This window comes from Bacillus sp. FSL L8-0099, from assembly GCF_038006385.1.
GTDB classification, from domain to species: domain Bacteria; phylum Bacillota; class Bacilli; order Bacillales; family Bacillaceae_G; genus Bacillus_A; species Bacillus_A toyonensis.
In genome coordinates this window covers 5,053,772-5,111,442 of the sequence record NZ_JBBOVC010000001.1, presented here as the reverse complement: position 1 = coordinate 5,111,442, position 57,671 = coordinate 5,053,772, and the positions used below count along the sequence as shown (strand labels likewise).

At 37.1% G+C, this 57,671-nt stretch carries 55 protein-coding genes and 1 pseudogene (2 of these 56 running past the window's edge); 41 read left to right on the top strand and 15 right to left on the bottom strand.

The genetic code is table 11. The annotated features are described in order from the left end of the window. Positions 1–580 carry the 5' portion of a chromate transporter gene (locus MHH42_RS26210; RefSeq protein ID WP_016107250.1) on the bottom strand. It extends 602 nt beyond the left edge of the window, so only the first 580 of its 1,182 coding nucleotides appear in the window; its start codon is at positions 578–580; its stop codon lies beyond the left edge, outside the window. A gap of 189 nt (positions 581–769) precedes the next feature. On the opposite strand from MHH42_RS26210, the gene exsM reads away from it, so the two are divergent. After that, complete coding sequence (exsM, locus tag MHH42_RS26205; protein WP_000207041.1) at positions 770–1,183, top strand: exosporium regulatory protein ExsM; 414 nt, start codon at positions 770–772, stop codon at positions 1,181–1,183. Positions 1,184–1,353: 170 nt separating this feature from the next. Here the strand turns inward: exsM and MHH42_RS26200 are convergent, their stop codons facing one another. The 3 genes from MHH42_RS26200 to MHH42_RS26190 all read right to left on the bottom strand — a co-directional run bounded on the left by MHH42_RS26200 (position 1,354) and on the right by MHH42_RS26190 (position 6,152). Next, on the bottom strand, positions 1,354–4,029 hold the full coding sequence (locus tag MHH42_RS26200) for a PRD domain-containing protein (RefSeq protein ID WP_016107249.1): 2,676 nt from the start codon (positions 4,027–4,029) through the stop codon (positions 1,354–1,356). Between the two features lie 104 nt (positions 4,030–4,133). Beyond that, positions 4,134–4,871, bottom strand: coding sequence for a polysaccharide deacetylase family protein (locus MHH42_RS26195; RefSeq protein WP_340894571.1), 738 nt, complete (start codon positions 4,869–4,871; stop codon positions 4,134–4,136). A gap of 207 nt (positions 4,872–5,078) precedes the next feature. After that, a complete protein-coding gene (locus tag MHH42_RS26190; protein WP_000378305.1) occupies positions 5,079–6,152 on the bottom strand; it encodes a glycosyltransferase family 4 protein in 1,074 nt (357 codons plus the stop codon). Positions 6,153–6,587: 435 nt separating this feature from the next. On the opposite strand from MHH42_RS26190, the gene MHH42_RS26185 reads away from it, so the two are divergent. Both MHH42_RS26185 and wecB read left to right on the top strand, forming a co-directional pair. Then, positions 6,588–7,958, top strand: a complete 1,371-nt coding sequence (locus MHH42_RS26185; protein WP_070173946.1) for a UDP-glucose dehydrogenase family protein — start codon at positions 6,588–6,590, stop codon at positions 7,956–7,958. Positions 7,959–8,032: 74 nt separating this feature from the next. After that, on the top strand, positions 8,033–9,148 hold the full coding sequence (wecB, locus tag MHH42_RS26180) for a non-hydrolyzing UDP-N-acetylglucosamine 2-epimerase (RefSeq protein WP_000140136.1): 1,116 nt from the start codon (positions 8,033–8,035) through the stop codon (positions 9,146–9,148). A 40-nt stretch (positions 9,149–9,188) separates the two neighbouring features. On the opposite strand, the gene MHH42_RS26175 is transcribed toward wecB, so the two are convergent. Then, positions 9,189–10,319 carry an LCP family protein gene (locus MHH42_RS26175; protein ID WP_070173945.1) on the bottom strand — a complete coding sequence of 377 codons (1,131 nt, stop codon included), beginning with the start codon at positions 10,317–10,319 and terminating at the stop codon, positions 9,189–9,191. Between the two features lie 73 nt (positions 10,320–10,392). Then, positions 10,393–11,028 carry a YigZ family protein gene (locus MHH42_RS26170; protein WP_000926675.1) on the bottom strand — a complete coding sequence of 212 codons (636 nt, stop codon included), beginning with the start codon at positions 11,026–11,028 and terminating at the stop codon, positions 10,393–10,395. Positions 11,029–11,266: 238 nt separating this feature from the next. On the opposite strand from MHH42_RS26170, the gene MHH42_RS26165 reads away from it, so the two are divergent. From MHH42_RS26165 to MHH42_RS26090, 16 genes are all read left to right on the top strand, one after another. Then, entirely contained in the window at positions 11,267–12,109 is an 843-nt protein-coding gene (locus MHH42_RS26165) for a DegV family protein (RefSeq protein WP_000844774.1), read from the top strand. A gap of 171 nt (positions 12,110–12,280) precedes the next feature. Next, positions 12,281–12,595: a winged helix-turn-helix transcriptional regulator gene (locus tag MHH42_RS26160; protein WP_000400852.1), complete on the top strand. Its 315-nt coding sequence runs from the start codon at positions 12,281–12,283 to the stop codon at positions 12,593–12,595. Positions 12,596–12,755: 160 nt separating this feature from the next. Next, positions 12,756–14,150: a C40 family peptidase gene (locus tag MHH42_RS26155; protein WP_016107244.1), complete on the top strand. Its 1,395-nt coding sequence runs from the start codon at positions 12,756–12,758 to the stop codon at positions 14,148–14,150. Positions 14,151–14,276: 126 nt separating this feature from the next. Then, the gene (gene comFA, locus MHH42_RS26150) at positions 14,277–15,626 is read left to right on the top strand and encodes an ATP-dependent helicase ComFA (RefSeq protein ID WP_016107243.1); all 1,350 of its coding nucleotides are present in this window, start codon (positions 14,277–14,279) and stop codon (positions 15,624–15,626) included. Next, complete coding sequence (locus tag MHH42_RS26145) at positions 15,626–16,330, top strand: ComF family protein (protein WP_016107242.1); 705 nt, start codon at positions 15,626–15,628, stop codon at positions 16,328–16,330. The genes comFA and MHH42_RS26145 overlap by 1 nt, the downstream gene beginning before the upstream one ends. A 126-nt stretch (positions 16,331–16,456) precedes the next feature. Next, a complete protein-coding gene (gene cspC, locus MHH42_RS26140) occupies positions 16,457–16,654 on the top strand; it encodes a cold shock protein CspC (protein WP_002045823.1) in 198 nt (65 codons plus the stop codon). A gap of 318 nt (positions 16,655–16,972) precedes the next feature. Next, on the top strand, positions 16,973–17,515 hold the full coding sequence (gene hpf, locus MHH42_RS26135; RefSeq protein WP_000671188.1) for a ribosome hibernation-promoting factor, HPF/YfiA family: 543 nt from the start codon (positions 16,973–16,975) through the stop codon (positions 17,513–17,515). Between the two features lie 274 nt (positions 17,516–17,789). Further along, positions 17,790–20,297, top strand: a complete 2,508-nt coding sequence (gene secA / locus MHH42_RS26130) for a preprotein translocase subunit SecA (RefSeq protein ID WP_000579396.1) — start codon at positions 17,790–17,792, stop codon at positions 20,295–20,297. A 134-nt stretch (positions 20,298–20,431) separates the two neighbouring features. Further along, positions 20,432–21,530 (top strand): peptide chain release factor 2 gene (gene prfB / locus MHH42_RS26125; protein WP_096001583.1). Its coding sequence is split into 2 segments (ribosomal slippage): positions 20,432–20,503 and positions 20,505–21,530, totalling 1,098 coding nucleotides; the frame shifts between segments, so codons are not numbered across the junction. A gap of 564 nt (positions 21,531–22,094) precedes the next feature. After that, positions 22,095–22,418, top strand: coding sequence for a cytochrome c551 (gene cccB, locus MHH42_RS26120; RefSeq protein WP_000727967.1), 324 nt, complete (start codon positions 22,095–22,097; stop codon positions 22,416–22,418). A 322-nt stretch (positions 22,419–22,740) separates the two neighbouring features. Further along, positions 22,741–23,427, top strand: coding sequence for a cell division ATP-binding protein FtsE (gene ftsE, locus MHH42_RS26115; RefSeq protein ID WP_000594334.1), 687 nt, complete (start codon positions 22,741–22,743; stop codon positions 23,425–23,427). After that, positions 23,417–24,310 (top strand): permease-like cell division protein FtsX, encoded by an 894-nt coding sequence (gene ftsX, locus MHH42_RS26110; RefSeq protein ID WP_000645030.1) that lies wholly within the window; start codon positions 23,417–23,419, stop codon positions 24,308–24,310. The genes ftsE and ftsX overlap by 11 nt, the downstream gene beginning before the upstream one ends. A gap of 118 nt (positions 24,311–24,428) precedes the next feature. Further along, a complete protein-coding gene (locus tag MHH42_RS26105) occupies positions 24,429–25,865 on the top strand; it encodes a S41 family peptidase (protein WP_080119612.1) in 1,437 nt (478 codons plus the stop codon). 109 nt (positions 25,866–25,974) lie between these two features. Continuing rightward, positions 25,975–27,159, top strand: coding sequence for a PDZ domain-containing protein (locus tag MHH42_RS26100; RefSeq protein ID WP_016107240.1), 1,185 nt, complete (start codon positions 25,975–25,977; stop codon positions 27,157–27,159). Positions 27,160–27,401: 242 nt separating this feature from the next. Then, positions 27,402–29,117, top strand: coding sequence for an ABC transporter ATP-binding protein (locus tag MHH42_RS26095; RefSeq protein ID WP_000944601.1), 1,716 nt, complete (start codon positions 27,402–27,404; stop codon positions 29,115–29,117). A gap of 65 nt (positions 29,118–29,182) precedes the next feature. Next, positions 29,183–29,494, top strand: coding sequence for a heavy metal-binding domain-containing protein (locus MHH42_RS26090; RefSeq protein WP_000637523.1), 312 nt, complete (start codon positions 29,183–29,185; stop codon positions 29,492–29,494). Between the two features lie 206 nt (positions 29,495–29,700). On the opposite strand, the gene abc-f is transcribed toward MHH42_RS26090, so the two are convergent. From abc-f to MHH42_RS26070, 4 genes are all read right to left on the bottom strand, one after another. Next, on the bottom strand, positions 29,701–31,335 hold the full coding sequence (abc-f, locus tag MHH42_RS26085; protein WP_340894563.1) for a ribosomal protection-like ABC-F family protein: 1,635 nt from the start codon (positions 31,333–31,335) through the stop codon (positions 29,701–29,703). A gap of 264 nt (positions 31,336–31,599) precedes the next feature. After that, complete coding sequence (locus tag MHH42_RS26080) at positions 31,600–32,145, bottom strand: flavodoxin family protein (RefSeq protein WP_070173943.1); 546 nt, start codon at positions 32,143–32,145, stop codon at positions 31,600–31,602. A 4-nt stretch (positions 32,146–32,149) separates the two neighbouring features. Further along, the gene (locus MHH42_RS26075; protein ID WP_001219224.1) at positions 32,150–32,518 is read right to left on the bottom strand and encodes a MerR family transcriptional regulator; all 369 of its coding nucleotides are present in this window, start codon (positions 32,516–32,518) and stop codon (positions 32,150–32,152) included. 51 nt (positions 32,519–32,569) lie between these two features. Continuing rightward, positions 32,570–33,463 carry a LysR family transcriptional regulator gene (locus MHH42_RS26070; protein ID WP_340894561.1) on the bottom strand — a complete coding sequence of 298 codons (894 nt, stop codon included), beginning with the start codon at positions 33,461–33,463 and terminating at the stop codon, positions 32,570–32,572. Between the two features lie 152 nt (positions 33,464–33,615). On the opposite strand from MHH42_RS26070, the gene MHH42_RS26065 reads away from it, so the two are divergent. The 22 genes and pseudogenes from MHH42_RS26065 to MHH42_RS25960 all read left to right on the top strand — a co-directional run bounded on the left by MHH42_RS26065 (position 33,616) and on the right by MHH42_RS25960 (position 54,325). Continuing rightward, complete coding sequence (locus tag MHH42_RS26065) at positions 33,616–34,638, top strand: YeiH family protein (protein WP_000438410.1); 1,023 nt, start codon at positions 33,616–33,618, stop codon at positions 34,636–34,638. A 452-nt stretch (positions 34,639–35,090) separates the two neighbouring features. Next, positions 35,091–35,288, top strand: a complete 198-nt coding sequence (locus MHH42_RS26060) for a helix-turn-helix transcriptional regulator (protein WP_000538368.1) — start codon at positions 35,091–35,093, stop codon at positions 35,286–35,288. Positions 35,289–35,436: 148 nt separating this feature from the next. Beyond that, positions 35,437–35,664: a hypothetical protein gene (locus MHH42_RS26055; protein WP_016107236.1), complete on the top strand. Its 228-nt coding sequence runs from the start codon at positions 35,437–35,439 to the stop codon at positions 35,662–35,664. Between the two features lie 100 nt (positions 35,665–35,764). Then, complete coding sequence (locus MHH42_RS26050) at positions 35,765–36,526, top strand: MerR family transcriptional regulator (RefSeq protein ID WP_000268449.1); 762 nt, start codon at positions 35,765–35,767, stop codon at positions 36,524–36,526. Beyond that, complete coding sequence (locus tag MHH42_RS26045) at positions 36,523–37,143, top strand: hypothetical protein (RefSeq protein ID WP_070173942.1); 621 nt, start codon at positions 36,523–36,525, stop codon at positions 37,141–37,143. The genes MHH42_RS26050 and MHH42_RS26045 overlap by 4 nt, the downstream gene beginning before the upstream one ends. 45 nt (positions 37,144–37,188) lie before the next feature. After that, positions 37,189–37,620: a DUF4362 domain-containing protein gene (locus MHH42_RS26040; RefSeq protein ID WP_000151995.1), complete on the top strand. Its 432-nt coding sequence runs from the start codon at positions 37,189–37,191 to the stop codon at positions 37,618–37,620. Positions 37,621–37,771: 151 nt separating this feature from the next. Further along, positions 37,772–39,748, top strand: coding sequence for an excinuclease ABC subunit B (gene uvrB / locus MHH42_RS26035; RefSeq protein ID WP_000401006.1), 1,977 nt, complete (start codon positions 37,772–37,774; stop codon positions 39,746–39,748). Between the two features lie 11 nt (positions 39,749–39,759). Then, positions 39,760–42,630: an excinuclease ABC subunit UvrA gene (gene uvrA / locus MHH42_RS26030; RefSeq protein WP_070173941.1), complete on the top strand. Its 2,871-nt coding sequence runs from the start codon at positions 39,760–39,762 to the stop codon at positions 42,628–42,630. Between the two features lie 59 nt (positions 42,631–42,689). Next, positions 42,690–43,137: pseudogene (locus tag MHH42_RS26025) on the top strand (DUF4275 family protein). A gap of 114 nt (positions 43,138–43,251) precedes the next feature. Beyond that, complete coding sequence (locus MHH42_RS26020) at positions 43,252–43,632, top strand: phage holin family protein (protein ID WP_001267312.1); 381 nt, start codon at positions 43,252–43,254, stop codon at positions 43,630–43,632. A 156-nt stretch (positions 43,633–43,788) separates the two neighbouring features. Further along, positions 43,789–44,718: an HPr(Ser) kinase/phosphatase gene (gene hprK / locus MHH42_RS26015; protein WP_001127251.1), complete on the top strand. Its 930-nt coding sequence runs from the start codon at positions 43,789–43,791 to the stop codon at positions 44,716–44,718. Positions 44,719–44,742: 24 nt separating this feature from the next. Continuing rightward, a complete protein-coding gene (lgt, locus tag MHH42_RS26010; protein ID WP_000924230.1) occupies positions 44,743–45,555 on the top strand; it encodes a prolipoprotein diacylglyceryl transferase in 813 nt (270 codons plus the stop codon). Positions 45,556–45,622: 67 nt separating this feature from the next. Beyond that, positions 45,623–46,273 (top strand): pyrophosphatase PpaX, encoded by a 651-nt coding sequence (gene ppaX, locus MHH42_RS26005; RefSeq protein ID WP_001166732.1) that lies wholly within the window; start codon positions 45,623–45,625, stop codon positions 46,271–46,273. 17 nt (positions 46,274–46,290) lie between these two features. Continuing rightward, entirely contained in the window at positions 46,291–46,797 is a 507-nt protein-coding gene (locus MHH42_RS26000; protein ID WP_001255056.1) for an acyltransferase, read from the top strand. A gap of 145 nt (positions 46,798–46,942) precedes the next feature. After that, on the top strand, positions 46,943–48,454 hold the full coding sequence (locus tag MHH42_RS25995) for a tetratricopeptide repeat protein (protein WP_340894556.1): 1,512 nt from the start codon (positions 46,943–46,945) through the stop codon (positions 48,452–48,454). A gap of 85 nt (positions 48,455–48,539) precedes the next feature. Then, the gene (gene trxB / locus MHH42_RS25990; RefSeq protein WP_001288066.1) at positions 48,540–49,496 is read left to right on the top strand and encodes a thioredoxin-disulfide reductase; all 957 of its coding nucleotides are present in this window, start codon (positions 48,540–48,542) and stop codon (positions 49,494–49,496) included. 162 nt (positions 49,497–49,658) lie between these two features. Further along, entirely contained in the window at positions 49,659–50,465 is an 807-nt protein-coding gene (locus tag MHH42_RS25985) for a DUF368 domain-containing protein (RefSeq protein WP_340894553.1), read from the top strand. Between the two features lie 230 nt (positions 50,466–50,695). Further along, complete coding sequence (locus tag MHH42_RS25980) at positions 50,696–51,154, top strand: NUDIX hydrolase (protein ID WP_001190080.1); 459 nt, start codon at positions 50,696–50,698, stop codon at positions 51,152–51,154. A gap of 20 nt (positions 51,155–51,174) precedes the next feature. Beyond that, complete coding sequence (rapZ, locus tag MHH42_RS25975) at positions 51,175–52,056, top strand: RNase adapter RapZ (protein ID WP_000138467.1); 882 nt, start codon at positions 51,175–51,177, stop codon at positions 52,054–52,056. Positions 52,057–52,059: 3 nt separating this feature from the next. Next, positions 52,060–53,013 carry a gluconeogenesis factor YvcK family protein gene (locus MHH42_RS25970; RefSeq protein WP_097837648.1) on the top strand — a complete coding sequence of 318 codons (954 nt, stop codon included), beginning with the start codon at positions 52,060–52,062 and terminating at the stop codon, positions 53,011–53,013. 89 nt (positions 53,014–53,102) lie between these two features. Then, positions 53,103–54,053, top strand: coding sequence for a DNA-binding protein WhiA (whiA, locus tag MHH42_RS25965; protein ID WP_000006570.1), 951 nt, complete (start codon positions 53,103–53,105; stop codon positions 54,051–54,053). Between the two features lie 23 nt (positions 54,054–54,076). Continuing rightward, positions 54,077–54,325, top strand: a complete 249-nt coding sequence (locus MHH42_RS25960; protein WP_000250298.1) for an HPr family phosphocarrier protein — start codon at positions 54,077–54,079, stop codon at positions 54,323–54,325. A gap of 410 nt (positions 54,326–54,735) precedes the next feature. Here the strand turns inward: MHH42_RS25960 and clpP are convergent, their stop codons facing one another. The 5 genes from clpP to spoVAD form a co-directional block, all read right to left on the bottom strand. Continuing rightward, entirely contained in the window at positions 54,736–55,317 is a 582-nt protein-coding gene (gene clpP, locus MHH42_RS25955) for an ATP-dependent Clp endopeptidase proteolytic subunit ClpP (RefSeq protein WP_001049156.1), read from the bottom strand. 241 nt (positions 55,318–55,558) lie between these two features. Next, positions 55,559–56,428, bottom strand: a complete 870-nt coding sequence (locus tag MHH42_RS25950) for a DUF421 domain-containing protein (protein WP_340894549.1) — start codon at positions 56,426–56,428, stop codon at positions 55,559–55,561. Between the two features lie 20 nt (positions 56,429–56,448). Beyond that, positions 56,449–56,655, bottom strand: a complete 207-nt coding sequence (locus MHH42_RS25945) for a DUF1657 domain-containing protein (protein ID WP_000215895.1) — start codon at positions 56,653–56,655, stop codon at positions 56,449–56,451. An 11-nt stretch (positions 56,656–56,666) separates the two neighbouring features. Further along, on the bottom strand, positions 56,667–57,017 hold the full coding sequence (spoVAE, locus tag MHH42_RS25940; RefSeq protein ID WP_000575919.1) for a stage V sporulation protein AE: 351 nt from the start codon (positions 57,015–57,017) through the stop codon (positions 56,667–56,669). Beyond that, positions 57,014–57,671: the 3' portion of a stage V sporulation protein AD gene (gene spoVAD, locus MHH42_RS25935; RefSeq protein ID WP_000938947.1), read on the bottom strand. The gene runs 359 nt beyond the window's last position; only the last 658 of its 1,017 coding nucleotides appear in the window; its start codon lies off the right edge, out of view; the stop codon is at positions 57,014–57,016. The genes spoVAE and spoVAD overlap by 4 nt, the downstream gene beginning before the upstream one ends.

Below are 57,671 nucleotides of genomic sequence, written 5' to 3'. Positions count from 1 at the left end.
AAATTTGTATTTTATAGACTTGGGCGTTTTGAGGAGTTTTATATAAAAGCCAGCCGATCAGCCCTGAAAGTAAAATGAGAATGATTTGTGTCCAGCTACTTGGCCATAACAAGGCAATCGCGGCAGTTACAATGGCGATTGTTGCACGGTTTCGGTCCGGAGTTAGCTTTTGAGCCATTCCCCATATTGCATGAGCGACAATTGCGACTGCTACAAGTTTGAGTCCATGAATCCATCCTGTACTTCCAATTTCGAATTGATTAAGGAATGAAGCAAAAAAGACTAAAACGAGAACAGAGGGGAGGGTGAAACCAATCCAAGAGATAATTGCTCCTAATAGCCCGCCCCTTAATAATCCAACGCCCATACCGACTTGACTACTAGCGGGACCAGGAAGGAATTGACACAGTGCTACTAAGTCTCCGTAACTTTTTTCATCCATCCATTTTCTTTTTTGCACGTATTCATGATGAAAATAACCAAGATGAGCGACGGGACCGCCGAATGAAGTAAGTCCTAATTTAAATGAGACGAGAAAAATCTCGACTAATAATCGAAAAGAGTAGTTGTTATTTTTCAAAGTAACCTCCTAGAAAGTTTTTTCTATGTGCATTATACAAGAGGTGGTAAAGCAAAAGAAATGATTCTTATGTAAAGATTTTGTGAATCTTTTCTTCGTAATTAAAAGTTGAAAAAGTCATAAATGATTATGTGTAAACCATAAAGTAGTAAAAGAAGTGCTGGGAAATTGATATAAGGAGAATGCCCTATGACAACACACTTTTTTGCTAGGTTAACAGGGAAGAGGGAATTGCCTCCTGTAAATACAGAAGCTTTTGGGGTAGCAGAGTTTATTTTTAGTGATGATTTAACGAAGTTGCATTACAGGGTAATATTAAAAAATATAGAAAAGGTCACGTCGTGTCAAATTCATTTAGGGAAGTCCAGTCAAATTGGTCCCGTTGTTTTCTATTTATACGGTCCGCTAGAGCAAGGGATTAGTTTGAATGAGGGAAGCATTACTGGTGCCGTAAATGTGGAGGAATTCGAAGGGCCTTTACAAGGAAAATCCCTTGTTCATTTTCTCCAAGAAATTATTCAAGCTAATGTATATGTAAATGTTCATACGAAATCACATAAAAAAGGAGAAATAAGAGGGCGGATTAGAAAGGTAAAGAAGTAAATGAAAAGGCTGTTCCAAAAAATTGGAACAGCCTTTTCGAATTAGATAGGATGATGTGTATTGACGATACATTCATATATTTTGAAAATCGTCGATATAAATTTATCCTGCATTAACTGCCCGTAAAAGCCTTCACTTTATTCGAAGGAGTGTCGCTAAAGGTTACTTGTTTAACTTTTAACAGGCTGATTTTTAATAAAGAAGTCCATGATATAAAATACTTCATCATCTGGTATTTGTATTTCAAATGTATTTTCAATTGGTTGTAATGCTTTTTTCACTTTCATATACATCCAGTACTCATCTTGTCTTCTTTTTTCTTTATCAGGATGAGGAAGAAGTTTTTCTCCTTTTTGAAGACGATCAACCATACAGCTCATATGCAAAATAACACCCATTAAGCTATCAGGAGTTAGCTGCAAGGAAATTAATTCTTGAATTGTATTTAGTGCGTAACGAATTGTTTTAATTAGTAATGCCCCGTCGTTACGCTGCATTTGTTGTTCAAGAATATCGGCCATTTTCGCATATGTTTCTTCATACGTAATTAATTCTTGAATTGGCTGAATCGCTGTGTAGTTCACAATATCTTGGAAATGATATGTTAAACATGGAACTTGCACATCGAAATTTGTAACGATACAAATGATATTACGCTCTTTTTTTATGTTCTCAATCATTTTCGTTAAATCTTTTTCATGGACGATACTAATTGGAATAATTTCAATTAAGTCTTTATCAAATCGTAAATAGTTCTCTAACATTTTTTGAATAGCTAAGGCACTTCCTTCACCAGTTAAACAAGCTGTTAAAATAACAGACTTCATTGGTGATAGTGGCTTTTTCTTTTCTTCTTGTACGTTTAAATAGAACGGCGTTAAGTTCTTTACTGTTTCATATAGTGCATCTAATGAATAGCCGAGCTGAGCTTTTCGAGCTGCTTCTAGTGCGTGTGGAGTACTTGTCATGGAAAGGACACGTACAGGAATTTTGAATTCAGTTTCTAATATATCACCGATATAGGCAAGAGACCCCATATCAACAAGTAAGAGAAGCCCGTTTACATTTTGAAGTGTTTTCATATACACTTTAACCCGTTCTAAAAAATCTTTCGGTGATTCATGTAGCGGCATATCAATACCGGTCACTTCATCAATACCGAGGAGTTCATTTGCAACGTTTGCCATTTCTGTTGCGATGCCATTACCGTGCGCTAATATTAATACTTTTACTTCTGTTTGGGAAGCAGGAATTGGATCAACAACGAAGAACATTGTTAAGAAGCCAGCTTCATCCATGGGCATGGTTATTTGTAATTCTTCTTCCAGTAGTTGAATGCATTGCATAGCTACGGAAAAAGCTTCTTTATATTTCGTACGAATTTGATTCAATTGTGGGTGATGAATTTGCTTCCCGCTTTGTAAACGTTGTAGAGTTGTCTGTACATGTAAACTTAATGCGAGAAAGACTTTTTCATCAAACGTCTTAGATAAATGTTTTTCAGCGAGCTCCGCAATTTTTTCACATACGGAAACGATGTTACGATCAACAATTTTAAAAACATTTTCATGACTTGTCTTTTTGGACATTTGGTTAAAATATTGTACGAAAAAGCTTTGAATATCATTTTCTATTAGTAATTCTAATTCTTCCTCTTCAATACCGCGTGCTTGAAGTTCTTCATATTTATAATCAATATAGTCGTAAATAGAAGACCGTTTTTCATCTTCTGCTTTATGTTTACTCCAACCTTCATCTCCCGTAAATACAAATGTTTCATTTGGTATTTGGTATAGATGACGGCTCTTTCTTTCAATAAATAGCCCTTCTTTCATATACCAAGGTAAATCTGTACTTGAAACATAGACAGAATCACGTTTCTTTGTTACAAAATCAGAATAAGCTTTCGCACAGGCGATTTGTACATCTGTTTTTAATTGACCGATGTTATTGGGACAATTGTAAAAGACGAAAGCACGCATTGCGTTCGGGCTAACATGAATTTCTTTCCTTAGCCGAATTGCTTCATTTGTGAAAAATAGTTGTAGTAAAGCAAAGCGTTCTTTATGTGTACGCTCACGAAGTGGTGGAAGCGTGACAGTCATCGGTATACGTCTTGTAAATGTTTTTAATAAAAATGAATTTGGTTCTTCTGTTGTTGCAGTAATGATTAATACTTGTGCTTTACGCTCGTTTTCTGTTTCTCCTAGGCGGCGATATACTCCGCGGTCAATAAAAGTGAAGAGCATTTCCTGTCCTTCTGGAGGAAGGCGGTGTACTTCATCTAAGAAAAGAATTCCTTCATGTGCTTTTTCAATTAACCCTTTTTGATCATTCGCACCTGTGTAAGCTCCTTTTTTGATCCCAAATAACTGTCCAAGTAGTAGCTGTGGATTGTTTGCATAATCAGCACAGTTAAAGACGATAAATGGTGCCTTTTTTGGAAGCTGCTCAACTTCAATTGCATATTCGTGCATTAAAGAAGCAAACATAGATTTTCCGACTCCTGTTTCTCCTAGCAGTAAAGTATGCATACCGTTTGGAGGATAGAGAATAGAAGCTTTCGCCTTTTCAATTGCGATTTTAAGGCTCGTATTTTCAATTGCAAATGTATCTAGTGAAGTCACGTCTTTTGAATGCGTTTCCAACGAAGTGTTCGTTTCTATATAAAAACGAACAGGGCGCGTATTTGTTTTTAATAAACGTTTATCTTTTACAAGTTTGTTTAAATCGCTACTTACATTGGCACGATCTAGTTGCAACAGGGTAGCGAGTTCTAATGCGGTTATACCTTCTGTATAATTTCCTTCTTGTATTGCGTTAAAAATGAGATCTATTCGTTTCATTTCTATTCACCTCGAAACTTCATCACTATTTAAAATTTTACACAAAAATGAGAAGGGTGGGAAGAGAAAAATAAAACAGCTTTAGCATATAGGCACTAAAGCTGTTACAATCTTGTGTCTTTCCAAAAATTAACTTCGAGATGGGAAGAGGGATTATAAGGAAGAAGTTTGTATCCTTGTGACTGTAAATAATCGATTACTTTTGGCAGTATTTGTACAGTGACACTTGAATCATGCATTAAAATAACTTCGACTTGTTCATCACTTTGATTACGTACTCTTTCTAGTATGGCAGAAGGATTGTCATAGCTTTTCCAATCATATGTATCAATTGTCCAATCCCACATTTTATATCGAGCTGATACAAGAGCATCACGATAATTCTTTTTTAAGTAAGGCATGCTACCGTATGGAACGCGGACGAGGTGTGTATTTAATTTTGTAACTTGCTGGACAATGTTTTGAGTTTGTTCCATTTCTATAATTAAAGTGGAAGGATTGCCAGTATAAAGGCGTTTTACATCGTGTGACATACTATGAAGTCCAATATAATGTCCGTCTTTAATTAATCGCTGCATCGTCTTTTGGTAATGCGGTACTTTTCCGCCAATAACAAAGAAGGTTGCTTTTCCATTCTTTTCTTTTAAAATGTTTAAAATTTGCATCGTATATTTGTTTGGTCCGTCATCAAATGTTAAATACGCAATCTTTTGTGTAGGAGAGGTCGTTTCAGCATTTGGATGATGTTCAGCAGGAATAATTGTAGTTGCTTCAGGATTAGATGACGTGTATATAGTAATTGTGAAAAATAAAATGATACATTGAAATACTCGCTTGATCATAACATTCACCCTCAGTTTGACAATCAAGATGTAAAAAATAAAATTTGATACTTTTTTATTATGTATATCTTTCTCCAATAAAGGGACTCTCAAACAATCTATATTTTGGAAATGTCAAATAAGGAGTAAAAAAATAAAAAATAGCATCCTCTTCAAAGAAAGAGGATGCTATTTGAATATTTCATAATTGTAAAGGCTATACTACAATTAGTCTTCGCGTTTTTTCATTTTTTTATAGAAGGAAATAATTGGTTTGTAACGTTCGTGTACAAGGCCGATTATTTCAGCAATGATTTCTGTGAAGAAGATTAAAATGAAAAGAAGAATAATGGATAACCATAATGTTGCACTAGTGAAAATAATGGCATTTACACTAAAGAAGATACCGAATGCGTATATAATTAGTACCGTTTTACGATGAGAGAATCCCATTGCAAGCAAACGGTGATGTAAATGCGATTTATCTGGCGCTGAAATAGGTTTTTTATTTACGATACGGCGGATAATTGCGAATGCCGTATCAAATACAGGTACACCTAAAATGATAACTGGAACGATGAAGCTGAATAACGTTACACTTTTGTATAATCCAAGTAACGATATGACAGAAATACAGTATCCTAAAAATAGTGCTCCTGTATCTCCCATGAAAATTTTTGCTGGATGGAAGTTATAGAATAAAAATCCAAGTGTACTTGCAAGTGCAATTAGTGCTAGAGGTAAAATGATAGCTGTTCCAGTACCCCATGGGCTAGTGAAGGCCATATATGCCAGCGTTGCAAGTACGATAGATGAAATTCCAGCGGACAATCCATCTAATCCGTCAATTAAGTTGATTGCATTTGTAATACCTACAATCCAAAACACTGTAATTGGATAAGCAAGCCATCCAAGTTCAGTATCCCCGAGGATTGGAATATATAATACTTGCACTAATAATCCACTTTTTACAATCATAGCTGCAACTAATAGTTGTCCACCGAATTTTACCTTCGCAGATAGTTCGTACATATCATCTAAAATCCCGATGATTACAATGATAATCGCACCTAATGTTATCGATAACATTCTTTGTTCATATAACCCGCCAACAACAAATCCTACAGCTACACCGATAAATATTGCTAATCCGCCAAGACGAGGCATAATCTTTTGGTGTACTTTACGCGCATTTGGCTTATCTGTTGCTCCTATTTTAAAAGCTAATTTAATAACTAAAGGAGTAACGACGAGTACAGTGATGAAAGATGCCAAAATGGCATAAATCACTTGTGAGTCCATTAATACCCCACCTTTTTATAGTCTAACATAATTTTTTAGTTTATTTATCTGAAAATTATGATGTTTATTTGCAGGCTCATAACATATGGTATCACAAAAAGATTAGAATTCAATCTTTTTTTCTTTTTGTAGTAAGTGGAAGTGAATAGAAGATATGACAATTGTATATGGAATGTTAGCTCATTTAAGAAGGTTGCGTTTGTTGGTATTTATAATAGACCATTTTTGCGCCTCTCCTATAGTGAGTATTTTTATTTCAGTATTATAAGTGTTACACGTAGAAATGAGTAAGTCTCGTGTTAAAATATGGTAATTTATATTCTCTTATGTAATTTTACAAAAACTTAAAAAAGTATGGAAAAGGTAATTCATATAATAGAGAAGTAAAATGTTTTCTCATTTTTAATATGAGAGGAGGAAGCACAGGGGAATTCTATGTATTCGTATATTTTCTATTGTATATTCCTGTGCGAAGGGGAAATGAAAATTACGATAATTGGTACTGGATATGTTGGATTAATTACAGGAGTAGGTTTGGCAAAACTGGGACATTCGGTCACATGTTTTGATATAGATTATGAAAAAATTGAACGGATAAAACAAGGGGATTTACCTATTTATGAATGTGGCTTACATGAATTAATACATGATGCGTATAAGTGTGCAAAGTTAACTTTTACAACAAGTAAATTAAAAGCTTTTAACAATGCTGAATTTATATTTATTGCGGTTGGAACACCATCATTAGCAAATGGGAGAGCTAATTTAACGTATATTAAGCGTGCGTGTGAGGATATTGGGACGTACGTGAATAACGATATTATTGTTGTTACGAAAAGTACGGTTCCTGTAGGTACAAATGAAGCGATGCAGGGATGGATTGAGGCGAAGTTAAAAGGGAGGCACAAATTACATGTCGTATCGAATCCAGAGTTTTTACGAGAAGGTTCCGGTATTTATGATTTCTTCCATGGTGATCGTATTGTAATTGGAGCGGATGATGAGAAAGTTGCACTTAAAGTAGAGGATTTGTACAGTGCATTATGCTTGCAAACGTATATTACAGATATTAAGAGTGCAGAGATGATTAAATACGCGTCTAATGCATTCTTGGCTACAAAAATTAGCTTTATTAATGAAATTTCAAATATATGTGAGAAGGTAGGAGCAAATGTATTAGATGTAGCAAAAGGAATGGGGATGGATAAGAGAATTGGTACCCATTTTTTACAGGCGGGCATTGGATATGGGGGATCGTGTTTTCCGAAAGATACGAAAGCACTTGTACAAATGGCGGGAAATGTTTCTCATGATTTTCGTTTATTAAAAGCGGTCATTGAAGTGAATAATAAGCAGCAGTTGTTATTAGTTGAAAAAGCGAAAAAAGTAATAAATATGAATAAGAAACGGGTTGCAGTTCTTGGAGCAGCATTTAAACCGAATACAGACGATATTAGAGAAGCACCATCTCTTATTATCATACAAGAATTGATTAATATAGGTGCGGATGTAGTTGTATACGATCCGAAAGCAATTCAGCATGTACAACAAACATTTGGAAAGACGATACAATATGCTGAATGTATAGATGAATCGATTAGAGGCGCGAGTGCAGTTTTTATCGTAACGGAATGGGAATCTATTCGAACATATCCATTAGAAAAGTATGTACAACTTATGGGGGAGGCTATTCTATTTGATGGGAGAAATTGTTATACTAATGAGGATGCTAGAAAGCAAGGGATAGATTACTACTCAGTGGGACGAAAGAATGTTTGTAATAATCATGTTGCTACTATTCGATAAAAAGAGCAAGTTCCTTGTTTATTCTTATACGTCATAATAGAAACTGTAACTAGTGAGAGAAAAGAGGCAATAAAATGACTGAACGTTTAAAAGTAATGACAATTTTCGGGACACGTCCAGAAGCAATTAAAATGGCACCTCTTGTATTAGAGTTGCAAAAGCATCCAGAAAAAATCGAATCAATTGTGACTGTAACAGCACAACATCGTCAAATGTTAGATCAAGTATTAAGCATCTTTGGAATTACGCCAGATTTCGATTTGAATATTATGAAAGATCGTCAAACTTTAATTGATATTACAACGCGCGGTTTAGAAGGTTTAGACAAAGTAATGAAAGAAGCAAAGCCTGATATCGTCCTTGTACATGGTGATACAACAACAACATTTATTGCTAGCTTAGCTGCTTTTTATAATCAAATTCCAGTGGGTCATGTTGAAGCTGGACTTCGTACATGGGATAAGTATTCTCCATATCCAGAAGAGATGAATCGTCAATTAACAGGTGTAATGGCAGACCTTCATTTCTCACCGACAGCGAAATCAGCAACGAACTTACAGAGAGAAAATAAAGATGAGTCACGCATTTTCATAACAGGAAATACAGCGATTGACGCACTGAAAACGACTGTAAAAGAAACATACAGTCATCCGGTACTAGAGAAGCTTGGAAATGATCGCCTTGTACTGATGACAGCGCATCGCCGTGAAAACTTAGGTGAACCAATGCGTAATATGTTCCGTGCAATTAAGCGCCTTGTTGATAAACATGAAGATGTGCAAGTCGTGTACCCTGTTCACATGAACCCTGTTGTTCGTGAAACAGCAAATGATATTTTAGGAGAACATAGCCGTATTCATTTAATCGAGCCGCTAGATGTAATTGATTTCCATAATGTTGCAGCTCGTTCATACTTAATGTTAACTGATTCTGGCGGTGTTCAAGAAGAAGCACCATCACTTGGCGTGCCAGTTCTTGTTCTACGTGATACAACAGAGCGCCCAGAAGGTATTGAAGCAGGTACGTTAAAATTAGCAGGAACAGATGAGGAGACAATCTTTAATCTTGCTGATGAGTTACTATCTGATAAAGAAGCTCATGATAAGATGGCGCAAGCATCTAACCCTTACGGTGATGGTCGTGCATCAGAGCGTATTGTTGAATCAATTTTACAACACTTTAATAAGTAAATAAAAAAGAGCCAAATCGTATAAGATTTGGCTCTTTTTGTTATTCCTGATTTCTCATAATCCACTCTGCATGAGCATTTGTGGAAGGGGGCGGCTCAGTTGGTGTTTTGCTCGGGTTTGTTTCTTTCTTTGCTTTTTCGTTAGAGTTAGAATTTGAGTCAGGATTTGATGAATCGGTTTTTGTATTTGGATTTGTTGGGGTTTTTGCTTTTTCCCCTAGTTCTTTTTCTATTTCATTACGTACCGTCTCTACACCGATTGGATCTGGAAGGAAGTAATAAATACCGCCTATTTTTTTGTCTTCCCCTTCAAGTTTTAACGTTTGTATTGTAGAAGGATCAAAACCAGAAAGTTTATTGTAAAGAGCAAGTCCGTCTGAAATAGGAATGTCGGTTTTTATATACTTTCCAACGACAGCCGTTAAATCTTTAATTTTAAATACAGTAGAGGCAGAATTCAGTTTTTGAGCAACAGCGGCTAGCAATTGTCTTTGTCTAGCGGCTCGGCCGTAATCACCGTTTGGATCCTGCTTTCGCATACGGACGTAAGCGAGTGCCTCTTCACCGTTTAAGTTTTGTTGCCCTTGCTTAAATTGGATTTTTTTGTAGTAATCCACGTCAGAGCGCTCCCAAAAATCGAAAGGGACATCAACGGTAACACCGCCAACAGCATTAACGATACCTTTAAAGCCTTGGAAATCAATTTTAATATAATGGTCTACAGGAACTTTTAGAAAACCTTCGACAGTTTTGATTGCCATTTGTTCTCCACCATAAGCATGCGCAGCGTTAATCTTATCTTCTTTGTCCTTTCCGACAATTGGAACGCGACTATCCCGAGGAATACTCATAAGTGAAATCCTTTGAGTTTTCGGATTGACTGTCGCAAACATTAATGAGTCTGTACGTCCATTTTGACCATCTGTTGCATAATCTTCTATACCCATAATGAGGATTGTAAAAGGTTGCTTTGTAATTTCTACATCTTTAGTTCTTAAATCCGATTTTTCACGACTAAATCCACTATACATCCCCATAAGAGAAGTGTAGGAATTTAATATATAGACTCCTACACTGCCAAATAAAAATGCGAAAATAAAGAAGTAGAAAAGTTTTCTTCTTCGCTTCTTTTTTATTCTGCGATTTTGGAGATGATGATAACGTTCTTCCATATATAATCTCCTTAGTTCATTGTAGAGAAGTTCTTCACTACATTAATCTTTAAAGGTGATAATTTCATTATTCTTAGATAAGATCTTGCTCTAAGTACAACATATCTCCTTCTGTAATTGTACATTTCCCATTTGTTAATTCAATCATCCAATCTGTGAATGCTTGTTTTCCATCTTCTTCTACAAACGTATCGAATGTGACATTTTCTAAATAATGTATATCTTTAATGACATATTTTGAATTGCGTAATTCATTTTCTAGCTTGCCAAGTAAAGTGTAATCAATCTCGGTTTGTATAACCCGCACTAGTTTTCGTTCGACAATGCCGACGTGATTAATACCTTCGCTTGTACATTTTCCGTATGCGCGAATTAATCCACCTGCACCGAGTTTAATGCCACCGAAATAGCGTGTAACGACAACAACAGTATCTTTTAAACCGCGTTTTTTTAATACCTCTAACATAGGTACACCAGCTGTGCCGCTCGGTTCACCGTCATCGTTCGCTTTTTGAATTTGATCTTGTTCGCCAATTAAATACGCTGAACAGTTATGTGTTGCATTCCAATGCTGTTTTTTTATTTTTTGTATAAACGCTTGCGCTTCTTCTTCAGTTGTAGCTCTATTTACATAACAAATAAATCTTGATTTTTGAATGACAATTTCGTGTTCGCCATAGTCTTTTATTGTTAAATATTGTAATAACAATGGTATACGCCCCTATCTGTCAAAATGACTAGTACTTTACATTTTAAAAGCGGGCGTTTTTATATTCAAACATTTTTTATAAATAAGCTGAAATTTTTGATGAGTATTTTATCTTTTTGTTGTAATTTGTCGAGATGCTCAGTATAATTCTCAACCGGTATTTTTATGTATGGATGCACCTTTTTTAGTTTTCGTGTAAAATTAGGGGATAAAAATTTTTTATAAGGCAGGTACGAGAATGAAAACAGCTATTGTTACTGATAGTACAGCATATATACCGAAGCATATTCGTGACGAACTAAATATATATATGATTCCATTAAACGTTGTGTTTGGAACAGAATCTTATCAAGAAGAAGCTGAAATTTCAGTAGATGATTTTTATGTAAAAGTACGTGAGCAGGAAGAACTTCCGAAAACTTCGCAGCCAGCGATTGGAAAGTTTTTAGAGTTATACGAAGAATTATCTAAAGAATATGATGCAGTTATTAGTATTCATCTTTCAAGTGGAATTAGTGGTACATACCAAACAGCAACGACAGCTGGACAGATGGTAGAGGGTATTGAAGTATATACGTATGACTCTGAAATTAGTTGTGAAGTACAAGGATTTTATGTACGTGAAGGCGCGAAATTAGCAAGTGAAGGAAAAACACCAGAAGAAATTACCGCTCGTTTTGATGAAATGAAGCAAACGATGGACGCATATTTTGTAGTGGATGATTTACATCATTTACAACGTGGTGGAAGATTAAATAGTGCGCAAGCTTTCATCGGTAGCTTGCTACAAGTGAAGCCAGTTTTATATTTTAGAGAGAAAGTCATTATTCCATTTGAAAAGATTCGTACACGTAAAAAAGCGCTAAAACGTATCGTTGAAATTTTTGATGAACAAGCAAGTAAAGGTGTACCTATGGAAGCAGTTATCATTCATGCGCAACGTGAAGAGGAAGCGAATGAATGGAAGCAAGAATTAGAAGCAAAATATCCTCATGTCGCAATTCGCACGGGTTATTTTGGTGCTGTAATTGGTACGCATTTAGGTGAAGGTGCACTTGGTCTTGGATGGTATACGAAGTAATAAGATAGAAAAGGCTCTCTTTTTGAAGAGGGTTTTTTTACGGAAATGTTACGTATAGTTGACAAGTTAATATTTGGAAATGATAAAATGTACGTAAAATAAAATATGAGGAAAGTTTTATAACTTACTTTTTACAAGAAACTATATTATAATAGAAGAGAGGTGAAACATATGGAGCATAATTCTTGTTTATGTCCAAAGTTTGAGTCAGCTTTTACTTTGCTTAGTAAAAAATGGACTGGCTTAATCATTAAATCTTTGCTAGAAGAGCCGAAACGTTTTAGAGAAATCGCAGATATTATACCGAATATGAGCGATCGTATGTTGTCAGAGCGTTTAAAGGAATTGGAAAGCGAAGGCATTGTAGTTCGTAATGTTTATCCAGAAGTACCAGTTCGAATCGAGTATGGCTTAACTGACAAAGGAAAAGCGTTAGAAAGTGTTATGGATGAAGTCCAAAATTGGGCTGAGAAATGGATGAAATAGCGTTTCAATTTCATTTATATTTGTATTCGTATATTTAATAAAACGTAAGGGACACCTTGCGTTTTTTCTTTGTTTATAACAATGAGGAAAAATTAAAAAATTCTACACATACATACAAAAATATACGTATTTTGCGCTAGATGCACATATAATATTACATTTGTTTTACAAAAACGTAACATTGGCAAAAAAAATCCCGAATTATGGTATAAATTTTATAGGTTATATACGGAAAAAAGAAAAAGAAAGCGGTGTAAAAAATAAAATGAAAAAGCTAAAAATGGCATCTTGCGCATTAGTTGCAGGGTTAATGTTTTCAGGATTAACACCAAATGCATTTGCAGAAGATAATATTTCTGACGTGAAATCACAAATTAATACACAAAATGACACTTTACATAAACAACAACAAGAACGTGATGAATTACAAAAACAAATGAACGAATTAAATAAAACAATTCAAGGTTTAGATAAGTCTGTTCAAGAAAATGCTTCAAAGCTTGATGAAACAACGAAAAAAGTTGCTGATACTGAGCAATTAATCGAAAAGAAAAACAAAGACATTGCGGAACTACAAACGAAAATCGCAAAACGTGAAGATTTATTAAGAAAACGTTTAGTTGCGCTTCAAGAACAGCCGAATACGAACGTTGTAACAGAAGTTCTTGTAAACTCTAAAAACGTTGCAGATTTAGTTGATCGTTTAACTTCTGTTTCTAAAATTCTTGAGTCTGACGAAGATATCATGAAAACACAACAAGAAGATCAAGCGAACGTGAAAAAGGATGTTGCAACAGTAAAAGAAAAACAAAAAGAATTAAAAGAAGCACAAGCTCAAATTGAAACTGCTAAGAAAGAACTTGACGCTGAAAAAGCGAAAAAAGAAACAGCAGTAAACGATTTAAGTGGTAAAATGGATACAGTTGTAACGACGATGACAAGTACGGAAGATCAATTGAAAGAGCTTGAAAAACAAGCATTACAATTACAACGTATGGCTGAACAGGAAGCACAAGCAAAAGCTGCACAAGAAGCCGCTGCTCAAAAACAAGCAGAACAAGCTGCTAAAGAAGTGCAAGCGCCTGCTCAACAAGTTGCACCAGCGAACAACGGTGGACAAGCTCAAAAAGAAGAGCCTAAACAAGAAGCACCTAAACAAGAAACACCTAAACAAGAGAAGAAACAACCAGAGCCAGCTCCAGCTTCAAATGCGGGTGGCGTAATTGGTAAAGCACAACAATATTTAGGTATGCCATATGTTTGGGGAAGTGCATCTCCATCAAAAGGTGGTTTTGATTGTAGTGGATTCATTTCTTACATCTTTGGTGTAGGTCGTCAAGACGTTAACGGTTACTGGAACTCAGTTTCTAAAGTAAGTAGCCCACAACCTGGAGATTTAGTATTCTTCCAAGGTACTTATAAGGCAGGTCCATCTCACATCGGTATTTACGTTGGTAATGGCCAAATGATTCATGCTAGTGATAAAGGAATTGCGTACGGTGATATTAACAGTTCATACAACAAAAAACATTTCTTAGGATACGGTCGATTCTAGGATTTATAAACGAATAAAACACGTGTATAAAGTCGATAGCTTACTATTTTATAAGTAGGTTATCGGCTTTTTTGCGTTTTTACGAAATTACGGGAAAGGTTTATAGTTTGCTGGAGGTGATGGTCCATGTTATCTGGGAAACAGTTATTATTAGAAGAACTCTCTACAGACGTACGGGATAATTTAGATGATTTGAAGAAGAAGGGAGAGGTCGTATGTGTACAAGGTGTAAAAAATAAGGCTTCTACATATATGTGTCAGCGTTGCGGAAATATAGCACAAAGACTCTTTTCATCATTTTTGTGTAAAAGGTGTAGTAAAGTCTGCACATATTGCCGGAAGTGCATAACGATGGGGAGAGTTAGTGAATGTGCTGTACTTGTTCGCGGAATTGCCGAAAAAGAGGGAGAAATGGATGTAAACCCGTTACAGTGGAAAGGAAATTTATCTACTGGCCAGGAGTTGGCTGCGCAAGGTGTTATGGAGGCTGTTAAACAAAAAGAATCGTTTTTTATTTGGGCTGTGTGCGGCGCTGGAAAAACAGAAATGTTGTTTTATGGTATTGCAGAGGCACTTCAAAAAGGAGAAAGGGTTTGTATTGCAACGCCGAGAACGGATGTTGTACTTGAATTAGCACCGAGATTGAAAGAAGTATTTCCTTATATAAATGTAGCTGCTTTATACGGTAGGAGTTTAGATCGGGAAAAAGATGCAGCGTTAGTCGTTGCGACCACCCATCAGCTATTGCGTTATTATAGAGCGTTTCATGTCATGATTGTAGATGAAATAGATGCCTTTCCATACCATGCAGATCAAATGTTGCAGTATGCGGTAAAACAAGCGATGAAAGAGAAAGCGGCATGTATTTATTTAACTGCAACTCCAGATGAAGAGTGGAAGCGTAACCTTAGAAAGGGGAAACAAAAAGGTATCGTTGTTTCTGGACGGTATCACCGTCATCCGTTGCCAGTCCCCAAATTTTGCTGGTGCGGAAACTGGAAGAAAAGCCTCATCAATAAAAGAATTCCTCAAGTTTTACTACAATGGTTAAAAGTATACTTAAATAAAAAGCACCCCATTTTTTTATTTGTTCCCCATGTGCGATATATAGAAGAAATGAGTCGGTTATTGAAGTTGTTAGACGATAGAGTTGCCGGTGTGCATGCAGAAGATCCAATGAGAAAAGAGAAAGTTGCAGCTTTCAGAAAGGGAGAAATTCCTTTATTAGTTACAACGACGATTTTGGAGAGAGGAGTAACGGTGAAAAATTTGCAAGTTGCGGTTTTAGGGACGGAAGAAGAAATATTTTCAGAAAGTGCACTCGTACAAATTGCAGGCCGGGTAGGTCGTAGTTTTGAAGAGCCGTATGGAGAGGTCATTTATTTTCATTATGGTAAGACAGAGGCGATGGTGCGCGCGAAAAAACACATTCGAAGTATGAACAAAAATGCGAAAGAACAAGGATTGATCGATTAATGCATTGCTTACTTTGTGATGAGGATATTTCATACGCGATTAGTTGGTACAATTTTTTTGTTAAGGCTCACAAAAAGTATATATGTGATAGATGTGAGCAAAAGATTTCCTATATTATAGGAGAGATTTGTAGAGAGTGCGGACGGTCTTTAGATTCATTGCCAGCCGAATATAAAGAAGGTGACATTTGCAAGGATTGTGTACGGTGGATGAATGTGGAGAGTTATCGAACTTTGAAAAATCGTTCATTATACATGTATGATAATGAGATGAAAGGAATACTAGCACAGTTTAAGTTTCGTGGTGATGCTGAGTTAGTTCGTATTTTTCATCTTCCTTTTCGAAATTTATTTCAACAGTATTTTGCTAATGTTTCAACCGTTATCGCTGTTCCGCTTAGTAAGGAAAGGGAATATGAACGTGGCTTTAATCAAGCTGAGCTATTAGCAGCTTGTTTGCCTGTAGGTCTTTCTTATCCGTCATTAAGAAGAAGGGAAACAGAAAAACAAAGTAAGAAGACGCGCAAAGAAAGGATGTTGGGAAGCAATCCTTTTTATTTTCAGGGTGAAGAGATGTTTCATGGACAACATATTTTACTCGTTGATGATGTGTATACGACAGGTATTACAGTTAGACAAATTGGTAGTCTTTTATACGATAGAGGGGCAAATGAAGTTTCTAGTTTGACGCTCTGTAGAAGTTAATCTGTAACTGTCGAAAGAGATAATAAAAAGACGATAAGTCTTCTTTGACTTCGTAAGTTGTCATTCGTTATAGTCAGAATATGGGGCGAATGCCCTGATTTTTAGAGTGAAGGGAATGGAATGAACATGCAAGGAAAAGTGAAATGGTTCAATGCAGAAAAGGGATTTGGGTTTATTGAGCGTGAAGATGGTGAGGATGTGTTTGTTCATTTTTCTGCTATTCAACAAGATGGGTATAAGTCATTAGAAGAAGGGCAACAAGTGGAGTTTGATATTGTAGATGGAGCACGTGGACCACAAGCAGCTAATGTTGTGAAACTGTAGGGATATTGTTTTTGGGAAGAGAAAGCTGCGTTTGTGGCAACGTTATATATAGTAGAACCTCTTGTTTTTCGCAAGAGGTTTTTGTTATGGGGTGAATTGTCAAAAAGTTGTTTCTTTTCTGTAACGAATTGTCCACAGTTATATTCGTTACTCACGATGTTAATAGGATAAAATAAAGGTAGAAACGATGCATCTTTTCATTTCAACAAAAAACGATAAAAAAATCGCAATTCCACTAATTTTTTTAAAAAAGTTAGAAGGAGTTTTTAAGCCGATGTCGAAATTATAGTACATAGGCTTGAAAGGAGGAATTCATCTATGAAATTCAACATTCGTGGTGAAAATATTGAAGTAACTCCAGCATTAAAGGAATATGTAGAGAAAAAACTAAGTAAGTTAGAGCGTTATTTTGATACATTCCCAGAGATTAAAGTTAATTTAAAAGTATACTCTGACAAGCAACGTGTCGAGGTAACAATTCCGTTTACTGATTTATTACTTCGTGCAGAAGAAACTAATAGCGATATGTACGCTGCTATCGATTTAGTAGTTGATAAGATTGAGCGACAAATTCGTAAACATAAAACAAAAGTAAATCGTAAGTTACGTGAGAAAGGTTCTGTGAAAACTAACTTTATTCTTCCAGAAGCAGTAGCTGTTCTGGATGAGGTAGAAGAGGATGAATTAGAACTTGTACGTACAAAACGATTCGATTTAAAACCGATGGACGTTGAAGAAGCGATCTTGCAAATGGATATGCTAGGGCATAATTTCTTCGTCTTCACAAATGCTGATACAAATGAAACTAATGTTGTATATGGCCGTAAAGACGGAAAATATGGTTTAATCGAAACTAAATAATAATTCGAAAGCGCAGCCGAAAGAGGCTGCGCTTTTTTGGCTGAAAATAGATTTTTAAAAAACTTTTCCTAATTTAGAACGAGACATTCGGCCGATTGTTGTCATAGTTATAAGACAAGTGTTACAATTATCATTAGGTATATACATTTTAGTTTTTTTAATTAGGAGAAAAATTGGCATAACATACATTTGATTTTTATAACGACTGATTGTAATAGAAAAAGAAAAAACAATCGGAAGTTTTATTTTAATAAAAAAGAGGAGCGTATTTCCTATGATCGGTATTTTAAAAAAGGTATTTGATGTAAATCAACGCCAAATTAAACGTATGCAGAAGACAGTTGAGCAAATTGATGCATTAGAATCATCTATTAAGCCACTAACAGATGAACAATTAAAAGGAAAGACGCTTGAGTTTAAAGAACGTCTAACAAAAGGTGAGACAGTAGATGATCTACTTCCTGAAGCTTTTGCGGTTGTTCGCGAAGCTGCGACTCGTGTTCTTGGAATGCGTCCGTATGGCGTGCAGTTAATGGGTGGTATTGCTTTACATGAAGGGAATATCTCTGAGATGAAAACGGGTGAAGGTAAAACGTTAACATCTACATTACCTGTATATTTAAATGCTTTAACAGGAAAAGGTGTTCACGTTGTTACAGTCAATGAATACTTAGCACAACGTGATGCGAGCGAAATGGGACAACTTCATGAGTTCCTTGGCTTAACAGTAGGAATTAACTTAAATAGTATGTCACGCGAAGAGAAACAAGAGGCTTATGCTGCTGATATTACGTATAGCACAAATAATGAGCTTGGATTCGATTACTTACGTGACAATATGGTTTTATATAGAGAGCAGTGCGTTCAGCGTCCACTTCATTTTGCTATTATCGATGAAGTCGATTCTATTTTAGTCGATGAAGCACGTACGCCGCTTATTATTTCGGGACAAGCTCAAAAATCAACAGAGCTATACATGTTTGCAAATGCATTCGTTCGTACATTAGAAAATGAAAAAGAGTATTCATTCGATGTGAAAACGAAAAATGTAATGTTAACTGAAGATGGTATTACGAAAGCAGAGAAAGCTTTCCATATTGAAAACTTATTTGATTTAAAACATGTTGCACTTCTTCATCATATTAATCAGGCACTTCGTGCGCATGTTGTTATGCACCGTGATACAGACTATGTTGTACAAGAAGGTGAAATCGTAATTGTAGACCAATTCACTGGTCGTCTTATGAAAGGGCGTCGTTATAGCGAAGGTTTACACCAAGCGATTGAAGCAAAAGAAGGCGTAGAAATTCAAAATGAAAGTATGACGCTTGCGACAATTACGTTCCAGAACTACTTCCGTATGTACGAAAAGTTATCTGGTATGACTGGTACAGCGAAAACGGAAGAAGAAGAATTCCGTAATATTTATAATATGAATGTTATCGTAATTCCAACGAACAAAGATATTATTCGTGATGACCGTGCTGATTTAATCTTCAAATCAATGGAAGGTAAATTCAATGCAGTTGTTGAGGATATTGTAAATCGTCATAAACAAGGACAACCTGTACTTGTTGGTACAGTTGCAATTGAAACGTCAGAGCTTATTTCAAAAATGTTAACACGTAAAGGTGTACGCCATAATATTTTAAACGCGAAAAACCATGCGCGTGAAGCAGATATCATTGCAGAAGCTGGTATTAAAGGTGCTGTAACAATTGCGACGAATATGGCTGGTCGTGGTACGGATATTAAATTAGGCGATGATATTAAAAATATCGGTCTAGCGGTTATCGGTACAGAGCGTCACGAAAGCCGTCGTATTGATAATCAGTTACGTGGTCGTGCTGGTCGTCAAGGGGACCCTGGTGTAACGCAGTTCTATTTATCAATGGAAGATGAACTAATGCGCCGCTTCGGCTCTGACAATATGAAAGCGATGATGGATCGTCTTGGTATGGATGATTCACAGCCGATTGAAAGTAAAATGGTTTCTCGTGCAGTAGAATCTGCGCAAAAACGTGTAGAAGGAAATAACTATGATGCACGTAAGCAGTTATTACAATACGATGATGTGCTTCGTCAGCAACGTGAAGTTATTTACAAACAGCGTCAAGAAGTAATGGATTCTGAGAACTTACGTAGTATTATTGAAGGTATGATGAAATCTACAGTAGAACGTGCTGTTGCGCTTCATACACAAGAGGAAATTGAAGAAGATTGGAACATTAAAGGTCTTGTTGACTACTTAAATACAAACCTTCTGCAAGAAGGCGATATAAAAGAAGAAGAATTACGTCGTCTTGCTCCAGAAGAAATGAGCGAGCCGATTATCGCGAAATTAATAGAGCGTTACAACGACAAAGAAAAGCTTATGCCAGAAGAGCAAATGCGTGAGTTCGAAAAAGTTGTTGTATTCCGTGTAGTAGATACGAAATGGACAGAGCATATTGATGCGATGGACCACCTTCGTGAAGGTATTCATTTACGTGCTTACGGTCAAATCGATCCACTTCGTGAGTATCAAATGGAAGGATTCGCAATGTTCGAGTCAATGATTGCTTCTATTGAAGAGGAAATCTCTCGTTACATTATGAAAGCTGAAATTGAACAAAACTTAGAGCGTCAAGAAGTTGTTCAAGGTGAAGCTGTTCATCCATCTAGCGATGGCGAAGAAGCGAAGAAAAAGCCTGTTGTAAAAGGTGATCAAGTGGGTCGTAACGATTTATGCAAATGTGGTAGTGGCAAGAAATATAAAAACTGCTGTGGCATTGTAAGCTAATAAAAACTGCGGCTGTTGAATTCAGTTTGTTTTGCAAATTATAATAAAAAGGATTAAACTCTCTCCCTAATAAGTGGAGAGAGTTTCCCTTGTTTTCATACGAAAGTAATAGCAATTACATAGAGGTGAAGGAAATGGAATTAGTAGAAATTAGACAGGAATTAGAGAAAATGGCTAAGAGATTAGCGGCTTTTAGGGGGTCTCTTTGACCTCCCTACTAAGGAGAAACAAATTGCAGAATTAGAAGAAAAAATGATGGGCGCAGGATTTTGGGATGACCAACAAGGCGCTCAAACTGTAATTAACGAAGCAAATGCGTTAAAAGATATGGTTGGAAAGTTCCGTCAGTTAGACGAGACGTTCGAAAACTTAGAAGTAACGCATGAACTCTTAAAAGAAGAATATGATGAAGATTTACATGAGGAATTAGAATCGGAAGTAAAAGGCTTAATTCAAGAAATGAATGAGTATGAGCTTCAATTACTATTAAGTGATCCTTATGATAAAAATAATGCGATTTTAGAATTACACCCAGGTGCAGGTGGAACAGAGTCACAAGACTGGGGTTCTATGTTATTACGTATGTATACACGCTGGGCTGAAAAACGTGGATTTAAAGTAGAAACAGTTGACTACTTACCAGGTGATGAAGCTGGTATTAAGAGTGTTACTTTATTAATTAAAGGTCATAACGCTTACGGTTATTTAAAAGCAGAGAAAGGTGTACATCGTCTTGTACGTATTTCACCGTTCGATTCTTCAGGCCGTCGTCATACATCATTCGTATCTTGTGAAGTTGTACCTGAGTTCAATGATGAAGTTGAAATTGAAGTGCGTACAGAAGACTTAAAAATTGATACGTACCGTGCAAGTGGAGCTGGTGGACAGCACATTAATACGACAGATTCAGCAGTTCGTATTACGCATACACCGACAAATACGGTTGTAACGTGTCAGTCAGAGCGTTCTCAAATTAAAAACCGTGAGCATGCGATGAAAATGTTAAAAGCAAAATTATATCAAAAGAAATTAGAAGAGCAACAAGCACAATTAGATGAAATCCGCGGGGAACAAAAAGAAATTGGATGGGGCAGCCAAATTCGTTCTTACGTATTCCACCCGTATTCTCTTGTAAAAGACCATCGTACAAATACAGAAGTTGGTAACGTACAAGCAGTTATGGATGGAGAAATTGATCCATTTATTGATGCTTACTTACGTTCTCGCATCTAATAACCAGTGGGGGAATCCCCACTGATTATTAGCTTTAACAAATCTGACTTTTACGGGCAGCCCGACCCTCACCTAACTTCTTTGCTTTTGTTGAATTTTGAGGTAGGGGTCTTACTACCCAGTAAATAGTGGGATAAGAGAAAAAGCCAACAAAATTGTTGGCCCATGCTGAGAAAATAGAGGATATACAACGTTTTATTTATATGGATGAAGTACAGGGGAAGAGAAGTTGGAAACGACAACTTCTCTTTTTGATGGGGTTATATGCAGAATACAATGTTGTATATTGTTTTGTAAAAAGTAGAGAATAGTAAAACAGAGCGGCAATAGAGTAAGATTTTATAAAGAACTTTTTTGATTTGCCTTTTAAAAAGATTCTTTATAGAAGTTTTTACGTTGTTCACAGAATTGAAACAAATTATGGAAGCTTTATTTTATCAGGGTTCTCACTGTATTTTTCAAGAATATGAAATATACCTTAGTTTTTCTATATAAAGATAATGCTTATAATAAAAATGAGTGTGTTAGGAATGAAAAGAATATCAACAATGGGGAGCGATAGAATTGAAAAAGAAATTGTTGGCTATTGCACTAGGTACATCAGTCGTTTTTGCTTTAGGAGCATGTGGAAATAAAGAAGAGAGTAAACCTTCGAAACAATCTGCAAGCACAGATAGCCCAGAGCAAATTTATCAAAAAAGTTGTATAGGCTGCCATGCGAAAGATTTATCAGGAGCAACTGGACCGGATTTACGAAAAGTAGGGCAGAAATATGATGCAGCAGAGATTGAAAAGATTATTGAAAAAGGTCGCGGTTCAATGTCACCGGGAATTATTCAAGGTGAAGATGCGAAAAAAGTAGCTGAGTGGTTAGCTGAACATAAATAAAAAGAGAAAAATGGGCGAGTTGATTATATAATCTTATCTAAAAATGACTTTGGATAAGAGTTATAACAACTCGTCTCCTTTTTCTGGGATGTAACATAACTGTAACAAAAATGTATCCGAACTGGAAACCGTTTGATGTTACAATGAGGTTTGTAGAATTTTGCTGAAATATATTACATAGAGTAGTGGTGCGAATAAAAAGCATGTAAGTAAGCTGCCTTCAACAAGAATGGTTAAATGAAAATAAAGGATTCCTTTTTATTTTCACATGTACAGAAAAGTATTTCGAAAAAAAAAATCATTAAGCATTGGGTGATAAATAATGATAAAAATGACGAATGTTTATAAGGAGTACCCGAATGGTATGAAAGCCGTTGCTGGTCTCACAGTTAACATTAAACAAGGTGAATTCGTATACGTAGTTGGACCGAGTGGAGCCGGAAAATCTACATTTATTAAAATGATGTATCGTGAAGAAAAGCCAACTACAGGATCTATTAATGTAAATGGACTTACTATCGAATCATTGGCAGAAAGAGATGTTCCATATTTCCGTCGTCAATTAGGCGTGATTTTCCAAGATTTTAAATTATTACCTAAATTAACGGTATATGAGAATGTTGCGTTTGCTTTAGAAGTAATTGAAGAAGAACCAGATGCGATTCGTGAGCGTGTTACTGAAGTGTTAGGACTAGTAGGTCTAGATGATCGTGCAGACGCACTTCCAAGTGAACTTTCAGGTGGAGAGCAGCAACGTGTGGCTATTGCAAGAGCAATTGTTAATAGACCAAAGGTTGTAATTGCCGATGAGCCAACTGGTAATTTAGATATTGAAACAGCTCTTGATATTATGAAGATCTTTACGCGCATTAATGAGCGTGGTACAACGATTGTTATGGCGACGCATAATGCAGATATCGTAAATACAATCCGTCATCGTGTAATCGCGATTGAAGGCGGAAAAATTGTTCGAGACGAGATTGAGGGAGGATACGGATATGAAGGCTAAAACCCTTAGTCGACATTTGCGAGAAGGTGTAAAAAATCTATCCCGTAACGGATGGATGACATTTGCTTCTGTAAGTGCAGTAACAGTTACATTATTACTTGTAGGTGTCTTTTTAACAGCGATTATGAACATGAACCATTTTGCTACAAAAGTAGAGCAAGATGTAGAAATTCGTGTACACATTGATCCAGCGGCAAAAGAAGCTGATCAAAAGAAATTAGAAGAAGATATGAGTAAGGTCGCGAAAGTCGATTCTATTAAATACTCTTCTAAAGAAGAAGAATTGAAACGTTTAATTAAAAGTTTAGGCGATAGTGGAAAAACGTTCGAGTTATTTGAGCAAGATAACCCACTGAAAAACGTATTTATTGTAAAAGCGAAAGAGCCAACTGATACAGCAAAAATTGCGAAAAAGATTGAAAAAATGCAGTTTGTAAGTAACGTTCAATACGGTAAAGGTCAAGTTGAAAAATTATTTGATACTGTAAAAACAGGACGTAATATCGGGATTGCATTAATTGCAGGTCTTTTATTCACAGCGATGTTCTTAATCTCTAATACAATTAAAATTACAATTTATGCTCGTAGTACTGAGATTGAAATTATGAAACTTGTAGGTGCAACAAACTGGTTTATTCGTTGGCCGTTCTTGCTAGAAGGATTATTCCTAGGAGTATTAGGATCAATTATTCCAATTGGTCTAATTCTAGTTACGTATAATTCACTGCAAAGTGTGTTTAATGAAAAACTTGGCGGAACAATTTTCGAGCTTTTACCATACAGCCCATTCGTATTCCAATTAGCTGGTTTATTAGTGTTAATCGGTGCGTTAATCGGTATGTGGGGAAGTGTAATGTCAATTCGTCGCTTCTTAAAAGTATAAAAAGTTGCAAACATAATTCGTACAAGCTTATCATATAGTAGAAATAGGTAAAGGCATCACACGCTGTGTGATGCCTTTTGCTACACCACCTGTGTGTTTTGGAAAGGGGAATTCCGCATTGAAACGTAGAGTTGCAATTATTGGAATGGTTGTTGCATTTTTAATTGGTGCTGGTGGAATGTTTGCAGGAATGTCTGTATTTGGGGTTAACCCAGCAGAAGTAACGCAAACAATTTCGAGTGGGAACGCTAGCACGACGCAAGGGAATTTGGCAAAAATTAATGAGGCATATGGACTAATTGATTCACGTTATGTGGAAGACGTGAAAGATGACAAGTTAGTTGAAGGTGCAATACAAGGCATGTTGTCTACGCTGAAGGACCCTTATTCCACGTATATGGATAAAGAAACAGCCAAACAGTTTAGTGAATCACTTGATCCCGAGTTAGAGGGGATTGGGGCTGAGGTGAACAAAACAGACGGTAAGCTTATTATCGTATCGCCAATTAAAGGTTCACCAGCAGAAAAGATTGGAATTAAGCCGAATGACCAAATTTTATCTGTAGATGGAAACAGTGTAAAAGACTTATCGCGTGAAGAAGCTGTATTAAAAATTCGTGGTAAAAAGGGAACGACTGTCGCGATTGAAATTAAACGTGCAGGAGTAACTGATCCGATTGTATTTAAAATTAAGCGTGAAAAAATCCCAATCTTCACGGTAGTTAGTTCTGTGAAACAAGAGAGTGGAAAAGATATCGGTTATATGCAAATTACTTCTTTTGCTGAAAATACAGCGAAAGAATTTAAGGATCAGTTAAAAGAGTTAGAGAAGAAAAACATAAAAGGTTTAGTTATTGACGTTCGTGGTAATCCTGGTGGCTATTTAAATAGTGTAGAAGATATACTAGGAGAAATTATGACGAACAAAAAGCCGATGCTACAAGTAGAGCAGCGAAATGGTGAGAAAAAGCAAATCTCTACAGAGCTGAAAGAGAGGAAGCCATATCCAATTTCAGTATTGATTGATAAAGGAAGTGCTTCTGCTTCGGAAATTTTAGCTGGCGCATTGAAAGAAGGAGAAGGTTACGATTTAATTGGTGAAACAACATTTGGTAAAGGAACTGTTCAGCAAGCCGTTCCGTTTAAAGATGGCAGTAACATTAAATTAACGATGTTCAAATGGTTAACTCCAGATGGAAACTGGATTCATAAAAAGGGAATCAAGCCAACTGTAGAAGTGAAACAACCAGATTACTACCATGCGACGCCAATTCAAATTGAAAAAACACTTTCATACAATTCAAATGATGTGCAAGTGAAGCATGCGCAAGAGATGCTGAAAAGCTTAGGTTATGTACCGGGTCGTGAAGATGGCTACTTTAGTAAAGAGACAGAATCAGCACTGAAAGCATTCCAAAATGCGAATGAGATGGAAGCGACAGGACAGCTTGATAAAAAGACAGCTGAGGCAATCCAAACTAAAATCATTGAAAAAATCCGTTCTGGAGAAAATGATCTACAATTACAGGCAGCATTAAAATTAATAGCGAAATAAGAAGAAATACAGGCATTTTATTGCCTGTATTTTTTTGTGTTAAACAAACGTTTGTCCAGTTATGATAATATAAAAAGAAAGAATGATATAAATGGTGGTGAATGAGTTCGTGGAGGCATGGCTTTTTGAAATAATGCGGGCAGTTGGACGTTTTTTCTTGCACCCTGCTGTCTATGTATTTTTAATAAGTAGTATCTTCGTTGGATATTTACGTATATTACGAGAACGAAAAGATTTTTCTTTTAAAGTTTATGATATTTGGTTTGAATTGCGAACATCTCTATTTGCAGGGCTTGGATATGGATTAATCGTATCTATTATTACGATTGGGCTTGGACTTGTTGTTTCCAAGGCGAGCTTATGGGCCATTTTACTTTGGACATTATTATTTGGATTAACTGCTATGTATCGATATTTATCGGCAGCTTATACGTTTAGTATCGCAATTGTATGTGTTTTATTATCTTCTAAGCTGCCAGTTTCCTTCTTACAGCTTGGAGAGGGTGAAGAGGGTACGATTGTATCTCTTGCTATTTTACTAGGCATCATGCTTGTTGTGGAGGGCTTATTGATTTCTAAAAACGCGGTGAGATATTCTACACCGAGGATTAGGAAGGGGAAACGTGGGCTCAAGATTGGTCTACACGAATCGAAGCGTTTATGGATCGTGCCGATTTTTATTCTTGTACCAGGTGATGCGGTAACCCAGTTTATTTCATGGTGGCCTGTCGTTTCAATAGGGACAAATACATATTCTCTATTCCTCGTTCCATTTTTAATTGGATTTATGCGAAAGATTAGAAGTTATGAGCCGACGGAAGCTTTACTCTTTACAGGAAGACGTGTTTATGGATTAGCTGGTCTTGTACTTGTTTTAGGGGTCGCGAGTTATTGGTGGCACGTACTTGCTATTATTGCAATGGGTGTCGCAATGCTTGGACGTTTTACGATTTCGATGCAAGAAAAAATTGTAGATGAGACAAGACCGGCATATTTCGCTGCACGCAATGATGGACTTGTTGTGTTAGATACAATTCCAAATACAATTGGGGCCGAGCTGAATTTACTGCCTGGAGAAATAATTACGAAAGTAAATGGAGTCGTTCCAAGGAGTGCCGAAGAATTTTATGATGCGCTTCAAACGAAAACAACAGGAGCTTTTTGTAAATTAGAAGTGGTAGATACAAATGGTGAGCTTCGTCTTGCTCAAACAGCATTATATGCTGGAGGACATCATGAGTTAGGCGTTGTATTTGTTCAGCAAGAGCACGAGTGGGATTCGGAAGCGATGTAATAAAAATGAGGGTGTTACCACTAGGTGACACCCTTTTTGTTTGATTGGGAGCAGCAGTACATGAAATTTATATCGGCGATTATCAGAATATATCAGCGCAATTGAAAATATATCGACTTTATGGCAAAAAACGGCAACTATCGCAAACCTTATTTGTAGTTTCGTAGTCGAATAACTTGAATAATTATTTGATAATGGTTATCATTTAGGGAGTCTTTTAATTTGGAAAAGGGAGGAAATATATGCTACGTAAATTTTTTTCTTACTATAAACCGTATAAAGGTTTATTTATACTCGATTTTTCTTGCGCGGTTATCGCAGGATTACTGGAACTTGGTTTCCCGCTTATCGTAAATCAATTTATTGATAAGTTATTACCAGGACAAAACTGGACGCTTATTTTATGGGCTTGTTTTGGTTTACTTGCAGTTTATATGTTAAATGCAGGTTTACAATATGTTGTTACCTACTGGGGGCATATGCTAGGAGTTAACATTGAAACAGATATGAGGCAGAAATTATTTGATCATATTCAAAAGCTATCATTCAGATTTTTTGATAATAATAAAACAGGTCATCTAATTTCACGTCTTACGAACGATTTAATGGAAATTGGGGAAATTGCTCACCACGGGCCAGAGGATTTATTCATCGCCGTAATGACTTTAGTTGGGGCATTTTCATTTATGATGATGATTAACTGGAAGTTAGCGCTTCTAACATTCTTTGTAATTCCATTCCTATTATGGTTGGCGCTTTACTTCAATAAAAAAATGACGGGTACGTTTAGACGTTTATTCTCAGATGTCGCTGATTTTAATGCATGTATCGAAAATAACGTCGGTGGTATTCGCGTTGTACAAGCATTCGGAAATGAAAAGTTTGAGAAAGACCAATTCGCTGTGAACAACGCTCGTTTCCGTACAACGAAATTAATGGCGTATAAAATTATGGCGCTAAACTCATCCATTAGTTATATGCTCATGCGTCTCGTAACGCTCTTCGTATTAATATGTGGCACATGGTTTGTTCTGCAAGGTGAGTTAACGTATGGTGGATTTATCGGATTCGTCTTATTAACGAATATTTTCTTCCGACCAATTGAGAAAATTAATGCAGTTATTGAAAGTTATCCGAAAGGAATCGCAGGTTTTAAAAGGTATGTAGAACTTCTTGAAACAGAGCCTGATATTGTGGATTCTAAAGATGCGATAGAAGTAAAGCATGTACACGGTGATATTCACTATAACAACATTACGTTCGGATATGAAAATAAAGAACCGATCTTAAATGATATTAGCTTGAAAATACACGCAGGTGAAACAGTTGCGTTCGTTGGGCCATCAGGGGCAGGTAAAACAACGTTATGTAGTTTATTACCACGCTTTTATGAGCAGGAATCTGGGTCAATCCAAATTGATGGCATTGATACGAAAGAGATGACTTTATCGTCACTTCGTAAACAAATTGGAATTGTACAGCAAGATGTATTCTTATTCTCAGGAACGATTCGCGAAAATATCGCTTATGGAAATTTACAGGCTTCAGAGGCTGCAATTTGGCAGGCGGTAAAACGTGCCCAGTTGGAGGATTTAATTTACTCGCAACCAGACGGTTTAGATACAGTTATCGGTGAGCGTGGTGTGAAACTTTCAGGAGGGCAGAAGCAGCGTCTAGCAATTGCTCGTATGTTCTTGAAAAACCCGCCAATTTTAATATTAGATGAAGCGACTTCTGCATTAGATACAGAGACGGAACTTGCTATTCAAAAATCACTTGCAGAACTAGCTGTCGGTCGTACAACATTAGTTATTGCTCACAGGCTTGCAACTATTAAAAATGCGGATCGTATCGTCGTTGTAAATAAAGATGGTATTGCAGAACAAGGTTCGCATGAGGAATTAATTGAGCGAGGCGGAGGGTATAGCCGATTATACGAAGCACAGTTTAGTTCGTAAATATAATTTTTGCTGAATTCGTGCACCATAAGTAAGTGGAAATCTTATATGGGAGGCTATAAAGCATGATTGTAACAACAACATCTACAATTCAAGGGAAAGAAATTATTGAGTATATTGATATCGTGAATGGAGAAGCGATTATGGGTGCGAATATTGTTCGTGACCTTTTCGCATCTGTCCGTGACGTTGTCGGCGGCCGTGCAGGCGCTTATGAAAGTAAATTAAAAGAAGCGCGCGACATTGCAATGGAAGAGATGAAAACATTCGCAAGGCAAAAAAATGCGAATGCCATCGTTGGTATCGACGTGGATTACGAAGTAGTTCGCGAAGGAATGCTAATGGTTGCGGTGAGTGGGACTGCTGTCCGTATATAAAGTGAAACTTTAATCAGTGGGGGGCATCCCGGCTAGTTATTAGCCTTCACCAGCTGGGCATTTAATGCCCACAAGTAGCAAGATAAAGTGAAAAGCCGTGCTGGTGCACGGCTTTTTGTTATTGTGATGTCTAATATTATCTTTATGTCGAAGCCACGATATTTCTTGGGAAATGTGGAAGGCCCCGTCGATATATAGGGAAGACATTAGAGCGCTTCTTTACACCGCTGAATTTGAACTAATAATTTTTCATATTCTTGTTCAAGAAATGTGATGTCATCCTGATGATTGGGTATAGAAATCCGGCTGATGACTTCTGTTAATTTCGTTTGTAATCGCAATAATTCTTGTTCAGTAACGTTTACGGAAGCTTGAGTGGTTCTTTTAATGTATTGCTCGTAATTGCCATAGAATATTCTTGGTTCGCTCTCATCTACTTGTAGAATATGGTCTGCAACAGAACGAATAAAGGCACGGTCATGGCTAATGAAGAGTATAGTGCCAGGATACTCTTGTAACATGTTTTCTAATTCTTCCTGTGTTGTTAAATCTAAATAGTTCGTCGGTTCATCGAGCAGGAGCATATTATAGTTTCCTAAAAATACTTTTGCGAGTGCAACCTTCATTCGTTCACCCCCGCTTAGAACGTGCACAGGTTTATGAACAACTTCACGACGGAATAGAAGCCGGGCAAGTATTGTGCGAACGAATGCTTCTGTATAGTTGGTTTCTTCTAGAACGTTCTCTAAAATGGTTTTATCTGTTTTTAAAATGGATAGTGCTTGTTCAAAGTATCCAATTTTACAACTTTTTGAAAGCTGAATGCCACGCTCGTTTGTGAGAAGCATATTGAACAAAGTTGTTTTGCCACTTCCGTTTGCTCCTAAAATAGCTAATTTTGCACCAGGGGCAATAGTTCCATTCATATTTTTAAATAGTGTGCGGTCGCCTATTTTCTTTGTTGCTTTATTGAACTGTACTGCCACTTTACTATGAATGGGTGTATGGTATTGCACGTCAAACTGAGCCTGAGAAAGATCTTTTGGCTTTTCTTTCTTTTCTAGTTTTTCGAGACGTGTTTCTAATGCTTTGGCTGCTTTGCTAACCTGTTCTTGCCCATGAGCCCCGCTTAACTTATAAAGTTTAGATTCAGATGAACTGAACCGAGTTGGGATTTTTGTCATGCTAGAAGCACGTTGTTTTTTTTGTGAAATTGATTGCTCTAAACGATTTTTTTCTTGTATATATTGCTCATACTCTGCTTGCTTTTGTATTCGTTCACGTTCTTTTTGCTTTCGATAGTTGGAATAGTTTCCTTTATACTCTTGAATCATGCCGTCTTCAATTTCAATGATTTTTGTGCATATATTATCTAAAAAATCACGATCGTGCGATATTAAAACAAGTGCCCCTTTATAAGATAAAAGTGCTTTTTCTAATTGCTCTGTACCGGCCATATCTAAGTGGCTCGTTGGTTCATCAGCGAATAAAATGCCTGCATCTTGTTCGAGAGCATGGGCAATCTTTAGGCGCATTCGTTCGCCGCCGCTCATTGAATTTGCGACGTTTGAAATACTCCATTTTCCTTTTGCAAGAGAAGAAGCGGTTTCCAGTATTGTATCGCTAAGCTGTGGAATGATGGCGATAGAACTATGATGAGTTACTGTCCCTTTGTCAGCTTCTATTTCTTTACTTAATATTTGCAACAACGTAGATTTTCCAGCTCCGTTGACTCCAACGATTCCTATGCGATCGTGTGCGTGAATTTCTATTGATGGTAACGTAAATATGGTACGGTCACCAAAGCTCTTTTCAATATTACGTGCGAATAAAATAGTCATAAAAAAACCTCCCTAGTTTCACTAGAGAGGATAAACGTCGCCCTTCAATGTAAAAATCGTACATAAATAAACGATTTTTCACATGATCGTCTCGAAAGAAAGTATCGACAAATGGACAGACTAATCCCCTGCTAGTTTTCATCATTTTTGTTCACTATTTGTGATGGATGAAATAAATAAGAGAATTAGAACTTCATTGGTCAAAGTACCTTCCTTTCATAATATTATTTTTATTGTATGCGCATACAAATGGGTTTGTCAAACTTATTTCTGTTGGCTATTTTTAAATTTGCTATTATACAGTTGTGCCTTTGTAAGTGCTTCAGCATCATTTTTGATTTCATCCAATCCATTCGCATCCCCGATAATATACCCTTCAAATGATGAACCAACAAAATCAAAGATATACTGGAATTGAGAAATAAGTGGCAATGCTTTCAGTTTCGGATTGTCTCCGCCAACGGTGACGACGTACATTTTTTTACCTTTCATTTTCTCTTTGAAATGAAGAGAGGTATTGCGTAAGCTTTGTGACCAGCGATCAACGAAGTTTTTCATATGGCCGCTCATTCCGTACCAGTATAGTGGTGTAGCAAAGATAATCGTGTCGTGCTCTAGCATGCGTTTGGTTAATTGCTCGTAGTCATCATTTACAGGTTGAAATCCTTCAGCATCATGGCGTTGGTCTGTAATAGGGTAAATGGTATGGTCACGTAAATAAATTTGTTCTGCTTTCATTCCATCAATCATCATATATGTTAAGGCTTCCGTATTCCCATTTCGTCTTGAACTGCCGTGTATAACAAACATGCAATCATCCCTTTTCTTTTTCTTGTTTTAGGAGTGAAACGTGTTTTTGTAAATTCGTTTGAATGTTGGAAAGTAATGAGATTTGCCTTGTTACTTCATTGAGCTTATCTTCGTAAAGTGCAAGGATACTGCTGCATGGATTTTCGTATAGATGTGGTTCGATTTCGAGGCAGCGCAGCATTCTTGCGGTTTCTTCTAAATTTAAGCCGAGCTGTAAGTACATTTGGATAAGCTCTACTTTTTCAATGGCACTTTTATCGAAATCACGATAGCCGTTTGTGAGGCGATTTGAAGGGAGCAATCCCTTTTCTTCATAATGTCTTAGTGATCTTTCGCTAACGCCAGTTTCTTTTGATAACTCTCCAATTCGCACTGCATTTCACTCCTTTTACATGTATTGTAAACCTTCACACTAATGTGAAGGTCAACTCTGTTTTATCGCAAAAGAATCTACATGATTTAAAAACACTTGAATGGCTTTAGATGGAATGAAATATTTGCCACGCACGATGGAGAATGGACGAATTAGTTTTTCAGTTGGAACTTCGACGTGGAATAGTTCTTTGGCTAGTAGTTCTTTCCGCACGGTCCAATCAGAAAGTATAGCGATGCCAAGCCCGGCAGCGACGGCTTCCTTTACACTTTGAATGCTACTAAATGTAAAGAATCGTTTCATTTTTAAATGATGTTGATGAATAAAACGATCGCTATAGGCACGTGTCCCAGAGCCACTTTCTCTTAATACCCATACTTGGTCTTGAAGAGTAGCTTCGTTTATATCCTTGATGTGAAGTAATGGGTGATTTGGAGGGACGACGAGCTTCATTTCATCTTGCATAAACGTTTCAACGTCTACGTCAGCATATACGACTTGCCCCTCTACTAAGCCGATATCAATTTGATTAGAGCGAAGGCTTTGCAAAACTTCTTCTGTATTAGAGATAAGGGTATGAACTTCAACGTGCGGATTTTCATTGGCATAGTTAGCGAGTATTTTGGGAAGTAAGTATTCGCCAATTGTAAAACTAGCGCCGATGCGAAGTGTTCCTGTTACAACGTTATGTAATTCGTTAATTTCCTGTTTTGCATCATCATAAAGAGAGAGCATTTGCTTTGCATGTATATATAAAATGTTTCCAGACTCGGTCACTTGAACGTGCTTTGGGGAGCGCTGAATGAGTGTAGTTCCAAATTCATTTTCCAGGTTGCGAATGTGCATGCTTACACCGGGTTGTGAAAGGTTTAAAAGTTCTGCTGCACGAGAGAAATGTTTCTGTTCAACGACAGTCACAAAGATTTTCAAAATGTCGACGTTCATTTGTTAGGCCCCTTTATTTTTGTTTTTATTCTATCATAAGTATTTCTGATGATAGAGATTTAATATTGATATTAAACTTATTATAAAAACTCTCTTATAATGTAAGTAGAAAGAACATGCATGTTCCAATACGATTATTGGGGTGGTACAAGGTGGAACAAACACTTGTTATACAAAAGAAGAAGGGCTTTGGATTTTCGCAAGGTATTGGGATTACATTATTAATCGCCATTGCTGCGAAATATTTAGCGGAGCTTCCATTTTTAAATATTATGGGACAATTAGTAATTGCTATTCTAATTGGGATGATTTGGCGCGCAGCGATTGGAGTCCCTCCAGAAGCGATAGCGGGAACGAACTTTGCGAGTAAGAAGTTGCTTCGCTTTGGGATTATCTTACTTGGAATGCGATTAAATCTGGTTGATATTGCGAAGGCGGGGCCGAAAGTATTGGTCATCGCAGCGGTAGTTATTACATTCACCATTTTCGTTGTATATGGATTGACAAAAGTATTTAAAGTAGAAAAGAAACTTGGGATTTTAACGGCGTGTGGAACGGCGATTTGTGGTGCGGCAGCGGTCGTGGCAATTGCACCACAAGTGAAAGCAAAGGACGATGAAACGGCGGTTGGTGCCGCAATTATTGCTATTTTAGGTACGATATTTACGCTTATTTATACATTATTATATCCAGTGCTTGGCTTATCTCCGTACGGTTACGGTGTATTCTCGGGGGCGACGCTGCATGAAATTGCTCACGTAATTGCGGCTGCGGCACCAGGCGGTAGCACGGCTGTCGACATCGCGGTTATCGTGAAATTAACGCGCGTTGCGATGCTTGTACCAGTAGCGATTTTAATTGGGTTATGGTTTGGTAAGAGCGAGGGAAGCGAAGAAAAGAAATCGTGGAAGGAGCTTCCGATTCCTTGGTTTATATTCGGATTTTTAGCGATGAGTGCGGTGCATTCACTCGGGATTATCCCCGAAGTTGTTGCCGGCTATATTGTAATAATTGCGTACATGCTTATCGCAATGGCGATGGCAGGTCTCGGTTTAAATGTAGAGTTTAAAACGTTCCGTAAATTAGGAAGCAAAGCATTTGTAGCAGGGCTGATCGGCTCGGTTTGTCTTTCTATTCTTGGATATGTTCTTGTATGGGTATTAGGATTTATGTAGTAGAGGAGAAAGCTGTTCCAAAAGATATTTTGGGACAGCTTTTTCTTATGATTATAGCGCTATGGATTTCAGTATTTGTTAGTAAGTCGATATATTGGGAGAATCGCCGATATAAATGGAGTTGCGCTGATATATTTAGAAAATCGCCGATATAAATGGAGTTGCGCTGATATATTTAGAAAATCGCCGATATAAATGGAGTTGCGCTGATATATTTAGAAAATCGCCGATATAAATGGAGTTGCGCTGATATATTTAGAAAATCGCCAATATAAATGGAGTTACGTCGATATATTGGGAGAATCGCTGATATAAACTTAACTACTATCGTACTTTGTTAGAGAAGGTGTTCAGTGGAATGTTTTTCTAAAATTTGTAAAATGATCTTTACTTGTAATTGGAAAATATTTATAATTCAAGTAAAGATATCTTTACTTTTGAAGGTGGATCCTATGGGTGTGAAAAATAAAATTAAAGAATTAAGAAAGCAAAATCATATAACACAAGTTGAAATGGCAAAGGTGATGCAGGTAACGCGTCAGACGATTATAGCGATTGAAAATCACCATTACAATCCGAGTCTAGAGTTATCCCTAAAAATCGCCAAATATTTTGGGATGAAGGTGGAGGAAATCTTTACGCTGGAGTAAGGGGAGAGGAAATAAATGATAAGTTTGAGAGATTTCAATTAGATTAAACGTTTAAATATATAAGGACTGGTTTTGGGGTATTAATTAGTATGTTATCAATGAGCGTATTAACAAAGACTAGCAAATAGATATATAAAGGGGAAGCGGAATGGGATTACCGGTGTTATGTGTCGCTACAGCTATTTTTGCACTTCTTTGGGGAATGCAAAATTTCTCTCGTAATCCAGTGCCAAGTATTTGTATTATGATTGGTACTGTTGGTTTATCGTATTATTTATTAGTTTCAACTCATTACCATAAAACAGCAACAAGTGTTGTTGTTGGAGCACTTATTTTATTTTGTGGGCGCGCTGTACAAAAAGGATTATTTCCGTAAAAGCTGTTTATACAATGAGTATAAACAGCTTTTTGTATTTTTTTTACAAAAGTCTTGAAAGTTACGTAACGTCATCTTTTATAATGAAGGGGAAGAGGTGATGGCAGTGATTTCAATACAAGAATTGACGAGAGAGACAGGGGTAACAGTACGTACATTACGTTATTATGATCAAATAGATTTATTAAAGCCGAGCGGGAAAACAGAAGGCGGGCATCGTTTATATAGTGAAGCTGACGTAATACGTCTCCAACAAATTTTATTTTTAAAAGAAATGGGATTTTCACTAAAAGAGTCTGCGAATATGTTAGTAAAAGGTGAGCTTAACTTAAAGGATTCGCTTGAAAAACAACTTCGGTTTGTACAGGAAGAACAAAAGAAATTCAATCGAATGGAGCGCGTTTTACAAGCAGTTGTTTATTCGGTGGATGTGGAGGGAGAGCTCGATTGGAAAGTTATGTTTGAACTGATCCAGCTTTCGAAACAGTCTTCTCGTATACGTGAAATATTTCAAAATGAAGTATTTTCAAAGGAAGAACAAAAGTTGCTTCATAATTTGCCAAATATGAGTGAGGAAGATCCCAATGTGTTAGAGTGGGTAGATTTATTAAAGCAATTACGCACTTTTATGAAAGACGGTAAAGAAACTGCAAGTGATGAGGTGCAAGGGGCAATGAAGAGATTAATGCAGAAGTGTTTAGAAATGGCCAATGGTGATGAAGCGTTTTTAGATAAGTTATGGGAAGTTAGAAAATCGAAGGAAGATTCACAGAAAATGAGCATGTATCCAATCGAAGAAGAATTTTTATTATATATGGATGAAGCTTTTCGTATATATGATGAAAAGGAGAAGGATAAATGAGTATACTCGCAGAATATCGTTGGTACTTTTTAATTGGGGCAGAGATTGTATTTTGGTTATCGGCTATCGGTTTCTTTTTACTCCGTTATGGATTCCGTTTGAAGAAGGCAAGCTTTATTATGGGGATTGTACTACTCGTAAATGAAGTGTTCATTTTAACCTTAGGGGTAGTGGACTATTATCAAACAGGGAAGTTTTCTAACTTTCAGATTATTACCGTAATCATTTTATTGTATGCGGTCTTCTACGGGAAAAAGGATTTGAAGAAGCTTGATATATTTGTGCAAAAGTTAGCTGCGAAATGGCGGAATGAACCAGCGCCTATTATGGAAGAACAGGTAGAATTAACAGGTATGGCCTATGCGAAGCAGGAAATGAAAAATTGGGTATTACATCTTGTTTTATTCGTTGGTGTGCATATATTCTTTTTCTTCGCGTATGGATTTATTCCATTTGAACAATGGGGAAATTGGTTAGAATCGGGAATCGTTTTAAATAAAGCTGCAAGTCGCGTGAGCCAAGTGTGGGCAGTTATATTTTTAGTTGATACAGCAATTTCATTTTCATATGTTATTTTTCCGAAGAAGGAGAAAGGGAAAGAAAAGCTACTTTCGTAGAGGAAAGTAGCTTTTGCAGTATACAAATAATTCTTATAGGAGAGGATGACAATAGGGAAAAGAAGTGGTTTTATATGCCTACTTCTCTTTAGTTTAGTAGCATGCTCACAACCTAACATTACAATTGATAAGAAGAATGATGTCATTGTAAAGGAAGCAGTAACTTCTAATCTAGATAAATTTGAAAAGTTCGTTTTGAATGTGGAACAAGGGGAAGTTGATAAAGTAAGAATTGTACATTATACACATGAAGGTGATCCGGTTTTTCAAACGTTAGAGTATAGTGGAACAGATATAATTCATATGTTAGATAATAGGCAAGATCGATTTGCTGGTAATCATACAGATATAGATGAAGATAGTTGTAAAAGGATTGTTAAAGAGCAGCGTGAATTACAAACGGCTTATAGGTTAATAGACTGTGTGAATGAAAATGGGCGCAATGGATATGATTTATTATATGTACCTAAAAAATAGAGTTAGTAGAGGAAGGAAGTTTTGACTCCTTCCTTTTTCTATGTATATATTGTCGAAAATTTTACCGAATATCTGTTCGTTTTTTTAGGTTTTTTATGGGCATTCGTGGTAAAATAATAATACAGATTTTTATGAGGAGGTCGGATTTTACTTGGAACATCAATTTGAAATTATCTCAGCGTATTCCCCGCAAGGTGATCAGCCGGTAGCTATAGAGAAGCTTGTAGAGGGACTTAATAGTGGAAAGAAAAAGCAAGTGTTGCTGGGAGCGACAGGAACGGGTAAGACATTTACGATTTCAAATGTCATTAAAGAAGTACAGAAGCCAACACTTGTGATGGCTCATAATAAAACGTTAGCAGGACAATTATATAGTGAGCTGAAAGATTTTTTTCCGAATAATGCAGTTGAATATTTTGTTAGTTATTACGATTATTATCAACCAGAAGCGTATGTGCCGCAAACGGATACTTTTATAGAAAAGGATGCGCAAATTAATGATGAAATCGATAAATTGCGTCACTCAGCAACGTCTGCATTATTTGAACGGGACGATGTAATTATCGTTGCGAGTGTTTCGTGTATATATGGTTTAGGTTCTCCGGAAGAATACCGCGAGTTAGTTGTTTCACTTCGAGTTGGTATGGAAAAGGACCGCAATCAATTGCTTCGTGAACTTGTTGATGTACAGTACGGACGTAATGATATTGATTTCAAGCGTGGGACATTCCGTGTGCGCGGAGATGTAGTTGAAATCTTCCCGGCATCACTTGACGAGCATTGTATTCGAATTGAATTTTTCGGTGATGAAATCGATCGTATTCGTGAAGTAAATGCGTTAACAGGTGAAGTATTAGCAGAACGTGATCATGTAGCAATCTTCCCAGCATCTCACTTCGTTACACGTGAAGAAAAAATGAAGGTTGCTATTGAAAATATAGAAAAAGAATTAGAAGAGCGTTTAAAAGAATTAAATGATAATGGTAAGTTGTTGGAAGCGCAGCGTATAGAGCAACGTACACGTTATGATCTAGAAATGATGCGCGAGATGGGCTTTTGTTCAGGGATTGAAAACTATTCCCGTCATTTAACACTTCGTCCAGCGGGTGCAACGCCGTATACGTTATTAGACTATTTCCCGAAGGATTTCTTAATTGTTATGGATGAGTCGCACGTATCAGTGCCGCAAGTAAGAGCAATGTATAACGGGGACCAAGCACGTAAGCAAGTACTTGTGGATCATGGATTCCGTCTGCCATCAGCTTTAGATAATAGACCGCTCACGTTCGATGAGTTTGAAGAGAAAACGAATCAAGTCATTTACGTTTCGGCAACGCCAGGACCATACGAATTAGAGCAGTCACCGGGGGTAATAGAACAAATTATTCGTCCAACAGGGCTTTTAGATCCACCAATTGATATACGACCAATTGAAGGTCAAATTGACGATTTATTAGGAGAAATTCAAGATCGTATTGCAAAAAATGAACGTGTATTAATTACGACTTTAACGAAAAAAATGTCAGAGGATTTAACGGATTACTTAAAAGATGTAGGAATTAAAGTGAACTATCTTCACTCTGAAATTAAAACGTTAGAACGTATTGAAATTATCCGTGACCTTCGCCTTGGTAAGTTTGATGTACTTGTCGGTATTAACTTATTACGAGAAGGATTAGATATTCCAGAAGTATCACTTGTAGCTATTTTAGATGCAGATAAGGAAGGATTCTTGCGTTCAGAACGTTCGTTAATTCAAACGATTGGTCGTGCGGCGCGTAATGAAAACGGCCGCGTTATTATGTACGCAGATCGCATAACGAGATCGATGGGAATTGCAATTGAAGAAACGCAGCGTCGTCGTACTATACAAGAAGCTTACAATGAAGAGCATGGTATCACGCCGAAAACGATTCAAAAAGGCGTTCGTGATGTAATCCGTGCAACGACAGCGGCCGAAGAACCGGAAACATATGAAGCAACTCCTGCTAAGAAGATGACGAAGAAAGAACGTGAGAAAACAATCGCTAAGATCGAAGCAGAGATGAAAGAAGCAGCAAAAGCGTTAGACTTCGAGCGTGCAGCTGAATTAAGAGATTTACTATTAGAATTAAAAGCGGAAGGGTGAAAAGAGTGAGCATGAGCAAGGATTTTATCGTTGTAAAAGGTGCTAGAGCACATAACTTAAAAAATATTGATGTAACCATTCCGAGAAATCAGCTTGTTGTTGTAACGGGATTGTCTGGTTCAGGGAAATCATCATTAGCGTTTGATACAATTTATGCAGAAGGGCAGCGCAGATATGTAGAATCGTTATCTGCGTATGCACGCCAATTTTTAGGACAAATGGATAAACCGGATGTCGATACGATTGAAGGGTTGTCACCAGCGATTTCGATTGATCAAAAAACAACGAGTCGTAATCCACGTTCAACTGTCGGGACAGTGACGGAGATTTATGATTATTTACGTTTATTATTCGCACGAATTGGTACGCCGATTTGTCCAAATCACGGAATTGAAATTACATCACAAACAGTGGAACAGATGGTAGACCGTGTTCTTGAATATCCTGAACGTACGAAATTACAAGTGTTAGCTCCTATCGTGTCTGGACGTAAAGGTGCACATGTGAAAGTACTTGAAGATATTAAGAAGCAAGGGTATGTTCGTGTACGTGTTGATGGTGAAATGCTAGATGTGTCAGAAGAGATTACGTTAGATAAAAATAAAAAGCATTCTATTGAAGTTGTAATTGACCGTATTGTTGTAAAGGAAGGAATTGCGAGTCGTCTTGCGGATTCTCTTGAAAGTGCATTAAAGCTTGGCGGGGGACGAGTGTTAATCGATGTTATGGGAGAAGAGGAACTTCTATTTAGTGAACATCATGCATGTCCGCATTGTGGTTTTTCAATTGGTGAATTAGAGCCACGTATGTTCTCATTCAACAGTCCGTTCGGTGCATGTCCTTCTTGTGATGGACTTGGCTCAAAGTTAGAGGTAGATTTAGAGCTTGTCATTCCGAACTGGGATTTAACATTAAATGAACATGCGATTGCTCCTTGGGAACCGACAAGTTCACAATATTACCCACAACTTTTACAATCTGTGTGTAATCATTACGGCGTTGACATGGATATGCCTGTGAAAGATATACCGAAAGATTTATTTGATAAAGTGTTGTACGGGAGCGGTGAAGAGAAAGTTTATTTCCGCTATGTAAATGAATTTGGTCAAGTAAAGGAAAATGAGATTTTATTTGAAGGTGTTATTCCGAATATAGAGCGTCGTTATCGTGAGACGAGTTCTGATTATGTTCGTGAACAAATGGAGAAATATATGGCGGAGCAAGCTTGTCCGAAGTGTAAAGGCGGACGCTTAAAGCCTGAGAGTTTAGCTGTTTTCGTTGGTGATAAAACGATTGCTGACGTAACGAAATATTCTGTTCAAGAAGTACAGGAATTCTTCTCAAATGTTGAGTTAACGGAGAAACAACAAAAAATTGCTCATTTAATTCTAAGAGAAATTCAAGAACGTGTAGGTTTCTTAGTAAACGTTGGCTTAGATTATTTAACGTTAAGTCGTGCGGCTGGTACTTTATCAGGTGGTGAGGCACAACGTATTCGCCTAGCAACACAAATTGGTTCTCGACTCACTGGCGTACTTTACATCCTTGATGAGCCTTCTATCGGTTTACATCAGCGCGATAATGATCGTCTTATTCGTACATTGCAGGAAATGCGTGACTTAGGAAATACGTTAATTGTTGTTGAGCATGATGAAGATACGATGATGGCTGCTGATTATTTACTTGATATCGGACCTGGTGCAGGTATTCATGGTGGTCAAGTTGTATCAGCAGGTACACCAGCTGAAGTTATGCAAGATGAGAATTCGTTAACAGGAAAATATTTAAGCGGTAAAGAGTTTATTCCAGTTCCACTTGAAAGACGTAAAGGTGACGGACGTAAAGTGGAGATTGTCGGTGCAAAAGAGAATAACTTAAAGAATGCAAAGATGTCATTCCCACTTGGTACGTTTGTAGCGGTAACGGGTGTATCTGGATCAGGTAAAAGTACGATGATTAATGAAGTACTATATAAATCGTTAGCGCAAAAGTTATATAAAGCGAAAGCGAAGCCAGGTGCTCATAAAGAGATTAAAGGTCTTGAGCATTTAGATAAAGTAATTGATATTGATCAATCGCCAATCGGTCGTACACCACGTTCTAACCCAGCGACGTATACAGGTGTATTCGATGATATTCGTGATGTGTTTGCTCAAACGAATGAAGCGAAAGTGCGCGGATATCAAAAAGGACGTTTTAGCTTTAATGTGAAAGGCGGACGTTGTGAAGCGTGCCGTGGTGATGGAATTATTAAAATCGAAATGCACTTCTTACCAGACGTATACGTGCCGTGTGAAGTTTGTCATGGTAAACGTTACAACCGTGAAACGTTAGAAGTGAAATATAAAGATAAGAACATTTCTGAAGTATTAGGAATGACAATTGAAGATGGGGTACAGTTCTTCGCTAATATCCCAAAAATTAAGCGTAAACTTCAAACGCTTGTAGACGTTGGGCTAGGTTATATGAAATTAGGACAGCCGGCAACGACGTTATCAGGTGGTGAAGCACAGCGCGTGAAATTAGCCTCTGAATTACACCGTCGTTCTACAGGGCGTACGTTATACATTTTAGACGAACCAACGACGGGTTTACATGCACATGATATTGCACGTCTTCTAGAAGTGTTGCAACGTCTTGTAGAGAGTGGTGAGACGGTACTTGTAATTGAACATAATTTAGATGTAATTAAAACAGCTGATTATATCGTTGACCTTGGACCAGAGGGCGGGGACAAAGGTGGACAAATCGTCGCTTCTGGAACGCCAGAGCAAGTAGTAAAAGAAGAACGCTCGTATACAGGTAAGTATTTAAAAGAGATTTTAAATCGTGATAAAGCAAGAATGAAAGAGAAAATAAAAGAAGTAGAGCTATCGCAATAAGTTTATTACGAAAAACCGAGTGGAAATGACACTCGGTTTTTCGTTCATAGGGGGAGAAAATGGAGTTTATAGATGTTTTAAGAAAGAAAAATATGAAGGTAAGAGAGTTTCAAAATTGGGGTGTTTATTTTCGCAAGCGCTGGGAGGAGCATTTTGCAAACCATTTAAGTGATGAAGAAAAAGAAGACATTTTCCTTTATGGAGATAAGTATGGCTGTGGGTATCTTTGGCACATATTTAGTTATGAGAAGAAGAAGTGTTTAGAGGGGAAAGAAGCGGAGAACGCGTTTCATAATGAAGTGAAAAAGGAGTGCTATATCTTCTATCAACACTGTAATGATGTACTACTAATAAAAGATGCGAGTTTATTAAGTATGGATGATATATTACGTGAAACAGATGATATGTATAAAGGTGATATATATTGTAGATAAAGATTTCACTTGGACTTTTGTAAAAACTCATGAAGATAGATGGTGTGGTCCTTATTTTACTAGGAGATGTTAGTAGGTATACAAGCATGAAGGGTAGAATAAGTTGATATAAGTGTTTGTATGATACTTGCGTTTATTGTCTATTAGCGTATGATGAAATATATATGTCAAAAGGATGTGTAAGAAAATGAGATGGATTGTATCACTTCTTGTAAATAGCGTTGTGTTAATCGCTGTATCGGGACTTTTAAAAGGGATTGCACCAGACGCGTTTTACGTAGCAAATATACAAACTGCAATTATTGCGAGTATTATATTGGCGGTTTTAAATGTGTTTGTAAAACCATTTTTAATTTTAATTACGCTACCAATTACTGTTGTAACGTTCGGGTTCTTCTTAATTGTTATTAATGCGATTACGTTAAAAATAACAGATTCATTATTAGGAGATGCTTTTAATATAACAGGGTTTGGCGTAGCAATTATTGCGGCAATTTGTATTTCTATTTTTAATATGATAATTGAAAAGGCAATTGTTGAACCGTTATATGAAAAAAAGAGAAAATGACAAAAAGAAAAACATTTCATCATTCGTATGAAATGTTTTTTTCTATTTATGAGAAACCGTATTTCTTGTTTCCAGAAAAAAATGGTACAATATCCGGTAGAATGGAATTTTACATCAAACGAGACTGAACCCGCAGCGGAGTGGAGGTTTATACATATGCCAAAAGTAAGGACAAAAGATTTAATTGAACAATTTCAATTGGAGTTAATAAGTGGTGAAGAAGGAATTCATCGTCCGATTGATACAAGTGATTTATCACGACCTGGAATTGAAATGGCAGGATTCTTTACATATTATCCAGCTGATCGCGTGCAGCTTCTTGGAAAAACGGAGCTTACGTTCTTTGATACGTTAACGACAGAGCAAAAACAAGAGAGAATGAAAGCGCTTTGTACCGAGGAGACGCCATGTATTATTATAACTCGTAATCAAGATGTACCAGATGAGTTATTACAAGCATCACGTGAATCAGGCATGCCTTTATTACGTTCTTCTCAAACGACAACGAGATTATCAAGTCGTTTAACAAATTATTTAGAAGGTAAGTTAGCACCAACAACTGCTGTTCATGGTGTATTAGTGGATATTTACGGTGTTGGTGTTTTAATTACAGGTCAAAGTGGTGTTGGTAAAAGTGAGACAGCTCTTGAACTTGTGAAGCGTGGCCATCGCCTTGTTGCGGATGATAGTGTAGAAATTCGCCAAGAAGATGAAGACACATTAGTAGGAAGCTCACCAGATTTAATTGAGCATTTATTAGAAATTCGTGGTCTAGGTATCATTAACGTTATGACGTTATTTGGTGCAGGGGCAGTGCGAAATTATAAGCGTATTACACTTGTTATTAATCTTGAAATTTGGGATCAAAAGAAAAATTATGATCGCTTAGGTCTTGATGAAGAGAAGATGAAGATTATTGATACAGAACTTACGAAGATTACACTTCCAGTTCGTCCTGGTCGAAACTTGGCTGTTATTATTGAAGTGGCAGCGATGAACTTCCGTTTGAAACGTATGGGAGTCAATGCGGCACAACAGTTTTCTGAACGATTAATGAGTGCGATTGAGTTAGGGAATCAGGAGTAAACTTTGGAGAGGGAGGTCATACATATGCTGTTAGGTTCTGTACCACAGCTTGACCGCGTAGCCATCCAACTTGGGCCGTTTCCTGTTTATTGGTATGGGATTATTATCGGTACAGGTGTGCTATTAGGTCTTTGGCTAGCAACTCGTGAGGGAGAAAGGCTAGGTATTCCAAAAGATACATTTGTTGACCTTGTATTAATTGCAGTACCGATCGCTATTCTATTTGCGAGAATGTACTATGTTATTTTTGAATGGGAATATTACGCGCAAAATCCGAGTCAAATTATTAATATTCGTCAAGGTGGCTTGGCGATTCATGGTGGTTTAATCGGGGCTGTTATTACAGGTATTCTTTTTGCAAAACGACGCGGGCTTTCATTCTGGAAGTTGGCGGATATTGCTGCGCCGAGTATTTTATTAGGACAAGCAATTGGCCGATGGGGAAACTTTATGAACCAAGAGGCGCATGGTGATGAAGTAACGAGACAGTTTTTAGAAGGTCTTCATTTACCAGATTTCATTATTAATCAAATGTATATCGAGGGTGTGTATTATCACCCGACGTTTTTATATGAATCATTATGGAATTTTGCAGGTGTCATTTTATTACTCGCACTACGAAAAGTGAATTTACGACGCGGGGAATTATTCTTTACATATTTAATTTGGTATTCAGTAGGGCGCTTCTTCGTAGAAGGCTTACGTACAGATAGTTTAATGCTAGGACCACTTCGTATTGCACAAGTAATGTCAATTGGACTTGTTGTTATTTCTATTATTTTCATTATTGTGAGACGAAAAATGGGGCAAGCTGATAAAAGATATTCAGAAAATTAGAGACAAGTAGCATCTTATTATAAGATGCTGCTTCTTTCATATTCAGGAAAGCGAAAGGACTAGGGCGATGCAAATAAATACAGTGTTATTTGATTTAGATGGAACTTTAATTAATACAAACGAACTTATTATTTCTTCTTTTTTACACACTTTAAATACATATTATCCAGATCAATATAAGCGTGAAGATGTGCTGCCATTTATCGGTCCATCTTTGCATGATACTTTCAGCAAGATTGATGAAAATAAAGTTGAAGAGATGATTACATGTTATCGTCAATTTAACCATGAGCATCATGATGAATTAGTAGAAGAATATGAAACTGTATACGAAACAGTTCAAGAGTTGAAAAAACAAGGTTATAAAGTTGGTATTGTTACAACGAAAGCGAGACAAACCGTTGAGATGGGATTAAAGTTGTCAAAGCTTGATGAGTTTTTTGATGTTGTCGTGACAATTGATGATGTGGAACATGTGAAGCCACATCCAGAACCACTTCAAAAAGCGCTCGAGTTATTAAATGCGAAACCAGGAGAAACAGTGATGGTTGGGGATAATCACCATGATATTGTCGGCGGACAAAATGCGGGTACGAAAACAGCTGCGGTTTCATGGACGTTGAAAGGTAGAGCGTATCTAGAATCTTACAAACCAGACTTTATGCTAGATAAAATGAGTGATTTACTGCCGATTTTGTCCGGTATTAACCGATCATAAGTAGAGGAGAGGATTAAGTGCGACGGACAACGCGCTATCCTGTTTCAGGAGAGAATTCATTATGGAATGTGTATAAAACCGTGTCTTTTTGGAAGGTAATGAAAAACTTTATTATTATTCAAATTGCACGTTACACACCATTTTTATCTGTGAAGAATTGGTTATATCGTACGTTTTTAGGAATGAAAGTAGGAGAAAAAACATCATTTGCACTTATGGTTATGCCCGATATTATGTTTCCCGAAAAAATCACTGTGGGTGACAATTCAATTATCGGATACAATACAACGCTTTTAGCGCATGAATATTTGATTCGTGAATATCGACTTGGAGAGATTGTCATAGGAAATGAAGTGATGATTGGAGCGAACACGACAATCTTACCGGGGGTAAGGATTGGAGATAGCGCCATTGTTTCGGCTGGAACACTTGTCCATAAAGATGTACCGAGCGGCGCTTTCGTAGGTGGAAATCCAATGCGTATTATTTATACGAAAGAGGAAATGGCGGCTCGAGAAGGTTGATGCTAAAAATGTAACATTTCTTTTCTTTTTTTATGAATAAAAAGGAAATAATTGAGTATAATATACTGTTTTGTTTTTTACGGAATCGTTTATACTTATAGATAGAAGAATGTGTGAGCGAAGAAAACAAAAAACTGGAGGATATATGGGGAAAAATCAAAGGATATATAAGGAGAACGGACAAGTTATCTCTTTTAACCAATTAGCGGACTTCTTTTATAAAAAAGGGATGAGGGCTTACAAAGGGCAAAAATTGCAAGATGCAATTAAATATTTTCGAAGAGCGGCACAAAGCGAGAAGGAGCCGTTTATTTTATGCCAATTAGCAATAGCGTTATCTGAGGCTGGTGAATACCAAGAGTCGAATCAGATATTTCTAAAGCTTGCTAGATCCAACCCTGAACTTGAACAATGCTATTATTTTATTGCAAATAATTATGCATATATGGGTTTATTTCAACAAGCGAAGAAGTATGCGGATCGATATTTAGAAGTTGCGAAAGAGAAGGAATTTGTAGAAGATACATTAGAATTGCTTGAGATTATGGAAGAAGAAGCAATGGGTGCGGAAGAGATTGAGGATGAAGATGATTTAATTGTTATGCAAGAAGAGGCAAATCGTTATATTCGTAATGGACAATTAGAAGAAGCAATTGCTACATTAGAAATTGTTACGAAAGATTATCCGGAATTTTGGTCGGGTCATAATAATTTAGCCATCGCACATTTTCAATCTGGTAATGTAGACAAAGCGTTGAAATTAACGGAAATGATTTTAGAGAAAAATCCTGGTAATATACATGCGCTTTGTAATACGCTTATTTTTCTATATTCAATTGGGGAACATAAACAAGTAGAAGCATTAGCGGGACAGCTAGTTTCAGTATATCCGATTTCATTTGAACATCGTTTGAAACTTGGAACGACCCTTGCAACAATTGGTTATTTCGAGCATGCATATAAGTGGTTCAAAGTATTAAAGCGTCAAGGATATGAGGGAGACGTAAGTTTTTATTATTGGTTTGCGTATTCTGCGTATATGGTGAAAAATCAGCAAGTAGCTGAAAAAGTGTGGCAACATGTAGTAGAATTGCACCCTGATAAAAAAGGAAAAGAGCCGTGGAACGCACTAAATTTAGCGGATGAAGGGCAAAACGTGTTGTTTGAAGAATTACAAAAGTCATTTCAGCAAAGTGCGACGCTAGAGGAGCAAATGCTAGCTTTATATTTAATGAATGAATTGTCAACACCAGAGAAGGTCGGATTCTTTTTTGATGTAACGCAAGTGAAAAATGGTGTTCCAATTGTATCGCAACTTGCAAAGTATTTCTTTTTACTTAATAGTCATAAAGGTATTCCTGCTGATTTACAGCAATTTGAACAATGCGCGCGAATCGCGGACGCATTATATAATTATACGAAAAAGGACGATGAACTAATCGAAGAGTGTTTACACTTTTGGTTTTGTACGTTCATACGTTTATATACATCCGGGTCTGTTTTTACAAACGTGTACGGTTGGTCGGCGGCAATTGAATATATTGTGCGCGGCGAACAAGGAAATAAGATGACACAGTCGGAGCTTGGAGATGTATATAATGTATCTGTAGCGACTGTTCGAAAGTATGTGCAAGCTGTTAAGCGTACGCACACATAGTATAAGCAAATCATTGGGAAAAAAATGATGCTAACAGTATAATGAGGGTAACTTAATTGTGTAGGAATGGATAGGAGTGAATGGTGTGTCAGAAGAAAAAATTTATGATGTCATTATTATTGGTGCAGGACCAGCTGGTATGACAGCTGCAGTATATACATCTCGTGCGAATTTAAGCACATTAATGCTTGAGCGTGGTATTCCAGGTGGCCAAATGGCAAACACAGAAGATGTAGAAAATTATCCAGGTTATGAGTCTATTTTAGGACCAGACTTATCAAATAAAATGTTCGAGCATGCGAAGAAATTTGGTGCTGAATATGCATATGGTGATGTGAAAGCAGTCATCGATGGTAAAGAATATAAAACAATTATTGCTGGTAAAAAAGAATATAAAGCACGTGCAATTATCGTTGCAAGCGGTGCAGAATATAAAAAAATTGGTGTGCCAGGTGAAACAGAGCTTGGCGGCCGCGGTGTATCATATTGTGCAGTATGTGATGGGGCATTCTTTAAAGGAAAAGAACTCGTTGTTATTGGAGGCGGAGATTCAGCTGTTGAAGAGGGTGTGTTCTTAACGCGCTTCGCATCAAAAGTAACAATCGTTCACCGTCGTGATACTCTTCGTGCACAGAAAATTTTACAAGATCGTGCATTCCAAAACGAGAAAGTGGATTTCATTTGGAATCACACTATAAAAGAAATTAATGATGCAAATGGTAAAGTAGGAAGTGTAACACTTGTAGACGTAAATAGTGGAGAAGAGAAAGAAGTAAAAACTGATGGCGTTTTCGTATACATCGGTATGTTACCTTTATCAAAACCATTTGTTGAACTAGGTATTACAAATGAAAATGGTTACCTTGAAACGAACGAGCGTATGGAAACGAAAGTTCCTGGTATTTTCGCAGCAGGTGATGTTCGTGAAAAAATGCTTCGTCAAATTGTAACGGCAACAGGTGACGGTAGTATTGCTGCACAAAGTGCACAACATTACGTAGAAGAATTATTAGAGGAATTAAAAACTGTAACAGAAAAATAAGGGGTAATACTCCTTTTGAGAAGAAAGCTACCGATAGGAGCTTTCTTTTTTTATGTAAAAATGTCAAAGTTTTGTCAAAAACAATTAGGATTATAAGCTTTCTTATTGATATACTGGACTTTACGGAAAAAATCACTATAAGAAATGAGGAATTTATTCAGTATGGAATGGCGTAATATATATCGTGGATTTTGTATGGGAGTTAGTGATTTAATTCCTGGTGTGAGCGGCGGTACAATCGCTGTAGTGTTAGGGATTTATGAACAATTGCTTGCGGCAATTAGCGGGTTCTTTAGTCGTGAATGGAAAAAACATTTAGGATTTTTAATTCCCCTTGCAGCTGGTGTGGTGGCAGCGTTTTTAACGTTAAGTCACGTTATTAAATATTTACTTGCAAATCATTATGAACCGACTCAATTTTTCTTCCTCGGTTTAATTATTAGTATATTACCGATGTTAATGAGAGAAGCTGATGCAAAGGCGACGTTTAAAGGTAAGCACATCGCTTTATTAATAATTGCAGCTATTCTTGTTGCGATAACAGCGTTCTTTAAGCCAGATAAGGCAGCAGATCCAATTACGACGTTAACAATTTTAAATGCAATCGGTTTATTTTTCGCAGGATGGATGGCTAGTATGGCTATGCTCCTTCCTGGAATTAGCGGATCGTTTATTTTATTAATTATTGGTGTTTATCCAACGGCAATTAACGCTTTAACTACACTTAATTTACCATTAATTATGGTTATTGGTGCTGGTGTTATGGTCGGATTTGTTGTAAGTAGTAAAGGAATTAGCTTTTTATTAGATCGTTATAAAAATATGACATTTGCAGTAATTATTGGACTTGTTATCGGTTCGATTGTAATTGTTTTCCCTGGTATTCCAACTGGCGGATTTTCAATTGTAAGTTCGATCATTACCTTCATTTTAGGATTTACGATTGTTACTTATTTCGGTAAGAAATAAAGAATGTAATCCCCTTAGCGATAAAAATCGTTAAGGGGATTTTTATGTGTGATTCATTGTAATTGCAAGCATTTAGATTGCTTGTTATAGAAAGCTTTTTTACAATTGTTGAGGACTATGTGTTTAGCGAAAGAGGACTGGCTCCTTCGTTGTAGCAAACTGTTTTTGATAGTATAATGAAATGAGTATGCAGTGATAAATTTTGCTGCAAGTAGCTGAGGTGAAGAAACATGCAAAGAGTGACAAACTGTGTGTTAATTAGAGATAATGAAGTACTCTTACTCCAAAAACCTCGCCGAAATTGGTGGGTTGCACCAGGCGGGAAGATGGAGCGTGGTGAGACAGTAAGAGATTCCGTTGTTCGCGAGTATCGTGAAGAAACAGGTATTTATTTAAAGAACCCAGCGTTAAAAGGGGTCTTCACCTTTGTCATCCAAGAAGGTGATAAAGTTGTTTCTGAATGGATGATGTTCTCCTTTTTAGCGACAGATTTTGCAGGAGAAAACAAACTAGAGAGCGAAGAAGGCATCATTGGTTGGCATACATTTGATAAGATTGATGATTTAGCAATGGCGCCAGGAGATTATCACATTATTGATTATTTAATTAAAGGGAATGGTATAATCTACGGTACATTTGTATATACCCCAGATTTTGAGCTGCTTTCATATCGATTAGATCCGAGTTAAATTGCCAAGGAGAGGATACGATGACAGAGAATAATGATATAAAAATGGTGATTATTACAGGAATGTCTGGAGCCGGAAAAACAGTAGCTTTACAAAGTTTTGAAGATTTAGGATATTTTTGTGTAGATAATTTACCGCCGATGTTATTGCCGAAGTTTATTGAGCTTATGTCGGATTCAAAAGGGAAAATGAATAAAGTAGCGCTTGGCGTTGATTTACGTGGCCGAGAGTTTTTCGAACATTTATGGGGAGCGCTTGATGATTTATCAGAACGTACATGGATTATTCCTCATATTTTATTTTTAGATGCGAAAGATAGTACGCTTGTAACTCGTTATAAAGAAACGAGACGTTCGCATCCGCTTGCGCCGACTGGTTTGCCGTTAAAGGGAATCGAAGCGGAGCGTAGTTTATTAACAGATATGAAGGCACGAGCGAATATTGTGCTTGATACATCGGATTTAAAACCGAAAGAATTACGTGAAAAAATTGTTCATTTGTTTTCTACTGAAACTGAGCAAGCATTTCGTGTAAATGTTATGTCCTTTGGATTTAAGTACGGTATTCCAATTGATGCAGATTTAGTATTTGATGTTCGTTTTTTACCAAATCCATATTACATTCCACATATGAAGCCATTAACAGGACTAGATGAAGAAGTTTCGTCGTATGTACTGAAATTTAATGAGACACATAAGTTTTTAGAGAAACTGATAGATCTCATTACTTTCATGCTGCCTCATTATAAAAGAGAAGGCAAAAGTCAACTTGTAATTGCAATTGGATGTACAGGTGGACAGCATCGTTCTGTTACGCTTACAGAGTACCTTGGGAAACATTTGAAACCAGAGTATAGCGTTCATGTATCTCATCGTGATGTGGAGAAGAGAAAGGGCCATTAGGGGATGAAAAAAGAGAGAAAACCTAAAATTGTCATCATGGGAGGAGGAACTGGACTCTCTGTTTTATTAAGAGGATTAAAGCAATATCCTGTTGATATTACAGCAGTTGTTACAATCGCTGATGATGGTGGCAGTTCAGGTAGATTACGTGATGAGCTAGAAATTCCACCCCCAGGTGACATTCGTAACGTACTTGTTGCACTATCGGATGTAGAGCCCCTGGTGGAAGCTTTATTTCAGCATCGTTTCACAACGGGAGACGGACTGAAGGGTCATGCGTTAGGAAATCTATTATTGGCAGGTATGACCTCGATTACAGGAGATTTTTTTCATGCAATTACAGAAACGAGTAAAGTATTAAATGTCAGAGGACGTGTATTACCAGCAGCGAATCAAAGTGCAGTACTGCATGCGGAACTAGAGGATGGAGAAATTGTAACAGGTGAATCAAAGATTCCGTATTTCGGAAAGAAGATTAACCGTGTCTTTTTAACTCCAGAAGACGTAGAGCCGTTGCATGAAACGTTAGCTGAGATTAAACGAGCTGATTTACTTGTTTTCGGTCCAGGAAGTTTGTATACGAGTATATTGCCGAATTTAGTTGTTAATAAAATTGGGGACGCTGTTCTTGCTGCAAAAGCAAAGAAGGTATATGTATGTAATGTTATGACACAAGCGGGTGAAACGATGGGGTATACTGCGTTTGATCATGTGCAGGCGTTACATGATCATTTAGGGCAACCATTTATCGATACTGCAATTGTAAATAATCGTGATATTCCTTGTGAATTACGCAAGTTATACGAGGAAGAAATGTCGACACCAGTTGTAGTGGATGAAGAGCGTTTTGCTGAAAATAATATTGATGTCATTCAAGATAGATTAGCGAAGTATGATGAGCGTGTTGTAAGGCATGATACGTTAAAGTTAGCTTCTATTTTATATTCACTGTTATAAATGTGCGTTACCTCGTTTTGAGGTAACGCTCCTCATTCATATAGGACAAGATTTTTGTTCCATAATAATCGTATAAGGAGGTGTTGACTGTGTCATTTGCATCGGAAACAAAGAAAGAGTTGACGAATCTTGAGGTGAAGGAATGCTGTGAGAAAGTAGAATTATCAGCATTACTTCGAATGAACGGGTCGCTTTCTTTTTCAAATCGTCGTCTATCTATCGATATTCAAACGGAAAATGCGGCAATTGCAAGAAGGATTTATACGCTTTTGAAAAAAGGATATGACGTAACGGTAGAATTACTTGTTCGTAAAAAAATGCGATTGAAGAAAAATAATGTATATATTGTGCGGCTTGTTGAGAAGTCTCGTGAAATATTAGCAGATCTCCATATTGTCCGGGACGACTTTTCATTTATTCGAAATATATCACAAGAATTAATTGAGAAGAAATGTTGTAAACGATCGTATTTACGAGGTGCATTTTTAGCAGGTGGTTCAGTAAATAACCCAGAAACATCATCTTATCATTTAGAAATCTTTTCGTTATATAAGGAACATAATGATGCTATATGTGAACTGATGAACGGATTTGATTTAAATAGTAAGACGTTGGAAAGAAGAAAAGGGTACATTACGTATTTGAAAGAAGCAGAAAAAATTACGGAATTTTTAAATATTATAGGTGCTCATAACGCACTTTTAAGATTTGAAGATATTCGAATTGTTCGTGATATGCGTAATTCAGTGAATCGACTAGTGAACTGCGAAACAGCTAATTTAAATAAAACAATTGGTGCAGCGCTAAGGCAGATTGAAAATATCCGCTATATTGATGAGTCAGTTGGTCTAGATATTTTGCCAGATAAACTAAGAGAAATTGCGCAACTACGAAGAGATTATCAAGATGTAACATTGAAAGAGTTAGGTGAGATGGTATCCGGGGGGAAAATTAGTAAATCGGGTATTAATCATCGTTTGCGTAAAATCGATGATATTGCAGAGAAATTACGCGCGGGGGAAACGATAGCAAAAAAATAAGAGGTTAAAGGGGAAATGGAGCTGTGGTTCAAAAACAGGTTAAAGTTTCATTAAAAAACGGCTTGCAAGCACGTCCGGCTGCGTTGTTTGTACAAGAGGCAAATCGCTTTCATGCAGATATCTTTATCGAGAAAGATGGAAAGACAGTAAATGCAAAGAGCATAATGGGGATTATGAGCTTAGCAATCGGAACTGGTAGCATGATAACAATTACAACAGAAGGTTCAGATGCAGAAGAGGCTTTAGAAGCATTAGCTGCATATGTACAATAAAATGGCTATCGCGCATGTGCGATAGCTTTTTTGTTTTTGCTGTTTACTTAAGGGGAGTTTGCGGGATAGGGGGTATGTAGCTGGTTTGTCCTTGTCGTAGATTGTCGGTAAATCGATATGTTGTGTCGAACCGTTGATATATTAAAAAAATCGTTGATATAATTTGAGTTTTGTTCGATATAATTGAAAAATCGTTGATATATTTAGGGGGATACCAGGATGGGTATACAGACGGAGGGCATGATAATAAAAAAGCGCCCTGTAATAGGGCGCTTCTGCTTTTAAGTGTATCCAGCTCCGGCGGCTAGAATCTCCGGTCGCTTCGCCCCTTCATTCGAGGCAAAAGGGCCTCGGATGAAGGGGTTCCAACTTCCTCCTGTTCTAAACGAGCCGCTTCCGCTTTAAATCTATTAACGATTTGTAAAGATCTTATCAATTAAGCCGTATTCTAAAGCTCTTTCTGCTGTCATGAAGTTGTCGCGGTCTGTGTCGCGTTGTAGTACTTCAAGTGGTTGACCTGTGCGGTCAGCAAGAATTTGGTTTAATTTTTCACGTAAGAATAGGATACGTTTTGCAGCGATTTCGATTTCAGTCGCTTGACCTTGTGCTCCGCCAAGTGGTTGGTGAATCATTACTTCACTATTAGGAAGAGCGAAACGTTTTCCTTTTTCACCTGCTGCAAGTAAGAATGCACCCATAGATGCAGCCATACCGATACAGATTGTTGATACTTGTGGTTTAATAAACTGCATTGTATCGTAAATTGCCATACCTGCTGTGATAGAACCACCAGGGCTATTGATGTAGATGTGAATATCTTTTTCTGGATCTTGAGATTCCAAGAATAAAAGCTGGGAAACAATTGAGTTAGCTACGTTGTCATCAATTGCACTACCAAGCATAATGATGCGGTCTTTTAATAGTCGAGAGTAAATATCGTAAGCGCGTTCTCCACGATTTGTTTGTTCAATTACTGTAGGAATTAAATTCATCTGTTATTTCCTCCTTCTAAAGCTTTCTTAGTCTTATAATACAATTATGGTCAATAAAGGTCAAACGAAACCACTTTAAATCAAAAAAATATGTAGTTGTACCATGAAATATTCGCTATGTTTTTGAAATTCCCTGCTTATGTATCTTCAACATCATAACCGAATTACATAAATTTAAACGTCATGAAAACTGTAGAAAAAAAGAAAAGAACGCCTTTTGATTGAAGCGTTCTTTCGATATTTATTCTTTTAAAAGATAGGTTACTCTATTTAAAATCTTTTCGATTTGTTTCGCGTTTTTACTATACATTTCGCTTGCTGATTTCGATTTTGTTTCTAAAGAAAATAGCTCAAGATCAGCATGACATTTTTTTAAAGATGCCAATAATAAAGGTTTGTTTTGAGGAGAAGGCATTTGGAGTTTGTCATTATAAATGTCGATAGTAAGTTGCCCGTACGAGTCAACTTGACCGAGAAAAACATTTTCAATGACAACGCCGAGCTTTTCTAATTCTGAATGTAGCCAAGCGCGGTTATGCCCGCTTGATGACAGAGGTTCATCTAGTACATTTCCATCCATAATAACAGTTTGTGGTTCCTTCTCGTTTGGTACTTTTAAACCTACGTCTTTTGCTGTAAGTGGTTGGCGATCTTTCTTTAATAATACATTTAATTCACCGCTCGGTTCTAGTACAGCAAATTCAATATCCGCTACGCTGAATGCATTTTTTCCTCGGAGTAGTTCAAGTAATTCGTCACTTGTATATTTTTCTTTCTTTAAGTTATCTTCAAGTATTTTTCCATCTTTTATTAATACGGTAGACTTCCCTTCAAAAAAATCTCGAGCTGTTTTGTTCTTTAAAGAGAGGATTCCTGTGAAAAAGGGTACCGCAGCAAAAATGAGTATCGCAAAGACGCCATGGAAAAACTTTTGATCGAGCCCTGTAGATACTTGGGCAGCGATGTCACCAATCGTCATTCCAGCTATGTATTCAAAAAAGGAAAGTTGGGAGATTTGTCTTTTCCCTAACCATTTTGTAATAGCGAATAACATGATTAATATAAAAACAGAACGGAGAATGACAAGTGTCCATTCAGGTAGGTGAGACATAGCGATTTCCTCCAGTCTGCTTAAAACCCTTTATATTGAGGTTCTTCACGTTCTAATACTGAAACTCTATCCTTAACATCAGCGATGACGCTGTCCATTTCTAACATACATTCATGAAATACGCGTTTTGATTCTTCATCCTGTGAATTTAATGAAAGGGAACTTAAACTTGCTTGAGCACCCCTTAAACTAGCAAGACAAGTTTTTACGCTAGCGATAACAGTCATGCAAACACCTCTTATCCTTTCGGTTTAAATAGTAATGCTCCAATGAAGCCGAAAATAATCGCTGCGGATACACCTGCGCTCGTTACTTTAAACATACCAGTAATTACGCCGACGATTCCATGTTTTGCAGCTTCTTCCATCGCGCCGTGAACGAGGGCATTTCCAAAACTTGTAATAGGTACAGTTGCCCCAGCTCCGGCGAAATCAATTAGTGGTTCATACAAATTGAATCCGTCTAATATAGCTCCAGCAACAACGAGTGTTGCCATTGTATGAGCTGGTGTTAGTTTGCCGACATCAAACATAAGTTGTCCAATTACACATATAAGTCCACCGATTACAAAAGCCCAGAAGAAAATCATTGCGTTGCACCTCCAAATTCAATCGAAACGGCGTGGGCGATACACGGAATCGTTTCTTCTTGTTGGAATGTAAGTGGAGATAGTAAAGCGCCTGTCGCAACGACAAGTATTTTTTTGAATTCTCCTCTTTTCATTCGGTTTAATAAGTGACCGTATACGACTGTCGCTGAACAGCCTGGACCACTTCCGCCGGCTATTACAGGTTGACCTTCTCTATAAATGAGTAGTCCGCAGTCTTGAAATTGTTCACTCGTTACTTCTGTTCCATGTTTATGTAGTAAGTCATAAGCAATTTCGCGTCCAACATGTCCGAGGTCGCCTGTTACGATTAAATCATAGTGAGATGCATCAAGATTTCTTTCTCTTAAATGAGCTTCAATTGTATCGACAGCAGCAGGGGCCATTGCACCTCCCATATTAAATGGATCAGTTAATCCCATATCAACAATGCGCCCAATTGTGGCGGAAGTTACTCTTGGGCCATGTCCTGTATCGCTTAAAATAGCTGCGCCCGCACCAGTTACTGTCCACTGGGCCGTAGGAGGTTTTTGACCACCATATTCAGTTGGATAACGAAATTGTTTTTCCACGGCAGCGTTATGGCTTGAAGCTCCAGTTAATAAATATTTTGCGCCTTTTGCATTTACGATACTT

What these genes read in the sequence shown, in the direction of transcription:
- exsM (WP_000207041.1), top strand. Translation starts at nt 770, where the DNA reads ATGACAACACACTTTTTTGCTAGGTTAACAGGGAAGAGGGAATTGCCT.
- MHH42_RS26200 (WP_016107249.1), bottom strand. Translation starts at nt 4,029, where the DNA reads ATGAAACGAATAGATCTCATTTTTAACGCAATACAAGAAGGAAATTAT.
- MHH42_RS26195 (WP_340894571.1), bottom strand. Translation starts at nt 4,871, where the DNA reads ATGATCAAGCGAGTATTTCAATGTATCATTTTATTTTTCACAATTACT.
- MHH42_RS26190 (WP_000378305.1), bottom strand. Translation starts at nt 6,152, where the DNA reads ATGGACTCACAAGTGATTTATGCCATTTTGGCATCTTTCATCACTGTA.
- MHH42_RS26185 (WP_070173946.1), top strand. Translation starts at nt 6,588, where the DNA reads ATGTATTCGTATATTTTCTATTGTATATTCCTGTGCGAAGGGGAAATG.
- wecB (WP_000140136.1), top strand. Translation starts at nt 8,033, where the DNA reads ATGACTGAACGTTTAAAAGTAATGACAATTTTCGGGACACGTCCAGAA.
- MHH42_RS26175 (WP_070173945.1), bottom strand. Translation starts at nt 10,319, where the DNA reads ATGGAAGAACGTTATCATCATCTCCAAAATCGCAGAATAAAAAAGAAG.
- MHH42_RS26165 (WP_000844774.1), top strand. Translation starts at nt 11,267, where the DNA reads ATGAAAACAGCTATTGTTACTGATAGTACAGCATATATACCGAAGCAT.
- MHH42_RS26160 (WP_000400852.1), top strand. Translation starts at nt 12,281, where the DNA reads ATGGAGCATAATTCTTGTTTATGTCCAAAGTTTGAGTCAGCTTTTACT.
- comFA (WP_016107243.1), top strand. Translation starts at nt 14,277, where the DNA reads ATGTTATCTGGGAAACAGTTATTATTAGAAGAACTCTCTACAGACGTA.
- MHH42_RS26145 (WP_016107242.1), top strand. Translation starts at nt 15,626, where the DNA reads ATGCATTGCTTACTTTGTGATGAGGATATTTCATACGCGATTAGTTGG.
- cspC (WP_002045823.1), top strand. Translation starts at nt 16,457, where the DNA reads ATGCAAGGAAAAGTGAAATGGTTCAATGCAGAAAAGGGATTTGGGTTT.
- hpf (WP_000671188.1), top strand. Translation starts at nt 16,973, where the DNA reads ATGAAATTCAACATTCGTGGTGAAAATATTGAAGTAACTCCAGCATTA.
- secA (WP_000579396.1), top strand. Translation starts at nt 17,790, where the DNA reads ATGATCGGTATTTTAAAAAAGGTATTTGATGTAAATCAACGCCAAATT.
- ftsE (WP_000594334.1), top strand. Translation starts at nt 22,741, where the DNA reads ATGATAAAAATGACGAATGTTTATAAGGAGTACCCGAATGGTATGAAA.
- ftsX (WP_000645030.1), top strand. Translation starts at nt 23,417, where the DNA reads ATGAAGGCTAAAACCCTTAGTCGACATTTGCGAGAAGGTGTAAAAAAT.
- MHH42_RS26095 (WP_000944601.1), top strand. Translation starts at nt 27,402, where the DNA reads ATGCTACGTAAATTTTTTTCTTACTATAAACCGTATAAAGGTTTATTT.
- MHH42_RS26090 (WP_000637523.1), top strand. Translation starts at nt 29,183, where the DNA reads ATGATTGTAACAACAACATCTACAATTCAAGGGAAAGAAATTATTGAG.
- abc-f (WP_340894563.1), bottom strand. Translation starts at nt 31,335, where the DNA reads ATGACTATTTTATTCGCACGTAATATTGAAAAGAGCTTTGGTGACCGT.
- MHH42_RS26080 (WP_070173943.1), bottom strand. Translation starts at nt 32,145, where the DNA reads ATGTTTGTTATACACGGCAGTTCAAGACGAAATGGGAATACGGAAGCC.
- MHH42_RS26070 (WP_340894561.1), bottom strand. Translation starts at nt 33,463, where the DNA reads ATGAACGTCGACATTTTGAAAATCTTTGTGACTGTCGTTGAACAGAAA.
- MHH42_RS26060 (WP_000538368.1), top strand. Translation starts at nt 35,091, where the DNA reads ATGGGTGTGAAAAATAAAATTAAAGAATTAAGAAAGCAAAATCATATA.
- MHH42_RS26055 (WP_016107236.1), top strand. Translation starts at nt 35,437, where the DNA reads ATGGGATTACCGGTGTTATGTGTCGCTACAGCTATTTTTGCACTTCTT.
- MHH42_RS26050 (WP_000268449.1), top strand. Translation starts at nt 35,765, where the DNA reads ATGGCAGTGATTTCAATACAAGAATTGACGAGAGAGACAGGGGTAACA.
- MHH42_RS26045 (WP_070173942.1), top strand. Translation starts at nt 36,523, where the DNA reads ATGAGTATACTCGCAGAATATCGTTGGTACTTTTTAATTGGGGCAGAG.
- MHH42_RS26040 (WP_000151995.1), top strand. Translation starts at nt 37,189, where the DNA reads ATGACAATAGGGAAAAGAAGTGGTTTTATATGCCTACTTCTCTTTAGT.
- uvrA (WP_070173941.1), top strand. Translation starts at nt 39,760, where the DNA reads ATGAGCAAGGATTTTATCGTTGTAAAAGGTGCTAGAGCACATAACTTA.
- MHH42_RS26020 (WP_001267312.1), top strand. Translation starts at nt 43,252, where the DNA reads ATGAGATGGATTGTATCACTTCTTGTAAATAGCGTTGTGTTAATCGCT.
- hprK (WP_001127251.1), top strand. Translation starts at nt 43,789, where the DNA reads ATGCCAAAAGTAAGGACAAAAGATTTAATTGAACAATTTCAATTGGAG.
- lgt (WP_000924230.1), top strand. Translation starts at nt 44,743, where the DNA reads ATGCTGTTAGGTTCTGTACCACAGCTTGACCGCGTAGCCATCCAACTT.
- ppaX (WP_001166732.1), top strand. Translation starts at nt 45,623, where the DNA reads ATGCAAATAAATACAGTGTTATTTGATTTAGATGGAACTTTAATTAAT.
- MHH42_RS25995 (WP_340894556.1), top strand. Translation starts at nt 46,943, where the DNA reads ATGGGGAAAAATCAAAGGATATATAAGGAGAACGGACAAGTTATCTCT.
- MHH42_RS25985 (WP_340894553.1), top strand. Translation starts at nt 49,659, where the DNA reads ATGGAATGGCGTAATATATATCGTGGATTTTGTATGGGAGTTAGTGAT.
- MHH42_RS25980 (WP_001190080.1), top strand. Translation starts at nt 50,696, where the DNA reads ATGCAAAGAGTGACAAACTGTGTGTTAATTAGAGATAATGAAGTACTC.
- rapZ (WP_000138467.1), top strand. Translation starts at nt 51,175, where the DNA reads ATGACAGAGAATAATGATATAAAAATGGTGATTATTACAGGAATGTCT.
- MHH42_RS25970 (WP_097837648.1), top strand. Translation starts at nt 52,060, where the DNA reads ATGAAAAAAGAGAGAAAACCTAAAATTGTCATCATGGGAGGAGGAACT.
- clpP (WP_001049156.1), bottom strand. Translation starts at nt 55,317, where the DNA reads ATGAATTTAATTCCTACAGTAATTGAACAAACAAATCGTGGAGAACGC.
- MHH42_RS25950 (WP_340894549.1), bottom strand. Translation starts at nt 56,428, where the DNA reads ATGTCTCACCTACCTGAATGGACACTTGTCATTCTCCGTTCTGTTTTT.
- MHH42_RS25945 (WP_000215895.1), bottom strand. Translation starts at nt 56,655, where the DNA reads ATGACTGTTATCGCTAGCGTAAAAACTTGTCTTGCTAGTTTAAGGGGT.
- spoVAE (WP_000575919.1), bottom strand. Translation starts at nt 57,017, where the DNA reads ATGATTTTCTTCTGGGCTTTTGTAATCGGTGGACTTATATGTGTAATT.